This is a genomic window from Actinoplanes sp. NPDC048967, assembly GCF_040649415.1.
Taxonomy (GTDB): domain Bacteria; phylum Actinomycetota; class Actinomycetes; order Mycobacteriales; family Micromonosporaceae; genus Actinoplanes.
This window is the reverse complement of record NZ_JBEZFL010000003.1, coordinates 1,022,261-1,075,965: the sequence shown is the minus strand read 5'-3', so window position 1 is coordinate 1,075,965 and position 53,705 is coordinate 1,022,261. Positions and strand designations below refer to the sequence as shown.

Here is a 53,705-nt window from a genome sequence, read left to right as displayed (position 1 = left end):
AACGCCCGGTCTCATTCCGAACCCGGAAGCTAAGCCCTCCAGCGCCGATGGTACTGCACTCGGGAGGGTGTGGGAGAGTAGGACGCCGCCGGACTTAACGTTAGGGAAGGCCCACACCAGTGATGGTGTGGGCCTTTTCTGTCTGTCATGTGTGTGGAGCTCACCCCCGGTCGGGGTGGGCTCCATTTGCGTTTCCAGGGACCATTACCGCCGGCGGTGGCTCAGGCGCTGCGGCAGTCCGGGGGCCGGGGCCACACTGCGGGCATCGCAGTTCGGCCGGGGTAACACTCTTACGGGCCGGGCCGGGGCGACACCGTGGGCGTTGGTGAGCCCGTGCCGCGGCTATTGCGACCAGCTGCACACGAGCGATTAATCCGAACGGTGCCGCGCCTAGTTGCGGCTTTGGGCGGCGGCTCGGATCTCGCCGAACAGCTTCGCTGAGTCGTCGACCGTGCGGCCCGGGAACATCGCCAGGGCGAGGCTGCCGTGGTCGGCCCAGCCGCATACCGGCATGTCGGCTCCGTCCGCCTTCGTCGTGCCGCACTTCATCGTGCCGCCGAGCGGGCCGGCCGGCACGTCGTGCAGTCCGGTCACCGAACCCTGGTCGTCGGAGACCAGATCGAATGCCGTCACCAGATCATCTTCTGGCGTCCAGAACAGCGTTGTGCCGCCGAAGAAGAGGACATCGTTGGCCGAGCCGTCCGTGTATACCGCTCCCACTGCGCGGTCGAAGGCCACGTCTGCTGACAGGGCCGTCTGCAGGTAGTCCGCTGTGCTGCGGCCCTCGTCACTGCTGTCGACGGTCAGGCCTGCGACCTTTGCCGGGATCGTCAGAGTCGCGTCCTTCTGGGAGGCGATGCGCCAGCCCACGTACCCGAGGACGGATGCACCGGCCAGGCTGACCGCCAGCAGTGAGCTCAGCACGATGGTCTTGGTCCTTGACCTGGACGCCCGCGCTTCCTTGTCCTCACCGGTGGACTCCGTGAGGGGGAACGGGTCAGCGGCGATCTCCACCGGTGTTGCCTCGGGTGGTGGAGCGGAGCCAGGGCGTTCGGACATCGTGCGAGCCTAACAACTCGTCGATCCTGCGCCGGGCGTTGTCCACAGACCCACCCTTGTCCACAGGGAGGCGGTGCGATCGCAGGCTTCCCGGACGGGCTCCGTAGACTTGTCGGGTGAGCGAAGCAACCGACACCCGTACCCCCGACAGCCGGCCCACCGGTGGCCTTTCCGCCCAGTACCAGCCGGGCGAGGTAGAGCAGCGGCGGTACGAGCAGTGGGTATCGGCCGGCTACTTCACGGCGGACCCGGCTAGTGAGAAGCCGCCCTTCTCCATCGTCATCCCGCCGCCCAACGTGACCGGCTCCATGCACGTCGGCCACGCCCTCGAGCACACCATCATGGACACCCTCAGCCGCTTCAAGCGGATGCAGGGTTTCGAGGTGTTGTGGCTGCCCGGCATGGACCACGCCGGCATCGCCACTCAGAACGTCGTCGAGCGGCAGCTCGCCGCCCAGCAGGTCTCCCGCCACGACCTGGGCCGGGAGGCCTTCGTCGAGAAGGTCTGGCAGTGGAAGGCCGAGTCCGGTGGCGCGATCACCGGGCAGATGCGCCGGCTCGGCGACTCCGTGGACTGGAGCCGCGAGCGGTTCACCATGGACGAGGGCCTCTCCAAGGCCGTGCAGACGATCTTCAAGCAGCTGTACGACGACGGTCTCATCTACCGTGCCGAGCGCATCATCAACTGGTGCCCGCGTTGTCTCACCGCGCTCAGTGACATCGAGGTGGAGCACACCGACGACGACGGTGAGCTTGTCTCCATCCGCTACGGCGACGGTGACAACGCGATCGTTGTCGCCACGACACGAGCCGAGACGATGCTCGGTGACACCGCGGTGGCCGTGCACCCCGACGATGAGCGCTACAAGCACCTGATCGGCACCGAGGTCGAGCTTCCGCTCACCGGGCGGCGCATCCCGATCGTGGCCGACGAGCACGTCGACCCGGCTTTCGGTACGGGTGCCGTCAAGGTCACGCCGGCGCACGACCCGAACGACTTCGAGATCGGCCGGCGGCACGACCTGCCGAGCCTGACGATCATGGATGAGCGGGCCGTCGTCACCGTACCGGGGCCGTTTGAGGGGCTTGATCGGTATGAGGCTCGGCCCGCGATCGTTGCTGCCCTGCGTGAGCAGGGTCGCATCGTTGCTGAGAAGCGGCCTTACCAGCACTCGGTCGGGCACTGCTCGCGGTGCAAGACGACCGTGGAGCCGCGGCTGTCGTTGCAGTGGTTCGTCAACACCGGGCCGCTGGCGAAGGCGGCCGGCGACGCCGTCCGGGACGGCCGGGTCACCATCGAGCCGCCGGAGCTGGCGAAGCGGTACTTCGCGTGGGTCGACAACATGCACGACTGGTGCATCTCGCGCCAGCTGTGGTGGGGGCACCGCATCCCGGTCTGGTACGGCCCGGCCGGCGAGGTCGTCTGCGTCGGACCGGACGAGCAGCCGCCGACCGGCGAGGGCTGGCGCCAGGACGAGGACGTGCTCGACACGTGGTTCTCGTCCGGGCTGTGGCCGTTCTCCACGATGGGCTGGCCCGAGCAGACCGAGACGCTGGCGAAGTTCTACCCGACCAGCGTGCTGGTCACCGGCTACGACATCCTGTTCTTCTGGGTCGCCCGGATGATGATGTTCGGCCTGTACGCGATGGACGGCGTGCAGCCGTTCGACGTGGTGGCCCTGCACGGGCTGGTCCGCGACGCGCACGGCAAGAAGATGTCGAAGTCCTTCGGCAACGCCGTCGACCCGCTGGACTGGATCGACCGGTACGGCGCCGACGCCACCCGCTTCACGCTGGCTCGCGGCGCCAACCCCGGCTCCGACGTGCCGATCAGTGAGGAGTGGTGCCAGGGCTCGCGCAACTTCTGCAACAAGCTGTGGAACGCGACGCGCTTCGCGCTGATGAACGGGGCCACTGTCGAGGGGGAGCTGCCGGCTTCGGCGGAGCTGTCGAGCGTTGACAAGTGGATCCTGTCGCGGCTGCAGCACGTCATTGCTGAGGTTGACGAGCAGCTTGCGACGTACGAGTTCGCCAAGGCCTGTGACACGCTCTACCACTTCGCGTGGGACGACGTCTGCGACTGGTACGTGGAGCTCAGCAAGCCCGTGCTGGCCACCGACGGCGTCGAGGCCGCGCGCTCGCGGCGGGTGCTCGGGCACGTTCTCGACCAGCTGTTGCGTCTGTTGCATCCGGTGATTCCGTTTGTCACCGAGGAGCTGTGGACGGTGCTGACCGGTGCCGAGTCCGTTGTCGTCGCCGCTTGGCCGGTTGCCGACCAGGCTCGGGTCGACGATGTGGCCGAGGAGGAGCTGGCCGCATTGCAGAAGGTCGTCACCGAGGTGCGGCGTTTCCGCTCCGACCAGGGCCTGCGCCCGGGTCAGCGGGTCAGCGCCGCGCTCACCGGCCTCGGCAACGTCGGGATCGACGTGCACGAGCCGCTGATCCGCGCGCTTGCCCGGCTCGACGCCCCGACGCCTGAGTTCTCGGCCACGGCGACCCTCGCGGTCACCGGTGGCATCACCGTCGACCTCGACACCCGGGGCACCATCGACGTCGCTGCCGAGCGGGCCCGCCTGGACAAGGACCACGCCGCCGCCGAGAAGGAAGCGGCGCAGTGCCGGGCCAAGCTCGACAACGACGCGTTCGTCGGCAAGGCGCCCGAACAGGTCGTCGCGAAGATCAAGGACCGGCTGGCCACGGCCGAAGCCGACCTCGCGAGAATTGCGGCGGCCCGGAAAGCGTTGCCCTCGTCATGAGCACATACCAAGAGGTGGTTGCCGCGCTCGACGGGCGCGGCTTCACCCGCATGGCCTTCGACATGCAGAAGATCCGTGACCTGATGGACGTGCTCGGCAGTCCGCAGCGGGCGTACCCGTCGATCCATCTGACCGGGACCAACGGCAAGACGTCCACGGCCCGGATGATCGACGGCCTGCTGCGTGCGCACGGGTTGCACACCGGTCGCTACACGAGTCCGCACCTGGAAACGGTCCGGGAGCGGATCAGCCTCGACGGTGAACCGATCTCCGAGGAGCGGCTGGCCGCCGTTTACGACGAGGTGGCTCCGCTCGCCCAGCTGATCGACGAGCGGTCGGCCGAGCCGCTGACCTACTTCGACATGACCACTGCGCTGGCGTACGCGACGTTCGCCGACGCGCCCGTGGACATCGCTGTGGTCGAGGTCGGCCTCGGCGGCGAGGAGGACGCGACCAACGTCCTCGAGGCCGGCGTCTGTGTCATCACGCCGATCGGGCTCGACCACACCGAGTGGCTAGGCGACACGATCGAGGACATCGCCTGGGCCAAGGCGGGCATCATCCACAAGGACGCCACCGTCATCAGCGCGTTGCAGACCGAGGACGCGATGCGGCCGCTGCTGGAACGCTCGGCGCAGGTCGGTGCGACTGTCGCCCGCGAAGGCAGTGAGTTCGGCGTCATCCGGCGGGACCAGGCAGTCGGCGGTCAGGTGCTGACGTTGCAGGGGCTCGGCGGCGTGTACGACGAGATCTTCCTGCCGCTCTTCGGCGCCCACCAGGCGCAGAACGCGGCCCTCGCGCTCGCCGCGGTCGAGGCGTTCCTCGGCGCCGGCGCGGCCAAGCAGCTCGACGTGGACCTGGTCCGGGAAGGCTTCGGCGGGGTCGACTCGCCGGGCCGGCTCGAACGGGTACGCAGCGCGCCCACGATCCTGCTCGACGGTGCGCACAATCCGCACGGCATGGCGGCGACCGTGACCGCGCTCGAGGAAGAGTTCGCGTTCCGTCACCTCGTCGCTGTGGTCGGGGTGCTCGGCGACAAGGACGTGGCCGGCCTGCTCGAGTTGCTGGAGCCGGTCGCGGCCCGGGTCGTCGTGACGCAGAACAGCTCACCCCGGGCGATGCCGGTCGACGAGCTCGCCCAGATCGCGGAACAGATCTTCGGCGAGGACCGGGTGACGATCACGCAGAACATGCCCGACGCCATCGAGGAAGCGGTCGTGCTCGCCGAGTCGGACACCGACGGTGAGCACAGCGGCGTCGCGGTGCTGATCACCGGGTCCATCGTCACCGTTGCCGACGCACGGAAGCTCCTCAAGAAGTGACCACGCCGCCGCCGGAGCCGGCCTCGCCCGTGCCGTCGCCCGAGGAGGCGCCGGCCGAGGTCGAGGGCGACGAGCCGCGGCGGTCCGGGCTGCGCAATCCCGAGGCGGCGGTACGGGGGCTGGGGGCGGGCACGCTCGCTCTGGAGGCGATCGTCCTGCTGCTGGCGATCCAGCCGATCCGGATCATGGGCGGGGATCTCAGCGGCTGGGGCATCGGGGTAGTGGTGGCCCTGGCAGTGGTCGCGGCCCTGGTGGCCGGAAGTATGCGGCGCCGCTGGGCCTGGCATGCGGGTACGGGGCTACAGGTGCTGCTGCTGGCGTCCGGACTGCTGCACTGGTCCCTTGCGGCGCTGGGGTTGATCTTCGGGTTGACCTGGGCCTACGCGACGTCGGTACGGCACAAGATCCTGGGTTGACCAGCGGTCGCGGCCGGGTCGGGGGTCCACCCGCTGCTGTGAACGGGTGGACCGGCGACGGCTTGGTCAGCGGATGGCGCGCCACTGGGTGATGGCGATGTTGTGCTGATCCGGGTCGTGGAAGGAGGCTGCCCAGAGTTCGAGCTTGTCGCCTCGGTTCACCGGGCGGGGGCCGTGGACGAACTTCACGCCCTTGGCCTTCAGCTCCTCGTAGACCGCTTCGACGTCGCCCACCTCCAGGTTGAGGTAGATCAGGCGGCCGGCCACGCCGGACAGGTCGGGGACCGTACGGAGAACCAGCCTCGTGTCGCCGGAGGCGAGCACTGCGCCGCCTGAGCCGCTGTCGATCTCGTAGAAGCCCAGCAGCTGGCGGTAGAACGCCACTGAGCGTTCCAGGTTGGTGACCAGCACCGTGATGCCTACGCCGTGGATGGCGCCGGCCGGGCCCGGGCGGGCGCTCGGGTAGGCGGTGATCAGGTCGTCGGCGCGTTCGTCGGGTTCGAAGCCGCCTTCGAGATCGGCCCAGGGCCTTCCTCGCTTGCCTCCGGCCGGGGCGGGAGTCGCGGGCTTCGGCTGGGCGGCGGGGGGTGCGGGATTCTGCTGGGTGGGTTCGGCTGTGGTTGCCGCGGCGTAGACGGTTCCGGGGCGGATCGGGGTGGGTTCCGGTCGGGGTCTGGTGTCCTCGGGGTTGCCGGTGCCGGAGCCTCCGCCCGGGCCGAAGGCGGTTGGGGATGCGTAGACCTGTCCGGGGGGTCCCGAGGCTGCCGGCCGGGGATGAGTGGCGGAGACGGCTCCGGCCGCGGTCGCCGCTGCGCCCGATGCAGCGCCGAGACCGGCTGCGGTGGCCGGGGAGCCCGGTGCGGCGTCGGGGCCGGCTGCGGCAGGGACCCCCGAGGGAACATCGGGGCCGGTCGCGACCGTGGGACCCGATGCAGCGTCGGAGCCGGCTGCGGTGGCCGCTGGGCCCGATGCAGCGTCGGGACCGGTTGCGGTGGCCGCTGGGCCCGATGCAGCGTCGGGACCGGTTGCGGTGGCCGCTGGACCCGATGCAGCGTCGGGACCGGTTGCGGTGGCCGCTGGACCCGATGCAGCGTCAGGACCGGCTGCGGTGGCCGGGGAGCCCGGTGCGGCGTCGGAGCCGGCTGCGGCAGGGACCCCCGAGGGAACATCGGGGCCGGTCGCGACCGCAGGACCAGATGCAGCGCCGGATTCGGCTTCGGAGCCGGACCGGGACGCGGCGCCGGACCCGGTTGCGGCGCCGGATTCGGCTTCGGAGCCGGACGCGGCTGCGACGCCGGACGGGGAGCCGGACCCGGTCTGGGCGGCGCGGTCAGGGGTCGGGGTGGAACTCGGCGCTGAACGGGTTGCGGAGACTGCGCCAAGGCCGGTGGCTTCTGGGGTGCGGTCACCTGCGGGCGAGCCGGTGGTTCGAGGCGCGGCCGGCGCTTCGGCAGTCGGCTCATCCGCGGACTGGCCGGCGTAGGCGGCGGGACCGGCGCTCGGACCGGGCTCGGCAGCGGACCGTGGAGCATTGACCGGCTCCGCGTCCTGAGCGGACGCGCTGGACGCGGCCGCGCTGGGTGAGGTGGCGCTGGGTGAGGTGGCTGGGCGGGGAGGGGTAGCGGGCTCCGAGCGAGGGCTGAGCGGCCCCGCCGGGTCCGGATCATCCGGCGGCGGCTGGGTGGCCGACACCGAGCCGGTAGCGGCGGCCGGGTCGGCCGGGCTAGGTGGACCCGGACGCCGAGACGCTGGGTGTGGGGCGTCGGGGGTAGGGCGAGCTTCTTCCTGCTTCTTGCTGCGGAACGCATTGCCCAGCGCGGCGAACCCCGCAGCCACCACCGCCCCCGCAGCCGCCGCCAGGCCGGTCGTCTGCGCCGCACTGCGTGGCTCGCCGGCACTGCGTGGCTCGCCGGCACTGCGTGGCTCGCCGGCACTGCGTGGCTCGCCGGCGCTGCGGGGGAGGTCGTCCGCAACTGGTGGCGCGTTGTCTGCCGGGCGTGGCCGGGGCGTCGGGCGGGGTTGCACAGCCGGCGGCGGTTCCTCGGCGACCGGCGGGGGTGCGGTCTCGCTCTGGGATTCCGGCTGCCGGGCACGGACCTCCCACGGCGGTGGTTCCAGATCCCCCAGAAGGTCGTCCTCGGCGTCCAGGACGCGGCCCGCGCGGTCGGTCGCCGGCGGGGCGATGATGTCCTCGTCCACGGCCGTCCGCGCGGCGCGGGTCTGCTGTTCCGGAGGTGGCTCCGGGTCGCCGTCCAGGGGCAGGTCGATCTCCGGGTCGTGCTCCCGGGTCCGCTGGGCGGGCACCGGCTGCGCCGGGTCGTCATCCACCGAAGCCACTGGGCCTGAAGCCACTGAGTCCGAAGCGACTGAGTCTGAAGCCACTGAGTCGGAAGCCACTGAGTCCGAGGGCGGCCGGGAGGATGCCGTGGGGGCTTGGTCCGGTGCTGCTGCTGCCGGCTCTGTGCCCGTACCGTCGTCTTCCGGGTCCATGGTTGCTGTCGCGTGCGGCCTTGGTCTCGGGCGGGGTTTTTCCGCCGGGCGCGGCGGCGCGGCCGTCGCCGTGCGGGCGCGTTGCGGCAGCGGCGTCGTGTAGTCGTAGTCCGGTTCCACCAGCTGGCCCTCGACGATCGGGCCGCCAGGGGAGTCGCGGACGATCACCGGCGGCGGCGGTTCGTCCAGCAGGCCTGCCTGCGGGGGTGGCGGGGGCGGGCCGTCCAGGTCGCCCAGGCGCGGCGACGGCGGCGGCGGGGGCGGCGGCTCGTCCGGGCCGCGGCCCCACTGGCGGTCTCGGGTCGCCCACGGCGGGGGTTCCGGTTCGCCGCCCAGCAGGTCGTCGTCCGGCAGGTCTTCCTCGTAGTACGTCGGGGGGACGTTCTGGGTGCCCAGGTCGTAGGTCTCCGCCTCGTCCCAGTTGATGCGGACGCGGCGCATGTCGTCCACGTCCACCGTCACCGGCAGGGTGTCGCCCACCTGCGGCCATTTGGCCACCGGGACGCGGGGGTCGCGGACCGTCACCTCCGACGTCGGCAGGCCCGGGGCCACGATCACTATCTGCAGCTCCGCGCGGCCGTAGATCGCCGTTGCGGGAGGTTCCGAGATGGCCTTGACCTGCGCTGATCCTGCCACCCAGGCGCGGGCGCCGCGCCGGACCACGTTGACCATGCCCAGGGCGATCGCCAGGATCAGCATCGCCAGGCCCAGCGCGACGATCGCCCAGCTCGACATGCCGAGGCCGAAAAGCATCACGAAGACCGCGATCGTGCCGACGACCGCCGCCACGAGTTTGCGGGCCGGAGCGATCGGCCGGCCGTTCTGGTTCGCCACAGTGGACCTCCCGGGTGTACCCGTCAGGTTACGTAGCCGCGACCGCCCGTGGAAAGTGCGCTACCGGGCGGTTGCCGCTCGCTGCCGATCCGGTACCGATAGGCTGACCTCCCGACCGGCGTGTCGGCTTGCCACGTCCTACCCAGGAGGAACTACCGGTGTCCACTGCCACCGAGCGCACGCTCGTGCTCGTCAAGCCCGATGCGCTGCGGCGCGGCCTGCTCGGGGAGATCCTGAGCCGGTTCGAGCGCAAGGGCCTCACGATCGACGCGCTGGTCGTGCGGACCATGGACGCCGAGCTGGCCGACCAGCACTACGCCGAGCACGTGGACAAGGGCTTCTACCCGCCGCTCAAGGAGTTCATGACCAGCGGGCCGCTCGCCGCGCTGGTGCTCTCCGGCGACGAGGTCATCGCGGTGGTCCGGACCCTGGTCGGCGCCACCGACGGGCGCAAGGCCGCCGCGGGCACGATCCGCGGCGACCTGTCGCTGTCCAACCGGGAGAACCTGGTCCACGCCTCCGATTCCCCCGACAGTGCGAAGCGTGAGCTCGCCCTGTGGTTCCCGGAGCTCTGAGCAGCCTCAGACCTCCAGCGGCGGTTCCTTCTGCACCGCGATCGACAGCCGGTTCCACACGTTGATCGTGGCGATGGCCATCAGCAGATCGGCCAGCTCCTGCTCGGTGAACTCCTTGGCGGCCGGCGCCCAGACCTCGTCCGGGACGCCGTGCTCGCCGAGGCGGGTCACCGCGTCGGTCAGGGCCAGCGCGGCCCGCTCCCGCTCGCTGAAGAACGGGGCGTCGTGCCAGGCCGCGACGGCGAACAGGCGCCGGCTCGACTCGCCCGCGGCCAGCGCGTCGCGGCTGTGCATGTCGGTGCAGAACGAGCAGCCGTTCACCATCGAGGCGCGCAGCTTGACCAGCTCGTACAGGGTGGGGTCGACGCGGTCGCGGCAGTACTGCTCCATGCCGTAGACGGCCCGGTAAGCGGCCGGTGAGACCTTGTCGAGCGCCAAGCGGGACATGAATCCTCCTGTGGTCGTGGTGTACACCGTCAGGACGAGACAGCGACGAAGGACGTGACAGGGGCGCAGCCGGTCGTCTGATCTTCGGCCGCCGTCCACCTCGGTCCCGCCCGGGCTTCACCTGGCCCCGAGAGCCTGCCGGTATGACCTCCATCGATCGACGTAGCCTGCTGCGGGCCGGGGTGGCCGGCGGCGTACTCGGTGTCCTGCCCGCCGGGCCGGTCCTCGCCGGCTGGTCGGCGCAGCGTCCGGTGCTCACCCACGGGGTGCAGACCGGCGACGCCACCGCCGACACCGCGGTCGTCTGGGCCCGGGCCGACCGGCCCAGCCGGATGTGGGTCGAGGTCAGCCGGCGGCCGGACCTGCGGGGAGCGCGCCGCGTGCGCGGCCCGGTGCTCACCCCGGAAACCGATTTCACCGGCAAGGTGCATTTGCGCGGCCTGCCGGCGGGGGAGAAGCTGCACTACCGGGTACGGGCGGAGAGCCTCGACCGCGCCGGCCTGCTCAGTGAACCCCTCGACGGCTCGTTCAGCACCGCGCCGGTACGCCGGCAGGACATCTCGTTCGTCTGGACCGGTGACGTCGTCGGGCAGGGCTGGGGCATCGACCCCGCGTACGGCGGCCTGGCCCTGTTCGAGTCGATGCGCCGCCGCCGGCCCGACTTCCTGCTGCACAGCGGCGACACGGTCTACGCCGACGGTCCGCTCGTGCCGGCCGTGCCGCTGCCGGACGGCCGGATCTGGCGCAACCTGGTCACGCCGGAGAAGTCCAAGGTCGCCGAGACCCTGGGCGAGTACCGCGGGCAGTACGCGTACAACCTGCTGGACGACGCGTACAAGGCCTTCGCCGCGGAGGTTCCGCAGGTGAACCAGTGGGACGACCATGAGGTGGTCAACAACTGGTATCCGGGGGAGATCCTCGACGACGCCCGGTACACCGAGAAGCGGGTCGACGTGCTCGCGGCGCGGGCGCACCGGGCGTACCACGAGTGGGTGCCCACCCCGCAGCGCTCCGGGCCGGTTCACCGCAAGATCTCGTACGGGCCGCTGCTGGATGTGTTCGTGCTGGACATGCGCACGTTCAAGGACAGCAACGACGGCAACACGTACGCGGATCCGTACCGTGGCCTGCTCGGGGCCGAGCAGCGTGAGTGGCTGATCCGCGGCCTGCGCACGTCCCGGGCCACCTGGAAGGTGATCGCCAACGACCTGCCGCTGGGCGTGGTCGTGCCGGACGGCCCGGCCGCCCAGGAGGGGGTGGCCCAGGGTGACCCGGGCGCGCCGCTGGGCCGGGAGCTGGAGTTCGCCCGGGTGCTGCGGGCGGCGCACCGGGCCGGGGTGACCGGGATCGTGCTGCTCACCGCGGATGTGCACTACACCGCGGCCCACCACTACGACCCGGCCCGGGCCGCGGTGCAGGACTTCACGCCGTTCTGGGAGTTCGTCTCCGGCCCGGCCCACGCGGGCGCGTTCGGGCCCAACGCGCTGGACGGCACCTTCGGTCCCGAGGCGGTCTTCGTGAACGCCCCGCCGGTCGCCAACACGTCCCCGGCCGACGGTTTCCAGCACTTCGGCGAGGTACGGATCGACGGCCGGACGGGCGCGCTGCGAGTCGACCTGCGGGACCGGGACGGTGTGTCGCTGTGGTCGACCACCCTGCCGAAGCCGCGGAACAATTGACGGCCGGTATCGTTGTGTAGTCAGGCGTTGATCCGGCCATCACCGGGGAGCCTCCGGAAGAACAGACCTCACGGTCCCAGTAGAACCGGGCGGCACCGGCCCGCACCCCAGCCGGCGAACGAGCGGGCGACCCCATGGGCCGTCAAGCGAGGTGGTACCGCGGGCTCCGGCTCGTCCTCGCAGTCCACGCAAGTGCACTGCGCGAGGAGTGACCACCGATGGCTTATCCCAAGCACACCGACGCCGCCGGCGTACCGGCGAGCCCCGACCTGCCCGCGGTCGAGCGGGCCGTGCTGGAGCACTGGGCCGCCGACAAGACCTTCGAGGCCAGCGTCGACGCGCGCCCGGCCGGGGAGAACGGCAGCAACGAGTACGTCTTCTACGACGGCCCGCCGTTCGCCAACGGGCTGCCGCACTACGGCCACCTGTTCACCGGCTACGTCAAGGACCTGGTCCCGCGCTACCAGACCATGCGCGGCAAGCACGTCGAGCGCCGCTTCGGCTGGGACACCCACGGGCTGCCGGCCGAGGTCGAGGCCGAGAAGCAGCTCGGCATCACCACCAAGGCGCAGATCCTCGAGCTGGGCGTCGACAAGTTCAACGACGCCTGCCGGACCTCCGTGCTGGCCTACACCAAGGACTGGGAGCGGTACGTCACGCGCCAGGCCCGCTGGGTGGACTTCGGCAACGACTACAAGACCCTCGACCCCAGCTACATGGAGTCGGTCATGTGGGCCTTCAAGACCCTCCACGAGAAGGGCCTGATCTATGAGGGCTTCCGGGTGCTGGCGTACTGCTTCCGGTGCGAGACGCCGCTGTCGAACACCGAGACCCGGATGGACGACGTCTACCGGGACCGGACCGACCCGGCGCTGACCGTCACCTTCCAGCTCGAGACCGGCGAGCGGATCGCGGTCTGGACCACCACGCCCTGGACCCTGCCGTCGAACCTGGCGCTGGCCGTCGGCCCGGACATCGAGTACGCGGTCCTGGAGAAGGACGGTCAGCGGCTCATCCTGGGCGCCGGGCGCGTCGGCGCCTACGCCAAGGAGCTGGACGGGTACGAGCAGGTCGGCACGGTGCTGGGCCGGGAGCTGGCCGGGCGCCGCTACACCCCGATGTTCGACTTCCTGGTCGAGCGGGCCGGCCCGAACGCGTACCAGGTGCTGGCGGCCGACTACGTCAGTGACGAGGACGGCACCGGCGTCGTGCACCAGGCCCCCGCCTTCGGTGAGGACGACCAGAACGTCTGCAACGCCGCCGGCATCCCGACCATCGTGACCGTCGACGACCACACCCGGTTCACCGCGCTCGTGCCCGACTACCAGGGCGTGCAGGTCTTCGAGGCGAACAAGCCGATCGTCGCTCTCCTGAAACAAAAAGGCACCGTGCTGCGGCACGAGGGGTACACGCACTCGTACCCGCACTGCTGGCGCTGTGACACCCCACTGGTCTACAAGGCCGTGTCGTCGTGGTTCGTGGCCGTGACCAAGTTCCGGGACCGGATGGTCGAGCTCAACCAGGAGATCACCTGGACGCCGGCGCACATCAAGGACGGCTCGTTCGGCAAGTGGCTGGCCAACGCCCGGGACTGGTCGATCAGCCGGAACCGGTTCTGGGGCTCGCCCATCCCGGTGTGGAAGTCCGACGACCCGACCTACCCGCGGGTCGACGTCTACGGCTCGCTGGAGCAGCTCAGCGCGGACTTCGGCGTCGAGGTCACCGACCTGCACCGGCCGTACGTGGACGAGCTGACCCGGCCCAACCCGGACGACCCGACCGGGCAGTCCACCATGCGCCGGGTGCCCGAGGTGCTGGACTGCTGGTTCGAGTCCGGCTCGATGCCGTTCGCGCAGGTGCACTACCCGTTCGAGAACAAGGACTGGTTCGAGCACCACTACCCGGGCGACTTCATCGTCGAGTACATCGGCCAGACCCGCGGCTGGTTCTACACCATGCACGTGCTGGCCACGGCCCTGTTCGACCGGCCGGCGTTCCGCAACTGCCTGAGCCACGGCATCCTGCAGGGCGCCGACGGCCGCAAGATGTCCAAGAGCCTGCGCAACTACCCGGACGTCTACGAGGTGTTCGACTCGTACGGCTCGGACGCGATGCGCTGGATGCTCATGTCGTCGCCGGTGCTGCGCGGCGGTGACATGCCGGTGACCGAGACCGCGATCCGGGACTCGGTGCGCCAGGTGCTGCTGCCGGCCTGGAACGTCTGGTACTTCTTCAGCCTGTACGCCAACGCCGCCGGTCACGAGGCCCGGTTCCGCACCGACTCGACGCACCTGCTGGACCGCTACATCCTGGCCAAGACCAGCGAGCTCGTCACGGACACCACCCGCCAGCTCGACGAGTACGACATCTCGGGCGCGGCCGCGTCGGTGCGGTCGTACCTGGACGCGCTGACCAACTGGTACGTGCGCCGCTCCCGGGACCGCTTCTGGGCCGGTGACGCCGACGCGTTCGACACCCTGGCCACCGTGCTGGAGACCCTGTGCCGGGTGGTGGCGCCGCTCGCACCGCTGACCGCCGAGGAGATCTGGCGCGGCCTGACCGGCGAGCGCTCGGTGCACCTGACCGACTGGCCGACGGTCGAGGCGTTCCCCGCCGACCCCGAGCTGGTGGCCTCCATGGACGCGATCCGGGAGGCCGCCTCGGCGGCGTTGTCACTGCGCAAGGCCAAGGCGCTGCGGGTCCGGCTGCCGCTGGCCAAGCTCACCGTGGCCAGCCCGGACGCCGACGCGCTGCGGCCGTTCGCGGACCTGCTCGCCGACGAGGTCAACGTCAAGGAGGTGCAGCTCAGTGCCGATCTGGCCGCGTACTCCCAGCAGGTGCTGACCGTGGTCCCGCGGGCCCTGGGCCCGCGCCTGGGCAAGCAGGTCCAGGTCGTCATCAAGGCCGTCAAGGCCGGTGACTGGGAGCTCGTCGACGGCGCGCCCGTCGCCGCCGGCGTCACCCTGCAGGAGGGCGAGTACGAGCTGAAGCTCATCGCCGCCGACGCGGAGAACTCGGCGCCGCTGCCGGCCGGCCGGGGCGTGGTGCTGCTCGACACCGAGGTCACGCCCGAGCTGGCCGCCGAGGGACTGGCCCGCGACCTGATCCGGGTCGTGCAGCAGGCCCGCCGCGACGCCGACCTCGACGTGTCCGACCGGATCGCCCTGGTGATCGCGGCGCCGCCCGTGGTCGCCGCGGCCGTCGACGTCCACCGGGACTTCGTCGCCGCCGAGACGCTGGCCACCGCGCTGACCCTCGACGAGGCCGCGACCGGCTTCAGCGGTGAGGTCGGCGACGGCGAAACGGTAACGGTGTCGGTCACCCGCACGGTGTGAGTCCTGCCTCCTGGCTCGGCATTTGCCGCATTGCGCGGTAAATGCCGAGCCGGGAAGCGGCCGCTCGACGGGAGTTTTCCGGGCTGTTTCCGTTAACCTCACATCGCCCCCGCATCTCCCGCAGTCCCCGCCCGGAGGAACACGTTGCCGCTGCTCTACTCGATCGGCAAAGTCACTGTCGGTCACGCGATGACGCTCGGCTGGCGGCCGCACGTCGAAGGTCTCGAGAACATCCCCCGGACCGGCGGCGCGATCTTCGCCGGTAACCACCTGTCCGTCGCCGACGAGCTGTTCCTCGGCGCCGTCGTACCCCGCCACATCGCGTTCTGGGCCAAGGCCGAGTACTTCCGCGGCGGCGGCATCGGCGGCAACATCACCAAGTTCGTGATGCACGGCCTCGGCGCGATCAAGGTCGAGCGGGGCGGTGGCCGGGCCGCGCTGACCGCCTTCGACGGTGCGATCCCGGTGCTCAAGGCCGGGGACATGGTCGCGGTCTACCCCGAGGGCACCCGCTCCCCGGACGGCCGGCTCTACCGCGGGCGTACGGGCGTGGCCCGGCTCGCCGTCGCGGCGGGCGTGCCGATCATCCCGGTCGGCATGCTCGGCACGGACAAGGTGCAGCCGATCGGGCAGCGCTTCCCCCGCCCCGGCAAGGGCCAGGTCACGATCAAGTTCGGCACGCCGATCCCCACGGTCGGCCGCAGCGACGACCGCACCGCGCTGCGCGCGCTGACCGACGAGGTCATGGCCGAGATCCAGAAGCTCACCGGCCAGGAGTACGTGCCCAGGTACGCACCTCCGCGCCAGTCTTCCTAAGGGGCCCGGGAGCCACGGGCCTGCTCCTGCTCGACCAGTGCCTCCAGGTCGGTCAGCCGGTGCAGGCCCTGCATCGGCCGGCGCATCCGGTGGTTGTTCGCCAGCTGCTCCTCGTGGCGGTCCAGGAAAGCCCAATAGCCCGCCGTGTACGGGCACGCGTCGTCACCCACCCGCACCTTCGGGTCGTACCGGCAGCCGCCGCAGTAGTCGCTCATCCGGTTGATGTACGCCCCGCCGGCCGCGTACGGCTTGGTGCTCATCCGGCCGGCGTCGGCGTACTGGCTCATGCCGACCACGTTGGCGGTCATCACCCACTCGTAGCCGTCGACGAACGCCCGGTGGAACCAGTCCGCCATCGCCCCCGGCCGCCAGCCGCGCTGCATCGCGTAGTTGCCGAGCACCATCAGCCGGGGGATGTGGTGCACCCAGCCGCGGTCACGGACCCCGGCCAGCACGTCCGACAGGCACCGGGCCTCCACCGCGTCGGCGTCCAGCTCGGCGAACCAGCGCGGCACCGGCTTGCTCGCCTTGAGCTCGTTGGCGCGCCGGTAACCGGGCTCGAAGTACCAGTACAGGTGCCAGACGAAGTCGCGCCAGCCGATCAGCTGCCGGACGAAGCCCTCCACGCTGGCCAGCCCGGCCCGGCCCGCGCGGTACGCGGCCTCGGCCTGCTCGACGGCCTCCAGCGGGTCCAGCAGGCCCAGGTTGAACGCGGCGCTGAGCCGGCTGTGGGCCAGGAACGGGTCCCCGGCCAGCATCGCGTCCTCGTGCGGCCCGAACGCCGGCAGCCGGTGCCCGACGAAGTGCCGCAGCCGCTCGACCGCCTCGGCGCGGGTCGCCGGGAACAGCCGCGGACCGTCCCGGCCGATGAAAGTGATGCCGTCGTCGCGCTCCCAGCGGTCCAGGTCCTCCCGGACAGCCGCGTCGATGTCGTCCTCGCGGATCTCCGGCGGCTCCTCGACGGCGAGCCGGGTGACGCCGCGCGGCGGTGGCTCCCGGTTCTCCGCGTCCAGGTTCCACGTGCCGCCGGCCGGCTCGGAGCCGTCCATGAGGATGCCCAGGCGGCGCCGGGCGTCCCGGTAGAAGTCCTCCATCCGCAGGCCGCGCCGGCCGTTGGCCCAGGCCACGAACTCCGGCGGGGCGGTCACGAAGCCGCGCGGCGGAAGCAGCTCGGCGCCGAGCCGCTGGACCAGACCGCGGGCGGCGCGGGAGGTCGGGTGGCAGACGCTCAGTGGTTCGCCGAGGTCGCGTACCGCCTCGGCGTAGGTCTCGGCCCGTACGAAGACGGCCTGCTCACCGAGCTCGGCCGCCCGGTGCCGCAGCGCGGACAGCACCAGGTGGGCCTTCTGCCGGTGGAACGCCCGGCGCCGGAACACCGCCTTGGACTCCACCAGCAGCACCGGCTGGGCGGGGTCGTCGAGGAAGTGCGGGCCGAGCTGGTCCGCGAACAGCCAGCGGCGGGTCATGCCGCATTCTTACCCGCGGGTGAGCACCGCATTCCGCAGGACACCCGTGAGATCCGCGCTCTCGTCCACGGAGCGCCTGGTCAGCAGCACGGTGGCGAGGCTGCCGTGGTCGGCCCAGGCGCACACGACGACAGCTTTGCCACCGGAGCGGCCGACGCCGCAGCGCTCGTGCACGCCGGTCTCGCCGAGGTCGTAGGACTGGATGTCCTTGATCGCGTACTCGCTGCTCAGGTGGGCGATCTCGGCCTCGACGTCGGACTCGGGGGTGAGCCGCAGCCCGGTCGTGCCGAACATGGTCACCCGCTTGCCGTTGCCGTCGGCGTAGACACCGGCGAAGACGTCGCCCTGGACCAGGTTGGTGCCGTTGAGCTGCTCGGAGAGCTTCTCGACGGCCCGCCGGCTGGCGCCGTCGTCGCGCAGAGCCAGGTCGGCCACCGACTGGGGCAGGGCCGCCGAGACCGGATACTGCTGGGCGGCGGGCCAGGCGAGATAGGCCGGTACGCCGCAGCAGCAGATGGCGCTGATCAGCGTGAACATGGCCAGTCTCCGCGGCCAGCGGCGTTTGCGCCGGGGCGGGGGTGGCGGGCGCTTACCGGCCGGACCAGCCTGTCCCGGCCAGCCGGGCGCCGGGCGCTGCTGGATCGGGCGCTGCTGGGTGGCCCGCGGCGGGACCGGCCGCTGCTGGACCGGCGCCGCGGGGGCCGGTGGAACCCAGGGGGCGGGGGCCGGGGGCCGGGGCTGGACGGGGAGGCGGTTGGCCGGGGGCTCGGGTGACTGCTTCGCACTGTTCTTGCGTCCCCAGCGGCGGCGTCGCGGTGGATCTCCGGCCGTGGGGGTTGCTCCGGCCGCTGAGGGCGGCGCGGCCGGGTTGCTCGCCGCCGGGCTTCCGGGCTGCGGCTGCACCCGCGTGGGCGGCGGCGCTTCGGACTGGGCCGGCGGCAGCGGCGCTTCTGAGCGGGTGGGCGGAAGCGGCGGCTCCGAGCGGGTCGGCGGCAGTGGTGCCTGCATCCGGGTCGGCGGCAGCGGGCTGTCGATCCGGGTCGGCGGCATCGCCTCCGGGAACGGGATCTCCGCCTGCCACGGCGTGTCCTGGTCGGCCCAGGGATCGACCGCGGGTGTGGTGGACCAGTCCTCGCTGTCCGCCCACGGGTCGGCCGGGGGCGGCGGCTCGTCGGCCGCGGCCGACGAGCGGCGGCGCGACCACCACGCCTGCTTGGGCACCGGCGGCGGCACGGCCGCCGAGCCGCGCGCTCTGGTCTCCGCCGCTGCGCCGGGTGCTGTGGTGCCCCCGGCGGCGCCGGACACTCTGGTTTCCTCGGCCGTGCGCGGCGCTGTGGTTTCCCCGGCCGTGCGGGGCGCTTCCTCGATGCGGGTGGGGTCGGGGGTGGTGTTCGGCGGGGTCCCGGCGGCCGGATTCTCCGGCTGCTGCTCGGCCATCCGTCGATCTCCTTCCGCTGCTCGCCCCGAACCCGGGTGCCGGGCGTCTTCCGCCAGGTTAGAGACGGGCCGCCACCCATCGGCGCAGATCGAGGCCGCGGATCGACGGTCGTGGCGGCTCGCCGGCACTGCGGACCAAACGCGAGAACGGACACCCGGGGCGATGTGCCGGACGGTGCGGAGTCGTATGGTGACCCGGTGGTGAGTGCGAAGAAGGCGACTGAGCGGAACGCGGTGACCGTGACCGGCCGGGCCCACGCCCAGCCGATGATGTTCGCGCACGGGTACGGCTGCGACCAGAACATGTGGCGCTCCGTGGCACCCGCGTTCCTGGACACCCACCGGGTGGTGCTCTTCGACCACGTCGGTGCCGGCCGTTCCGACCTGAGCGCGTACGACGACCAGCGGTACTCGACCCTGGACGGCTATGCCGAGGACATCCTCGAGATCATCCACGAGCTGGACCTGCGGGACGTCATCTTCGTCGGCCACTCGGTCAGCGCGATGATCGGCGTGCTCGCGGCCAATCGTGAGCCCGGCCGGTTCGCCAAGCTGGTCCTGGTCGGCCCGTCCCCGCGTTACATCAACGACGGCGACTACCAGGGCGGTTTCGACCACAGCGACATCGAGGCCATGCTGGAGTCGCTCGACAGCAACTATCTGGGCTGGTCGAGCGCCATGGCCCCGGTCATCATGGGCAATCCCGACCGGCCCGAGCTGGGCCAGGAGCTGACCAACAGCTTCTGCGCCACCGACCCCGAGATCGCCCGCAAGTTCGCGCACGTGACGTTCATGTCCGACAACCGCAAGGATCTCGGCCAGGTCCGGATCCCCACCCTGATCCTGCAGTGCGCCGACGACGTCATCGCGCCGGCCGTGGTCGGTGATTACGTGCACAGCCACATCCCCGGGAGCACACTGGTGGCCATGAACGCGACCGGGCACTGCCCCAACCTCAGCGCTCCCGCCGAGACCATCGCCGGGATCAGGACCTTTCTGTAGAGCGATGACGGAGAACGGTGGCGGTGGGCCCGACGTGACGCAGGATCTACGGGTCCCCTGGGAAGAGGATCCCGGGGACCTGTACGAGCACGCGCCCTGCGGCTATCTGACGACGCTGCCCGACGGCACGATCGTCAAGGTCAACGAGACGTTCCTGGCCTGGACCGGTTACGTCCGCACCGAGCTGATCGGGCAGCGCCGGTTCCGGGATCTGCTCAGCGCAGGCGACAAGATCTATTACGAGACGCACTACGCGCCCCTGCTGAGCATGCAGAACGACGTCCACGAGGTGGCCTTCGACCTGATGCGCGCCGACGGTGAGCGGCTGCCGATCCTGGTCAACTCCAGCCTCGGCCGGGACCCGAACGGGATGCCGCGGGTCATCCGGACCACCATCTTCAACGCCAGCGAGCGGCGCGGCTACGAGAAGGAGCTGCTGGCCGCCCGGCGGGCGGCCGAGGCCTCCGAGCGGCGGGTCCGCGCGCTGCAGCAGATAGTGGCCGATCTCGCCGCCGCGCCGACCGCGGCGGAGGTGGCCGACGCCGTCGTCCGCGCGCCCGGGCCGGCCTTCGGCGCCGCGTCGGCGACGGTCTGGCTGGCCGACCCGGACCGGGACCGGCTCACGGCGGTGGCCGGCACCGAGTCGGCCACTCTGACCGGTGACGACATCCCCCGCGGGTCGTCGCGGGTGATCGCCGAGGTGGCCCGGCGCGGCGACCTGCACGTGGTCGGCTCGCTCGACGAGGCGCAGGAGCACTTCCCGGAGCTCGCCGTCACCATGCGCCGCACCGAGCGGGCCATGGTGGTGCTGCTGCCGCTGACCGCGGCGCCCACCGCCGACCCCGCCGCCGTCGAGGTGCTGGGCGTGCTCGGGTTCGACTTCACCGAGCCGCGCGAGCTCACCGACAGTGAGCTGCGGGTGGTCCGGCTGCTCGGTCACCAGGCCGGTCAGGCTCTGGACCGGGCCCGGCTGTACGACGACGCCCGCCGGCGCGAGGCGCTGGCGGTCTTCCTGGCCGCGACGACCCGGGCGCTGGAGGTCGAGTCCCGGCTCATGCCGCGGGCCCGCCTGCTGGTCGAACGCACGGTCCCCGAGATCGCCGAGTGGGCAGCGGTGCGGCTCCAGGTCGGCCCGGCCGGTCTGGTCGCCGAGGCCGGTGGGCCCGCCCCCGACCCGCAGCGGCTGGCCGAGCGGGTCGCCCAGGTGCTGCTCGACGGCGAGGCGCAGCTCAGCGACGACAAGGAGTTCGACGCCGGGTGCGCGGTGCTGCCGCTGGTCGCGAACGGCCGGGTGCTCGGCACGCTCGCGCTGCGGATGGCCCCGGAACGGCGTACGGCCGCGGCCGAGGCGGTCTTCCTGCGGGACCTGGCCGACCGGGCCGGGCTGGCCCTGGAGAACGCCCGCCTCTACGAGCAGGAACGGGCCATCGCCCGGACCCTGCAGCGCAGCCTGCTCGCCGGTGACCTGCCCTCGGACCCCCGGTTCGCGGTCGAGACGCACTACCAGGCCGCCGCGCACGACCTCGAGGTCGGCGGCGACTGGTTCGACGCCTTCCTGATCACGCCGGACAAGCTGGCCGTGGTCGTCGGTGACGTGGTCGGCCGCGGCATCGACGCGGCCACCACCATGGGCCAGCTGCGCAGCGCCATCCGCGCGCTGGCCTCGGCCGAGGCGGGCCCGGCCCGGCTGCTGGAACGCCTGGACCGCTTCGTCGAACGGGTCGAGTCGGCCCGGATGGCCACGGTCGCGTACGCCGAGGTCGATCTGTCGGCCAACGAGATGGTCTACGCCTGCGCCGGCCACCTGCCGCCGCTGCTCACCCAGCCCGGCGAGCCACCGCGCTACCTGCTCGACGCCCGTTCCGGGGCGCTGGGCTCGCGCGCCGCCCGCCAGGCGCGTATCGAGCACCGGACGCAGCTGGCGCCGGGCAGCAGGCTGCTGCTCTACACCGACGGCCTCATCGAGCGCCGCACCCGCCGCATCGACGCCGGCTTCGAGCTGCTGGCCCGCACGTACGCCGGCAAGCGGGACTCGCCGCTGCCCGGGCTGACCGCGTCCATCGCCGACATGCTCGTCGGCCAGGAGCACGCCGACGACGTCTGCCTGCTGTGCCTGGCGCTCGGCACCGAGCAGCGGCTGGAACGCACCATCGGCGCGGACCCGGTGCAGATCGCCCTGCTGCGCAAGGACCTGCGCGGCTGGCTCGTCGCGCACGCCGTCGACGACGAGAGTGCCCAGGCCGTGCTGCTGGCCTGCTCGGAAGCAGTGGCGAACGCCATAGAGCACGGCTACCGCGACAACCCGCTGGGCCTGGTGGAGGTCGTCGCCACGGTGTCACCGGACACGGTCGACGTCCGGATCGCCGACCGGGGCGGGTGGGCCGATCCCGAGCCGGGCGGCGCGCGGGGCCGTGGCCTGCAGCTCATCCGCCAGGTGATGGACACCGTCGCGTTCGACCACGCCGACGGGACCACGGTGACCATGCGGCGGATCCGCCGGGGAGCGCGACGATGACCGAGCAGTGGGTGACCTTCGCCAAACTGGGTGAGGCCGACCTGGTCCGGCTGGCGGGCGAGATCGATCTGGCCAACGCCCCGGAGATCGGCCGCGAGATCGTCCGCCAGACCGGCCGGGCCGACGCCGTGGTGATCGACCTCACGGCGGTGTCGTTCCTGGACAGCGCCGGTGTGCGGCTGCTCGACGCGCTCGTCGGCGACCTCGATCTGCAGGGCACCCCGATCCGGCTCGTGGTCGGTGCGACCGGCCCCGCGCGGATGACCCTGCAGCTGTGCGCGTTCCGGGATGATCTCCTGGCCACCGATCTGGACCGGGCCGCGGACGAATTGGGGCGCTGACCCGCGTACCCTGGTGCCCCATGAGCGTAAGTTCCGTCTTCCCGCAGCTCGAGCAGCTGCTGCCCCGGGTCAGCAAGCCGATCCAGTACGTGGGCGGCGAGCTCGGCGCCGTCGTCAAGGACTGGGACGCCACCACGGTCCGGTGGGCGCTGATGTATCCCGACGCGTACGAGGTGGGCCTGCCCAACCAGGGCGTGCAGATCCTCTACGAGGTGCTCAACGAGCAGCCCGACGTGCTGGCCGAGCGCACGTACGCGGTCTGGCCGGACCTCGAGGCGCTGATGAAGGAGGCCGGCGTCCCGCAGTTCACGGTCGACGCCCACCGCCCGGTGCACGCCTTCGACGTGCTCGGCCTCTCGTTCGCCACCGAGCTCGGCTACACCAACATGCTCTCGGCCCTCGACCTGGCGGGCATCCCGCTGGAGAGCAAGGACCGCACCGTCGACCACCCCATCGTGCTCGCCGGCGGCCACGCCAGCTTCAACCCGGAGCCGATCGCCGACTTCATCGACGCCGCCGTGCTCGGTGACGGCGAGGAGGCGGTCCTCGAGATCACCGGCATCATCCGGGAGTGGAAGGCCGAGGGCTGCCCCGGCGGCCGCGACGAGCTGCTGCTGCGCCTGGCCCGCACCGAGAGCATCTACGTCCCGCGCTTCTACGACGTCGACTACCTGCCGGACGGCCGGATCCAGCGGGTCGTGCCGAACCGCCCGGACGTGCCGTTCCGGGTGCACAAGCGCACGACCATGGACCTCGACGCCTGGCCGTACCCGAAGAAGCCGCTGGTCCCGCTGGCCGAGACCGTGCACGAGCGGTATGCCGTGGAGATCTTCCGCGGCTGCACCCGGGGCTGCCGGTTCTGCCAGGCCGGCATGATCACCCGGCCGGTGCGCGAGCGCTCGATCACCACGGTCGGCCAGATGGTCAAGGAGGGCCTGGAGTTCTCCGGCTTCTCCGAGGTCGGCCTGCTGTCGCTGAGCAGCGCTGACCACTCCGAGATCGGCGACATGTGCTCCGGCCTGGCCGAGCAGTACGCGGACACCAACGTCTCGCTGTCGCTGCCCTCGACCCGGGTGGACGCCTTCAACATCGACCTGGCCCAGGAGCTGTCCCGCAACGGGCGGCGCACCGGGCTCACCTTCGCCCCCGAGGGCGGCTCGGAGCGCATCCGCAAGGTCATCAACAAGATGGTGACCGAGGAGGACCTGATCCGTACGGTCGTCACGGCGTACTCCAACGGCTGGCGCAGCGTGAAGCTCTACTTCATGTGCGGCCTGCCCACCGAGACCGACGACGACGTGCTGCAGATCGGCCGGATGGCGCACGAGGTGATCCGGGCCGGCCGGATCGCGACCGGCACCAAGGACATCAAGTGCACGGTCTCCATCGGCGCTTTCGTGCCCAAGCCGCACACCCCGTTCCAGTGGGCGGCCATGGAGCGGCCCGAGGTCATCGACAACCGGCTGCGGATGCTCAAGCAGGAGATCAACAGTGACCGGTCGCTGGGCCGGGCCATCGGCTACCGCTACCACGACGGCGAGCCGTCGCTGATCGAGGGACTGCTCTCGCGCGGCGACCGCCGGGTCGGTGCGGTGATCCGGCGAGCCTGGGACAAGGGCCAGCGTTTCGACGGCTGGAGCGAGCACTTCTCGTACGCCCGCTGGGTCGAGGCGGCCGCGGAGACGCTGCCGGCCTTCGGCGTGGACCTGGACTGGTTCACCACCCGCGAGCGCGAGCAGCTCGAGGTGCTGCCCTGGGACCACCTGGACTCCGGGCTGGACAAGGACTGGCTCTGGCAGGACTGGCAGGACTCCAAGACCGAGTTCGAGCAGGACGACTGCCGCTGGACCCCGTGCTTCGACTGTGGCGTCTGCCCGTCCATGGACACCGAGATCCAGATCGGCCCGACCGGCAAGAAGCTGCTCCCGCTCACCCCGACGAACGGGCTGCGCTCGCCCGCGCATACGCACTGACCAGGAGAAATACCATCGCCAAGAACCAGCCGGTGGGCGGCCAGGCCCCGGTCGTGCAGCGGATCCGCCTTCGTTACGCCAAGCGCGGACCGCTGCGCTTCACCTCGCACCGGGACTTCGCCCGGGCCTTCGAGCGCGCGCTGCGCCGGGCCGCCGTCCCGATCGCCTACTCCCAGGGCTTCACCCCGCACCCCAAGATCTCGTACGCGAGCGCGGCGCCCACCGGAGTGGGCAGCGAGGCGGAGTATCTGGAGATCGGTCTGCAGGCCGAGGTCGACCCGGCCGAGCTGCGCGCCGCCCTCGACGCCGCGCTCTCGCCCGGGCTGGACATCCTCGACGCGGTGGTGGCCCGGGAAGGCAGCCTGGCCGACCAGATCAACGCCTCGCGCTGGCTGCTGGAGCTGCCCGGGGTCGAGCCGCAGGTCGCCGCCGACGCCGTCGCGGCCTTCCTGGCGGCCGAGGAAGTGCTGGTCGAACGCATGACCAAGCAGGGCCGGCGGTCGTTCGACGCCCGGTCCGCAGTGACCTTCTTCGCTGTGACCAAGCAGTCTGGTGCACCTTCCGGGGCCGCGGTCGCACCGTGTGCGATAATCGACCTTGTCGTGCGGCAGGTCACTCCGGCCGTCCGACCCGATGACGTCCTTTCCGGCCTGCGTGTGGTGGCTGGCCTGGAGCCGCCGGTGCCCGCACGGGTTACCCGGCTGGCGCAGGGCACTCTCACGCCGCAGGGGGAGATCGTCGATCCGTTGGAAGCGGATCGCGAGGGCGCCACCATCGGAGGGCTCTGACCGATTCGGTCGGCGTCCACGTTGGCAGACTTCGGCAGCCCGTCCGACCTGGTCGGGGCCGAAAAACTTGCGGCGACCCTGCGTGGCAGCGCTCACCCGCGCCCGGGGCCGCCAGAACTGGAGAGCGCCCCATGCTCGAAAACGAGCGTAATGAGGGCGGTGAACGGGACGGAGCCACAACTCCTCCCGTCGATGCCGCCGAGAGCACCACTCCCGCGCGCCGTACGCGTGCCCCGAGGCGGAAGGCGGCACCCGCGGCCGCGCCGGCTGCGGACGCGCCCGGCGCCGAGCCCGGTGCCGCCGACGAGGCCGCCGGTGCCGTCGACGCGGCGGTGGAGCAGGCGCCCGCGGCTCCGGCCCGCCGTCGTCGCAAGGCGGCGGCGCCCGCTGCCGCTCCCGCGGCCGAGCCGATAGCCTCCGATCCCGCCGCGGTGGCCGAGAGCCTGCTCAGTGACGCTGAGCCGGTCGCGCCGGTGAAGGCCGTGCGCAGCCGCCGCAAGAAGGCCGTGCCCCCTGCCACCCCGGTCGAGCCGGCCGTGGAGGAGCCCACCGCGGAGGAGGAGCCGGTCGTCGAGGCCGCCCCCGTCGCACCGCCGGTCGTGGAGCCCGCCGCGCCGGTCATCGGTGTGCTGCCGCTCGACGACGACCTGGTCGAGGAGGCGCCCGCGCCCCGCACCCGGAGTCGCAAGGCTGCCCTGCCGCCGGCCGTGCTGTTCATGCCGCCGGAGCCCGAGACCGAGCCGGCGCCGACCCGGCGCACCCGCCGGGGCGCCGCGGCGGCTCCTGTCGCCGCCCCGGTGGCCGACGAGCCGGTCGCTGACGAGCCGGTCGCTGAGGAGACCGTCGAGCAGGAGCCCGCCGAGGCGCCGCGCCGGGCCACCCGCAGCCGTCGCCGCCGTGGTGCCGCCGCCGAGGAGCCGGTCGAGGTCGCCGACGTCGTCGAGCAGCCCGTGCTGGAAGAGATCGACGAGACCGCCGACGACATCGAGGACGGCGCCGACGACGAGCTCGACGAGGACGGCAACAGCCGCCGCCGCCGGCGCCGGGGCCGTCGTGGCCGCGGCCGGGGCAAGGGCCCGTCCGACGAGGGCGACGACATCGACGCCGAGGCTGAGGCCGGGGCCGAGGGTGGCGCGGAGGGTTCCGCGGACGCCGAGGCCGAGGACGAGGAGGACGCCGAGGACGGCGACGGGGTCACCCGCCGCCGGCGCCGCCGGCGCCGCAAGGGCTCGGGGGACAACGACACCGGTGGCGTCGAGGACGGCGTGCACACCGTCGTCCGGGTCCGGGAGCCGCGCACCCGCGAACGCTCGGACGAGGTGCAGGGCGTGTCCGGCTCGACCCGGCTGGAGGCCAAGCGCCAGCGCCGGCGCGACGGCCGTGAGCAGCGCCGCACCCGGCCGCCGATCCTGAGCGAGTCCGAGTTCCTGGCCCGCCGCGAGGCGGTGGACCGGGTCATGGTCGTGCGGCAGAAGCCCGACCGGACCCAGATCGCGGTGCTCGAGGACGGCGTGCTGGTCGAGCACTACGTCTCGCGCACCACGTCCGGCACCATGGTCGGCAACGTCTACCTCGGCAAGGTGCAGAACGTGCTGCCGAGCATGGAGGCGGCGTTCGTCGACGTCGGCCGGGGCCGCAACGCCGTGCTCTACGCCGGCGAGGTCAACTGGGACGCCACCGGGCTGGAGGGCCGGGCCCGCTCGATCGAGCAGGCGCTGCGCTCCGGCGACTCGGTGCTGGTCCAGGTCACCAAGGACCCGATCGGGCACAAGGGCGCCCGGCTGAGCAGCCACATCGCGCTCTCCGGCCGGCACCTGGTCTACGTGCCGAACGGCAACGCCTCCGGGATCAGCCGCAAGCTGCCCGACAACGAGCGCAAGCGCCTGCGGGACGTGCTGAAGAAGCTGGTGCCGGACGGCGCCGGGGTCATCGTGCGCACCGCCGCCGAGGGCGCCAGCGAGGACGAGCTGGCCCGCGATGTCAAGCGGCTGCAGGCGCAGTGGGACGACATCCAGGCCAAGGCGGCCGAGGGGCACGCGCCGGCGGCGCTCTCCGAGGAGCCCGACCTGGTCATCCGGGTGGTCCGGGACCTGTTCAACGAGGACTTCCGCGAGGTGGTCATCCAGGGCGAGCAGGCGTACGGCGAGGTGGAGAGCTACCTCGAGTCGGTCTCCCCGGAGCTGCTGGACCGGCTGCACCGCTACACCGGCACCGCCGACATCTTCGCCGACAAGCGCATCGACGAGCAGATCCTCAAGGGGCTGGACCGCAAGGTCTTCCTGCCCTCGGGTGGGCACCTGGTCATCGACCGCACCGAGGCCATGACGGTGGTCGACGTCAACACCGGTAAGTACACCGGTGCCGGCGGCAACCTCGAGGAGACGGTCACCCGTAACAACCTCGAGGCGGCCGAGGAGATCGTGCGTCAGCTGCGGCTGCGCGACATCGGCGGCATCGTGGTGATCGACTTCATCGACATGGTGCTGGAGAGCAACCGCGAGCTGGTGCTGCGCCGGCTGACCGAGTGCCTGGGCCGGGACCGGACCAAGCACCAGGTCACCGAGATCACCTCGCTGGGCCTGGTCCAGATGACCCGCAAGCGGATCGGTGCGGGCCTGCTCGAGGCGTTCACCGAGACCTGCGACCACTGCAAGGGCCGGGGCCTGATCATCCACACCGAGCCGGTGCCGGAGAAGCGTGTCCCGGGCGCGGCGACCCAGGTGAAGGCGGTCGCCGCGGCGGCCCGCACCGAGGCGCCGGCGCAGCAGCCGAGCACCAAGTCGCGGCGCCGGCGGGGCGGCGGCAACGAGCCCGCCCCGGCCGAGACCGAGCAGGTCACGACCGAGACGGCGGCCGACGCCCCGGCGGCTCCGGCGGAGCCGCCGGCGGCCGGGCCCGCCCCCAGCACCCAGGACCGGACGACCCAGGACCGGACGACCGAGGACCCGGCGGCGGAGACGGCGGGCCTGCCGGCCGGCCAGTCCACCGGTACGGCCGCGGCCGGCTCCGGGATCGTGGCGCGCACCGCTCCGGCGGCCACCACGGCCTCCGACGACGACTACGACATCAGTGGTTACGACCTCTCCCGGTACGACACGGGCACCAACGGCGCGGCCCCTCCGGCCGAGCCGCTCCAGCTGACCGGGTCGGACGACCCGGACGCGGCGGAGGACGAGGACGAGGACGGCGACGACGACGAGCCCGTGGGCGCGGGAGCGGGCGGCCGGCGTCGTTCGCGGCGCGGCGGCACCCGGCGGCGGACCCGCCCGTAAGCGTGGGGCCGGGCGGCCTCGGCGGGGTTCTTCCCGCCGGGCCGCCCGGCGCAGCCACACTGATCTATCTCGGTTACCCTCGTGATCCCCCCAAGCCCCACCTGCGAGGAGTACCGATCCCCGATGCGACGCCTGCTGTGCGCGACCGCTGTGAGCGGCGCTTTTCTTCTGTCCGGCGCCGGTTGTTCGGCCGACGACCCGGCCGCCACCACGGCCGCACCCGCGCCGGCCACCTCGGGGGCTGCCGCACCGGCGGCCAGCGGCGGCACCACCGGCTCCGCCGCACCCTCCGCCTCGCCGCAGTCCGGTGACGCGGCGCTGTCGGGCAACAGCTCGGCGATCTGCCAGCAGGCCGCCAAGACCGGCGGCGACGCCGCCAAGAACTTCGCGCAGGACCTGAAGCTGCTCATCGACGCCCAGTCGGCGCAGGACGCCGACCAGGTGGCCAAGGCCAAGGCCAAGACCACCCGGGACGTCGAGAACTACTCGTACGCGCTGACGGACATGTCGAAGCTGGCCTCGGAGCCGGCCCTCAAGGCGGCTCTGGCGGACATGGGCAAGCAGGTCACGGCGCTCAAGGGTGACGTCACGAAGATCGATGCCGCCCAGCTCACGAAGCTGCAGGAGACCCTCGACAAGGCCTGCGGTTCGAGCTGAGCGGTCCCCGGTTTGGGTCAGGGGCGTTCGATGAAGTAGTCTTTCTGACGGCGCATTTTCGTGCGCCTGTTCCGTGCGCGCCCTGGTCCATCCCCCTCGGGAAGCCCGGGCGCATGCCGGATCCAGTTTCATCCGCCAGCAGCTTTTTCGCTGCGTAAGTCTCAGGGAGTCCGCGTCGATGTACGCGATCGTCAAGACCGGCGGCAAGCAGTACAAGGTTGCCGAGGGCGACGTGATCGAGGTCGAGAAGCTCGCGGGTGTGCCCGGCGACGCCCTGACCCTCGCCGCGGTGCTCCTCGTCGACGGTGACAACCTGGTGACCGATGCGGCCAAGCTTGCCAGCGTGACGGTGTCCGGCGAGATCGCCGAGCACACCAAGGGTCCGAAGATCCGGATCCACAAGTTCAAGAACAAGACCGGTTACCACAAGCGCCAGGGGCACCGTCAGCCGCTGACCCGCGTCAAGGTGACCGGCATCAAGAGCGGGAAGTAGGGGCAGCCATGGCTCACAAAAAGGGTGCGTCCAGCTCCCGCAACGGCCGCGACTCCGCCGCCCAGCGGCTGGGCGTCAAGCGGTTCGGCGGCCAGCTGGTCAACGCCGGCGAGATCATCCTCCGCCAGCGGGGCACGAAGTTCCACCCGGGAGAGCTCGTCGGCCGCGGTGGCGACGACACGCTGTTCGCGCTGGCCAAGGGCAACGTGCTCTTCGGTCACACGCGGGGTCGCAAGACCATCAGCATCGTGCCGGTGGCTGAGTAAGCATCACGTCACAGCGGGCCGCGGACCTCACGGGGTCCGTGGCCCGCTGTTTGCTTTTTCTGGTTCAGGTAGGAGAACACAGTGGCTACGTTCGTCGACCGAGTTGTGCTGCACCTGCAGGCAGGTGACGGCGGGCACGGCTGTGTCTCCGTCCGCAGAGAGAAGTTCAAGCCGCTCGGGGGACCCGACGGTGGCGACGGCGGCCACGGCGGCGGCATCACGCTCGTCGTGGATCCGCAGCAGCACACCCTGCTGGACTTCCACTTCCACCCGCACGTCAAGGCGCCCAGCGGCACCGGCGGCATGGGGGCCAACCGCGACGGCGCCAAGGGCCGGGACCTGGTCCTGCAGGTGCCCGACGGCACAGTCGTGCAGACCCTCGACGGTGAGGTGATCGCCGACATGGTCGGCGAGGGCACGACCTTCGAGGTGGCCCGCGGCGGTCGCGGCGGCCGGGGCAACGCCTCACTGGCCAACGCTCGCCGCAAGGTCCCCGGCTTCGCCGAGCTGGGCGAGCCCGGTGATCAGCTCGACGTCGTGCTGGAGCTCAAGAGCGTCGCTGACGTCGGCCTGGTCGGCTTCCCGTCGGCCGGCAAGTCGTCGCTGATCTCGGTGATGTCGGCGGCCAAGCCGAAGATCGCCGACTACCCGTTCACCACGCTGGTGCCCAACCTGGGTGTCGTGCAGGCCGGCGACCAGACCTTCACCGTCGCCGACGTCCCGGGCCTGATCCCCGGCGCGGCCACCGGCAAGGGGCTGGGCCTGGAGTTCCTGCGGCACATCGAGCGCACCTCGGTGCTGGTGCACGTGCTGGACGCCGCCGCGCCCGAGATCGAGCGGGACCCGCTGGCCGACCTGGACGCCATCGAGGCGGAGCTGGCGGCGTACGGGGGGCTTGAGAAGCGGCCCCGGCTGGTCGTGCTCAACAAGATCGACATCCCGGACGGCCGCGACCTGGCCGAGATGGTGCGCCCCGAGCTCGAGGCCCGCGGCATGCCGGTCTACGAGGTCAGCGCGGTGACCCGCGAGGGCCTCAAGGAGCTGATCTTCGCGCTCGCCCAGACCGTCGCGGCGCACCGGCTGGCCAAGCCGGCCCCCGAGGCGACCCGCGCCGTGGTGCGGCCCCGTGCGGTCGACGAGAAGGGCTTCACCATCGCGGTCGACAGCGACGGCGTCTACGTCGTCCGCGGCCCCCAGGTCGAGCGCTGGGTCCGGCAGACCAACTTCGAGAACGACGAGGCGATCGGCTACCTCGGCGACCGGCTCGACCGTCTCGGCGTCGAGGCCGCCCTGGCCAAACAGGGCGCCAAGGCCGGGGATCCGGTCCGGATCGGCGACCGCGAGTTCGACTGGCAGCCGAACACGGGCGAGTACATCTCCGGCCCGCGGGGCACCGACATCCGCCTCGAGGAGACCAACACCCGGGCCAGCGCGGCCGCCCGGCTGGCGGCCCGCAAGGCCCGCCGGGTCCGCGGCGACGACGAGCTGCTGCACATGTCCGAGGACGGCACGGTGTCGACGGTCTCGATGGCGTCGAAGCCGGTGCTGGTCGAGGACGATGAGTTCGGCGACGACGACGAGTAGGTCTTTCCGCCGGGTCCCGGCCAGATCCTCGCAACCCGGCGGAAACGGACCCGTTCTAAGGTGTCCAGCGTGCTGATCGAATCGCGTGCCTCGTCCGACGCCGAACTGGCCGCCCTGGTGATCGCGCAGCAGAAGGAGCTGAGCGAGGCCGACGGCGGTGTCGACGGCGTGGTCTACATGCCGCACGACAACGCGGCGTACCTGGTTGTCGTGCTGCACGGGCGCGCGGTGGCGTGCGGTGCGTGGCAGCCGCTGGAGCCCGGCGTGGCCGAGCTGAAGCGGATGTACGTGCGACCGGCGTTCCGCGGCCGGGGCATCGCCCGCCAGCTCATCGTGGCGCTGGAGGAGGAGGCGCTGGCCGACGGCCGGCCGGTGCTGCGCCTGGAGACCGGCACCTACCTGCCGGCGGCGATCAGCCTGTACCGCTCGGCGGGTTACGTGCCGATCCCGGTCTTCGGCGAGTACGTCGGCAACCCGTACAGCGTGTGTTTCGAGAAGTCGCCGGCGGCGGTCACTTCCCGGTGATGTCCGCAGTGACGAGTTTCTCGCCCCGCCGGGCGGAGAACTGCGTCGTCATCACCGGACCGGCATGATGGGCGGATGCCGAGCCTGACCCGCGCCGAGGCCACCGCCCGGGCCGCCACCCTCACCGTCACCGGGTACGACATCGACCTCGACCTGACCGCCGAGGGTGACACCTTCCGGTCCCGGACGGTGGTGCGCTTCACCGCCGAGCCGGGCACCACGACGTTCGCCGAGCTGGAGCCGGCCGAGCTGGTGTCGGCCACGCTCAACGGCATGCCGGTGGACCGGGCCGCGCTCGCCGAGGAGCGGCTCACGCTGACCGGCCTGGCCCGGGAGAACGAGCTGGTCGTCGAAGCCCTGATGGCGTACTCGAACACGGGGGAGGGGCTGCACCGCTTCACCGACCCCGCCGACGACCGCGTCTACCTGTACGCCCACATGTTCCTGGACGGCGCCCGGCGGATCTTCCCGTGCTTCGACCAGCCCGACCTCAAGGCGCCCTTCACGCTGGCCGTGACCGCCCCCCATGGCTGGATCGTCGCCGCCAACGGGGAGCCGGCCGGTGCGGCCGACGGTGGGCGGTTCCGCTTCGCCGCCACCAAGCCGCTGTCGACGTACTTCGTGTCGCTGATCGCCGGGCCGTACCACTGCCGTACCGATTCCCACGACGGCATCCCGCTGGCCCTCTACTGCCGTCGGGCGCTCGCCGAGCACCTCGACGAGCAGGCCGTGGAGATCTTCACCGTCACGAAGCAGTGCCTGGACCGCTATCACCAGATCTTCGAGGTGCGCTACCCGTTCGGCCACTACCAGCAGGCCTTCGTCCCCGAGTTCAATTTCGGCGCGATGGAGAACCCCGGGCTGGTGGTGTTCCGCGACGAGTTCATCTACCGGTCGGCGGTGACCGACAGCGAGCGCGAGAACCGTGCCATGGTCATCGCCCACGAGATGGCCCACCAGTGGTTCGGCGACCTGGTCACCATGGCCTGGTGGGACGACCTGTGGCTGAACGAGTCGTTCGCCGAGTACCTGGGCACCCGGATCACCGCCGAGGCGACCGCGTTCACCGGCACCTGGACCACGTTCGCGATGCAGCGCAAGGCCTGGGGCATGCGCGCCGACCAACGGCCGTCCACCCACCCGGTCGCCCCCAGCGACGTGACCGACACCGCGCTGGCCTTGCTCAACTTCGACGGCATCTCGTACGCCAAGGGCGCGGCGGTGCTGCGCCAGCTCGTCGCCTGGGTCGGTGACGAGGCGTTCCTGGCCGGGCTCAACGAGCACTTCGCCGCGCACGCGTACGGCAACGCGACCCTGGCCGACCTGCTCGCCGCCGTCTCGAAGGCCTCCGGCCGGGACCTGACCGCCTGGGCCGACGTCTGGCTGCGGCGCGCCCAGGTCAACACGCTGCGCGCCGAGGTCGAGCAGGACGACAGCGGCCACTACACGGCCGTCAGCCTCGTGCAGACCGCGCCGGCGGACTATCCGACCCTGCGGCCGCACCGGATCGGCGTCGGGCTCTACGACCGCGGGCCGGACGGCACCGTGGTCCGGCGCCGGCTGCTGGAGGTGGACCTCGATCCGGCGGTGGACGGCGGCCGGACCCCGCTGCCCGAGCTGACCGGAGAACCCGTCGCCGAGCTGCTGCTGGTCAACGACGGCGACCTCGGGTACGCCAAGATCCGGCTGGACGAGAGGTCGGCTGGCGCCGTACCGCTGATGTTGCCCCTGCTGGACGACTCGCTGGCCCGGGCGCTGCTCTGGGGAGCGACGCTCGACGCCGTCGTCGACGGCGAGCGGCCGGTCGCCGAGCTGGTCACGCTGGTCCTGGCCGCCCTGCCGGTCGAGCGCGAGGTGGCGCTGGTCGAGGACGTGCTGCGGATGACCCGCACGCTGGTGGACCGCTATCCGACCCCGGAGACCCGGCCCGCCGCCCTGGAGATGCTGGCCCAGGCCAGCGACCGGCTGCTGGCGGCCGCCGAGCCGGGCAGCTCGCGTCAGCTCGCCGCGGTGCGCGGCCTGATCGGCGCGAGCGCCGACGTGCCGCGGCTGCGCGGCTGGCTCGCCGGCGAGGGCGTGCCGGCCGGCGTGACTGTCGACGACGACCTGCGCTGGCTCATCCTGTACCGGCTGGTCGTGCTGGGGGAGGCCGGGCCGGAGGAGATCGAGGCGGCGCTGGCGGCGGATCTGAGCGCCACCGGTGAGCAGCAGGCGGCGCGCTGCCGGGCCGCCCGGCCGGACGCCGAGGCCAAGGCCAGGGCGTGGGATCTGATCGTCAACGACATGTCGGCCTCGAACCGGATCCTGGAGGCCACCGCGCACGGTTTCTGGCAGCCGGAGCAGCTCGACCTGACCGCCGACTATGTCGCCCGTTACTTCGCCGACATGCCGGGCATGCTGCGCCGGCGGACCGGGATGAGCGGGGAGAGGGTGGCCGTCGCGGCGTACCCGTCGGTGGTCGTCAGCCCGCGGACCAGGGAGCTGGCCGCGGAGCTGCTGGCGACGCCGGACCTCTCGGCGATCCTGCGGCGGGTCGTCACGGACGGCGACGACGATGTCCGGCGTGCCCTGGTTGCCCGGGGATAGCGGATTCCGCCCGTTGTCCCCCGTTCGAGCCGTAGCCTCGGCTTTACGGGGGTGGGGGCTGGTGGAGTGGTCCGAGGAGCTGTCCAGTGGTCTGCTGCAGGCCGCACCGGACGCGATCCTGGTGATGGACGAGGGGCGCATCGTCCTGGTCAACGACCGGGCCGAGGATGTCTTCGGCTGGCCCCGCGGCGAGATGGTGGGTCTGCGCGCCGACACGCTGCTGCCCGACGCCGAGCGGGTGCCGGAGCTGGCCGGGCTGCGCCGCGAGGCCGACGACCGTGGCCCCGGCACCAGCCTGATGGGCACGCTGGCCCTCAAGGTGCGCCGGCGCAACGGCACGATCTTCCCCGCCGAGGCGTCGCTGTCGCGCGTGCAGACGCCGCAGGGCCGCCTCACGGTCGCGGTGATCCGGGACATGACCGAGCGCCAGCGGTTGCAGGCCGAGGCCGAACGCCAGCGCACCGAGGTGCAGGAACACCGCAACCAGCGGCTCGAGGCACTGGGGCAGCTGGCCGGCGGCATCGCCCACGACTTCAACAACATGCTCGGCGTGATCGTGAACTACGCCAACTTCGTGATCGAGGAGGCCGAGGCGCCGGCCCCCGACCTGAAGGCGATCGCCGACGACGCCCGGCAGGTCATCCGGGCCGGTCAGCGCGGCACGGACCTGACCCACCAGCTGCTCAAGTTCGCCCGCCGCGAGGTCGTACGCCCGCGGGTGCTCGATCTCAACGCGGTCATCGCGGACACCGAGGACATGTTGCGCACCTCGATCGGCGAGCACATCACCCTGAGCACCCGGCCGGCCCCGGGACTGCCCTCGGTCACCTGCGACCCCGGCCAGATCGAGCAGCTCCTGGTCAACCTGGCGGTGAACGCCCGCGACGCGATGCCGGCCGGCGGCAACCTGGTGATCGACACCGCCTCCTCACGCCTGGGGGTGGGCGACCATCCCGACCTCGCGCCCGGTGACTACGTCCGCCTGCGGATCTCCGACTCCGGCCAGGGCATGGCCCCCGAGGTCGTCGAGCGGGCCTTCGAGCCGTTCTTCACCACCAAGGCCAGCGGCGAGGGCACCGGGCTGGGCCTGGCGACCGTCTACGGCATCGTCACCCAGGCGGGCGGCAGCGTCAGCCTGACCTCCGAGCCCGGCCTCGGGACGACGGTGACCATCCTGCTGCCGGCCGGCGCGTCGGAGGAGGAATCGGTGGCGCCCGCGTCCGAACCCGTCGGCACCGCCGGGCACGGCGAGACGCTGCTCGTGGTCGAGGACGAGGACGCCCTGCGCGACGTGGCGGGCCGGATCCTGTCGGGAGCGGGCTACCACGTGCTGACCGCTGACGGCGGGGCGCAGGCCCTGGAGCTCGCCGCCGTGCACGAGGGCGCCATCGACCTGCTGGTCAGCGACGTGGTGATGCCCGGCATGCTGGGCAAGGAGCTGGCCGAGCGGCTGGTCTGCGTGCGGCCCGACACCCGGGTGCTCTACATGTCCGGCTACGCCCAGCCGGTGCTGGCCTCGCAGGGCACGCTGGAGCCGGGGGTGGCGCTGCTGGAGAAGCCGTTCACCGCCGCCGCGCTGCTCACCGCCGTTCGGCGGCGCCTCGACGGCTGATCTAGGATTCGCCGGATGCGGGAGCGGCGACGAATCGGGATCATGGGCGGCACGTTCGACCCGATCCACCACGGTCACCTGGTGGCGGCGAGCGAGGTGCAGAGCCGCTTCGACCTCGACGAGGTGGTGTTCGTCCCGACCGGGCAGCCCTGGCAGAAGGGCACGGTGAGCCCCGCCGAGGACCGGTACCTGATGACGGTCATCGCCACCGCCTCCAACCCGCGCTTCCAGGTCAGCCGGGCCGACGTGGACCGCGACGGGCCGACGTACACCGTCGACACCCTGCGCGACCTGAACGCGGTCTTCGGCGCCACGGCGGACCTGTTCTTCATCACCGGCGCGGACGCGCTCGCCAAGATCCTCTCCTGGAAGGACGCCCTCGAGATGCTCTCGCTGGCGCACTTCATCGGGGTCACCCGGCCGGGCTTCGAGCTCTCCGACGCCCACCTGCCGGCCGACACGGTGACGCTCGTCGAGGTGCCGGCGATGGCCATCTCGTCCAGCGCCTGCCGTCAGCGCGTGGCCGACGGGGAGCCGGTCTGGTATCTGGTACCCGATGGTGTGGTGCAGTACATCGCAAAGCGTGGACTTTATCGGGCCGAAGGTCCGGTTTAGGGCCATTCATCCGGGTAGAGATGTCATACCGGTATGAGAGGCTGGTAACTCTGAAACCGAACGAGGGGAGACCGGTGCCCGTCACCGAACGCGCCCGCGAGCTCGCGCTGACCGCCGCGCAGGCCGCGGCCGACAAGAAGGCCCAGGACATCGTCCTGATCGACGTCGCCGACCAGCTCTACATCACCGACGCGTTCGTCATCGCCTCGGCGGCCAACGAGCGCCAGGTCGGCTCGATCGTCGACGCCATCGAGGAAGCCCTGCTCAATCTGCCCGAGAAGGCCAAGCCCGTCCGTCGCGAGGGTGAGCGACAGGGCCGCTGGGTGCTGCTCGACTACATCGATGTCGTGATCCACATCCAGCACGCCGAGGAGCGGGAGTTCTACGCCCTCGACAAGCTGTGGAAGGACTGCCCGACCATCGAGTTCGTGGATCGTGACCTCGCCGAGGCGGACGCCTCCACCGGCGCGGCATGACCACTCGGCTCATCGTCTGGCGGCACGGCAACACGGACTGGAACGCGGGCGGCCGAGTCCAGGGCCAGACCGACGTGCCGCTCAACGAGCTGGGCCGGCAACAGGCCGTCGACGCTGCCGAGCTGCTGGCCCGGCTGCGTCCCACGGCACTGGTCGCCAGCGACCTGAGTCGGGCCGCGGACACCGCGGCGGCGCTGGCCGCCCTGACCGGCCTCTCGGTGAGTTACGACGAGCGGCTGCGTGAGCGCTCGTTCGGCCAGTGGCAAGGCCTCACCATGACCGAGGTCGCCTCGACCCGCCCGGAGGAGCACGCCCGCTGGCGGGCCGGCGCCGACGTCATCGGCGGCGACGTGGAGACCCTGGACGACCTCGGCAAGCGCGTCGCCGACGCGCTGCAGGCCGCGGCCGACCGGGTGCCGCCGGACAGCACGATCGTCGTCGCCACCCACGGCGCGGCCGCGCGCTCGGGCATCGGGCAGCTCCTCGGCTGGCCCCGCGAGCAGCTGCGCACCCTGCGGGCCCTGCAGAATTGCCACTGGGCGGAGCTCACCCACGACGAGGAACGCGGCTGGCAGCTGGGCAGCTACAACGTCGGCCCGTTCGGCGACCGACCCGTCCCGCCGCCGGTTTGATCTCCGGTGCCGGGAACGGGCGGGGCAGCGGGTAGCGTCCAAGCACCATGATTATCCGACGCATCAGTCTGCCTCTGCTCGTCGCCCTGGCCCTCGCGGGCTGCGCCAACGGCGACTCCGCCGGTGCGCCGGCCCCGGCACCCTCCGCGCCGCCGGCCTCGTCCGCGCCGCCCGCCCCGACCGAGGAGTCAGCACCCGTGAAGCCCTCGGCCGGCGGCACCACCACGCTCACCGGCACGATCGCGGCCGGGGTCGAGCCGAACTGCCTGCTCCTCGACGAGCACCTGCTGATCATCAACGATCCCGCGCAGCGCGCCGCCGCCAAGCCCGGCGCCTCGGTCACCGTCACCGGCCGCGTCGAGCAGGGCATGATGACCACCTGCCAGCAGGGCACGCCGTTCATCGTCACCACCCTGCGCGCGAACTAGGCCACCATCGGCTACGGTGCCCGCATGCCCGTCGCGGTCGTCACCGACTCCACCGCGTACCTGCCGTCCGAGCTGAGCGGGACGTACGACCTCACCGTCGTCCCGCTCACCGTCGTGATCAACGGCGAGGAGGGCCTGGAGGGCTCCGAGATCTCCCCGGCCGACGTGGCCCATGCACTGGGCCAGCGGCGGGTCACGGTGAGCACCTCACGGCCGGCGCCGGAGCAGTTCGTGGCCGCGTACCGCCGGCTGCTCGACGCCGGCGCGGACGGGATCGTCTCCGTGCACTTGTCGTCGCAGCTCTCCGGCACGTACGACGCGGCCGTGCTCGCGGCCGGAGAGGTCGGACCGCTGGTCCAGGTGGTGGACAGCGGCACCACGGCGATGGGCCTGGGCTTCGCGGCCCTCGGCGCCAGCACGGTGGCCGGCACCGGCGCGACCCTGGAAGCGGTACGCCAGGCCGCGGTCGACCACTCCGCCCAGGTCAGCACGCTGTTCTACGTGGACACCCTGGAATTCCTGCGCCGTGGCGGCCGGATCGGCGCGGCGTCGGCATTGCTGGGGACGGCGCTGGCCGTCAAGCCGATCCTGCACGTGGTCGACGGGTCGATCGTGGTGCGCGACAAGGTGCGTACCGCCGGTCGGGCGCTGGCGCGGCTGGTGGATCTGACGGTGGAGGCCTCCGGTGCGGGGGAGGTGGACATCGCGGTGCACCACCTGGGGGCGGCGGACCGGGCGGCGGCGTTGGCTGACGCGGTGACCATGCGGTTGGGTGACCGGCTCCGGGACTGCTACATCACGGAGATCGGGGCGGTGGTCGCAGCCCACGTGGGGCCGGGGGTCGCCGGGGTCGTCGTGCACCGGCGCGGCTGAAGCGGCCGGGGCCGCGCCGGCGACCTGGGTCCGCCTGTCCGGCCGGGGCCGCGCCGGCCACCTGGGTCCGCCTGTCCGGCCGGGGCCGCGCCGGCCACCTGGGTCCGCCTGGCCGGCCGGGGCCGCGCCGGCCACCTGGGTCCGCCTGCGCGGCTGGCTTTGCCGGGCGACGGCTGTCTTCGCCGGGTCAGTAATCGCCCGTGTCCTTGGGCCAGCTCTCGCCGCGCCAGCGTGGGGGTGTGAGCTGCTCCTCGGTCAGGTGCGGCACGACCTGTCGCCACGGCCGGATGGTTTCGCCGACCTGCACCTCGTCGGCCACCGGCAGCAGCGCCGGCCCGTCCTGCGGCCACAACGCCCGGGTGCGCCCGTCGTCCGCGATCAGCAGCTCCGCCGCCAGCGGCAACTGCTCGGCCTGGCGGGCGTACTCCCGTGCGGCGAGCACTCCCTGCGCCCGCCGCACACAGATCTCGTACGGTGAGCCCGGCGCCGCCCGGTAAGGCACCGTGCGCCCGTCGGCGTCACTCACGTACGCCATCGGGGTGATCGCCCGCGGCGATGCCAGATAGATCGCCTCCGCCTGCGCGAACAACCCCGGCAGATGATCGCTGTGGTCGGCTGTGACCAGCAGCGTGCCCCGATCGGGCGCGAAGGCGACCGGCTCCCCGCCGACCTGCCCCGCGAGCCCGGCCAGCCACCCGTCCAGCAGCAGATGCGAGGTCCAGTAGGAGTCCCCGTCGTCGATGAACTGCACGACGACCGGCTCGGTGGCCTTGCCCAGCAGCTTCGCCGCGGTCAGATTGGCCCGGGCGGCCGCGAACACCTCGTCGGCGTCGACATCCCAGCCGTTGTCGACGGACACGTACGTCATCGTCTCGGGGTGGTCCACCACGACGAACTCGGCCAGGAACGGCAGCGCGGGCCGCCTCAGCGGCGCGCTGACGTCCGACGGCGTGGTCACGCCCCGCAGCACCGGCCGCAGCAGCGGACGGGCCGCATGCCAGTCCACGGGGAGGCCGGGATTGCGCAGGAACCCGGCGACGAACCGGTCGACCCGGCGCCGGCGCCCCCGCGACCGTTGCGCCAGCAGGCCGTCGAGCTGAAGCACACTCGGAACGTCGTCACCGTCCGGAGTGAAACTGACCGAAAAGGTCGCCGAGTGGTATCGGGCGTCGGCGAACCCGGCGCGGCGCAGCCTTCTGATGACCTGGCTGGCCAGCCGAGCCCGGGCGACCCTGCGGAAAAACCCCACGCGCAGTGCCTCCTTGCTCTGCCCCCCGGCATCGGCCGCTGACCTTATCGCAGGCCTGTTACCGCTGGAAGTTCCGACCACCGACCGGTGACAGCCCGCGCCTCCAGGTCCTCGTCGTCGACGACGCCCGGGCTCAGCCCGGCGGCCCGCACAGCGGCCACGGCAGCCTCGGTCTGCGCCTCGGTGACCTCGGACAGCAGCAGCCCACCGGGGGCGAGCCAGCCGGCGGCACCGGCGACGACAGCGCGGAAGACATCGAGCCCGTCGGCGCCGCCGTCGAGGGCTGTGCGGGGCTCGTGCAGGCGAGCCTCGGCGGGAAGCAGGGCGAGGTGCTCGGTGGCGACGTAGGGGACGTTGGCGAGCAGGACGTCCACGTGACCGCGCAGCTCCTCGGGCAGGGCCGCGTAGAGGTCACCCTGGAAGACGTCCCCGCCCAGGTTGTCCAGGGCGCAGGCCACGGCGACGGGGTCGCTGTCGGCGGCGACCAGGCGGACGGCCGGTGCCCTTTCGCGTACGGCGAGACCGAGCGCACCGGAACCACAGCAGAGGTCGACCACGGTCTTGCCGGGCGTTGTGAGCTCGGCCACGGCGGTGTGCACAAGCAGCTCGCTGCGGACGCGGGGCACGAAGACGCCGGGGCGTAGCCGGACCCGGACGCCGCAGAAGTCGGCGAAACCGACGACCTGCTCCAAGGGCTCGCCCAGCGCCCGGCGATCGACGAGCTCGCTGAGATGCGCGGGATCGGTGGCGGCACTGCCGAGCACGGCGGCCTCATCCTCGGCGAAGACGCAGCCGGCGGCCCGTAGCCGGACGGTGGCCTCGGTCAGGTCGGTAACTGTCACAGCGCCATGTCTAGCAAAGCGGGGGAGGGCGCCGGAGGTTGTCCACAGTCCGTTTTCATCCACAGGGGCCGGGGCGGCGGAGGGCCGCTGCGGCCTAATTTCGGCCGGTGCGTGAGGCGAGGAATCTCGAGGAAGTCAGTGCCAGGCTGCGGACGGTCCTGGCGCCGGTGCGCAGCCGGCCCGCGTCACGGTCTGTGGACTCTTCGCGGCCTTCCGGGTCGCCGTGGGCCACGCCGCCGAGGCGGTTGTCCGGCGAGCTTCCTGGTTCGGGGGTGCCCGCCGTCGCCGGGGATTCGTCCGAGCCCGTCGCGTCGGACCAACCGCTTCATCGCGCTGCCCCTGTCCCTGACGAGCCCTCACCGCCCTCACCGGCTCCACCGCCCTCAGCGCCCGATCCGGTGCAGGGCTCGGTGCACGAGGCCGCTTCATCGTCGCTTCCCCGGAGAGGCGGGTTGGCGAAAGGCGATGATGCTTGGCCGGTGCCCGGTGGGCCACCGCTCACCTGGAACGATCTGTTGCCGGGCTGGCCGGATGACGTGACGCTGCAGCCTCGTGACGAGCCGCGCCCTGCTGTCGCAGCCGCCGACCCGCCTGCGCCGCCGCCCGTCCCCGCCCCCGAGGATCTGGCCACTCGTCCGCCGTGGGCTCCGGCCGAAGCACTGCGGCCGCCTGCCCTGTTCGGGCCCGACGCCGACGACGAATACCCCGAGGACGAGCCCCTGACCGGCGCCGGCGCGTTCGACAGCGCTCCGCGTTCGCGTCTCGGCGCCTTCGATCCCGGCCGTCGCGGGGTGAAGGCGCTGGCCGCGGTGGCGGTCCTCGTGGTCGTGATCGCGGCCCTGCTGGCGTGGCGGGCCCGTCCGCGGGTTGATCCGGTCGCTCCACCCGGCATCGACCCAGCCGCCGCGGATGCCACTCTCGCGGACGACTTGGATACTGCCGCCCCAGCGATCAGCGCTCCGGCCGGACCAGGCGCCAAGCCGTCCTCGCCGGCCGCGGTGGTCGTGGCGGTCGGCGGCAAGGTCCGCAAACCCGGACTGGTCGAACTGCCGCCGGGTGCGCGCGTGGCGGACGCTCTGCAAGCGGCCGGCGGCGCGAGCCCGGGCGTCGATGTGGCCCCGCTCAACCTGGCCCGCAAGGTCGCCGACGGTGAGCTCATCATGGTCGGCGTCACGCCCCCGCCGGGCGCTGCGCCGACGGGCGCTGCCGGTCCCGCGGCACCCGGGCACCCCGGTGCCGGGCCGATCAACCTCAACACCGCCACCCTCGCCGACCTCGACACACTCCCAGGCGTAGGACCGGTCCTGGCCCAGCGCATCTTGGCAGCCCGCGACGCCCAGAGCGGCTTCAAGGCGGTCAGTGACCTCCGCCAGGTGAGTGGCATCGGTGCGGCCCGCTACGAACAACTCAAAGATCTGGTGACCGTGTGAGCCGCGAGGCCGGCGCCACATCCGGCAACCACCCGGCAGAGGATCGCGCACCGGATCTCCGGCTGGCGAGCTTCGCGGTCGCCCTGTGGCTCGCTGCGCTGGCTTCGCTCTATCTGTCCGCGCGTTGGGGTCTCGTCCTCGGGAGTGCGACGCTGGCGACGGCCGCGGGCACAGCCCTGATCCACCGCATACCGCGTGCCTTCGACGACTCACGACGAGAAGCGGTGCGTTGGCTGGTTGCAGCTGCCTTGCTCGGCGCTGGCTGCGGGGCCGTGGCCACCGCCGCGCGGGTCAGTGTCCGGGATGCCGGGCCGATCGCTGCGCTTGTTGATGCCGGCGCCACCGTACGGGTGGATCTTGTGGTGCGGGATGATCCGCGGGCGTTGCGGGGGTCGCCCGGGTTGCCGGCCACCTACCTGGTCGCGGTCGAGCTGACCTCGGTGTTTCCCGAGGACGGGTCGCGGCTGCGGCTTTCGGTGCGGGCGCTCGTGCTGGGCTCCGACCCGGCCTGGAAACCGTTGCTGCCCGGCCAGCACGCGTCGGTCAGGGGCCGCCTGATGGCCCCTCGTGGTGGCGACCTGCGGGCTGCCGTCCTGTCGGTCAAAGACCCGCCCGTGCTGCACGGGCGTTCGTCGTGGACTCAGCGCGCCGCGGGCACCCTGCGTGCCGGTCTGCAACGTGCCTGCGCGCCGCTGCCGGACGACGTCGGAGGTCTGCTGCCCGGTCTGGTCGTCGGCGATACGAGCCGGCTCGACGACGCGCTGGAGGAGGACTTCCGCACGACCGGCATGACGCATCTGAACGCCGTGAGCGGCGCCAACGTGGCGATCATCCTGGGGGTGGTGCTGTTCGCGGTGCGGTGGACCCGGGCCGGGCCGCTGCTCACCGCTTCCATCTGTGCCGTCGCGCTGGTCGGTTTCGTGATTCTCGCGCGGCCGTCACCCAGCGTGGTGCGGGCCGCCGCGATGGGAGCGATCGGACTGATCGGGCTGGCTGCCGGGCGTCCGCGCGCCGCCCTGCCCGCCCTGGCCGCCGGGGTGGCAGTGCTGATCGTCGTCGACCCGGAGCTTGCGGGCGACATCGGTTTCGCGCTGTCCGTGCTGGCGACCAGCGGCCTGTTGCTGCTCGCGCCGAAGTGGCGGGACGCCCTCCGGCGCCGGGGATGGCCGCTGTTGGCCGCTGACGCGCTGGCTGTGCCCGCCGCCGCCCAAGTGGCGTGTGGCCCGGTCGTTGCCGGGATCTCGAGCTCCGTGAGCCTGGTCGCCGTACCCGCCAACTTGCTTGTTGTGCCCGCGATCGCGCCCGCCACTCTGTTCGGGGTCTCCGCCGCTGTGCTGTCGCCTGTCTGGCCGGCCGGTGCCGAGTTCGCCGCCTGGCTGGGGCAGTGGCCTGCTCGGTGGCTGGTGCTGGTGGCGACGTACGGCGCCCGGGTGCCCGCGGGTGCGCTGCCGTGGCCCGGTGGCGTGCTGGGCGCTCTGCTGCTGGCTTTGGTCACGGTCGCGCTGCTCATCGCCGTACGGCGGCCACTGGTCCGGCGGGTGGTGGCGGTTGTCTCGCTCGGGGCGATGCTCGGTGCCCTGCCCGTACGGCTGATCGCGTCGGGGTGGCCGCCGCCACGCTGGCTGATCGTCACCTGCGCAGTCGGCCAGGGCGATGCGATCGTGCTGCCGGCCGGCGTGGGGCGGGCGGTCGTGGTGGACGCCGGGCCGGAGCCGACCTCCGTCGATCATTGCCTGCGGCGGCTCGGTGTACGGCAGGTCGTGCTCTTCGTCGTCAGTCACTTCCACGTCGATCACATCGGCGGGATCGCCGGCGTCTTCCGCAACCGTTCCGTCCTGGGCGTGATCACGCCGGACTGGCCGGAGCCACCGGGCGGCCGTTCCCTCGTCGCCGCGCAGGCTGCCGGTGCCCGTGTGCCGATGCTCGCGGTGGGGCCGGGCTGGTCGTACACGGTGGGTGGGCTGGCGCTGACTGTGCTGGGGCCGTACGAGCCGTTGCACGGCACCAACTCGGATCCGAACAACAACTCGCTGGTGCTGCGGGGCCGGCTCGACGGCCGCACGGTGCTGCTGCCCGGGGACGCCGAGACCGAGGAGCAGCAGGCTCTGCTCAACCACCTCGGACCCGCGGCGGTACGCGCCGACGTGCTCAAAGTGGCGCACCACGGGTCGGCGTACCAGTTGCCGGAGTTCCTCGACGCTGTCGATCCCGCCGTGGGGCTCGTGTCGGTCGGGGCCGGCAATGTCTACGGGCACCCGAACACCTCCCTGCTCGCGCGGCTGAGCCGGGGCGGGACGCGGATCCTGCGTACCGATCGGGGTGGTGACCTCGCCGCTGTCAACACCGGCTCGGGTCTCGCGGTCGTGGCTCGCGGCGACCCGCCGCGATGACCTGTCACGTCCGGTGGCGCGCCCTCGTCCTGATGGCAACGACGAACGTAGGGAGTACGAGCATGAAGGTCGCAGTGGCCGGCGGCACGGGTCTGACCGGCCGCCACGTCGTCCAGGCGCTCAAGGATGCGGGTCACGAGCCGGTGGTGCTGGCCCGGTCGACCGGCGTTGATCTCGTGACCGGCGCCGGGCTGGACGCGGCGCTCGCCGGGATCGACGCCACCATCGACGTGAGCAACGTGACGACGCTGAAGCGCGCCGAGGCGGTCGGCTTCTTCGAGCGGGCCGGGCGTCACCTGCTCGACGCCGCCGCGCGGGCCGGGGTGCGGCATCACGTCGCGTTGTCCATCGTCGGCATCGACCGGGTGCACACGGGCTACTACCAGGGCAAAGTACGCCAGGAGGAGGTCATCCGGGCTGGGTCGGTGCCGTGGACCGTGCTGCGGGCGACCCAGTTCCACGAGTTCGCCGAGCAGATCCTCGAGCGCGTGCCCGGACCCGTCGCCCTGGTGCCCCGCCTGACCGTGCAGCCTGTCGCCGTACGGGAGGTGGCCGAGGCCCTTGTCGAGCTGGTCGGCGGCGAACCGCAGAAGGCCGCGCCCGAGCTGGCCGGGCCGCGGGTGGAGTCGCTGTCCGACATGGCCCGGCGGCTGGTCCGGTCGGGCGTCGTCCGCCGGCGAGCCGTGGTGCCGCTGTGGCTGCCCGGGCCCATGGCGCACGGCGGGCTGCTGCCCACCGGTCCCGGCCCGCGGGGCACGCAGCCCTTCGAGCAATGGCTGGCCGGGCGGCGTGGGTGACGGTTCGCGCAGCGTTCACCCGGCGGCCGGGCCGGGAACATCGGTGATCATCAACTTCGTCGTAGGGTCCACGTATGTCGACGTCTCGTGTTCGTGCAGCGCTCGCCGGGGTCGTGGGAGCGGTCCTGGTCGTGACGCTGACGCCGGTCGTGGCGGCCGCCGCACCCGCTGTGGTGCCGCTGGTCGACGATCCGGCGGGCTATGTGGATCCGTTCATCGGGACCACCCGCGGCGGCAACACCTGGCCCGGCGCGACCCGGCCGTTCGGCATGATCGCCTGGAGCCCGACCAGCACCAACGGCGACCAGACCAACACCGGCGCGGCCAACGGCTACGAGTACAACGTCACGAAGGTGCGTGGCTTCAGCCTGACCCACGTCAACGGCGCGGGCTGCAGCCCGGGGGCCGCCGGGGACGTGCCGATCATGCCGTACGTGGGGGACGTCACCACCTCACCCACCGCGGACACCCGTGACCAGCAGTACGTCTCGACGTTCGCGCACGCCAACGAGTCCGCCGCCCCCGGCCGGTACACCGTCGGACTCGACAACGGCGTACGGACCGACCTCGCCGTCAGCACCCGGGCCGGCGTCGGCGACTTCACCTTCCCCACCGGCTCGGCCGCCAACCTGCTGTTCCGCACCTCCAACTCGCTCAACGGCAGCGAGGACGCCGAGATCACCATCGACGCCGGCAGCCGTACCGTCACCGGGTCGGTGCTCACCGGCGGCTTCTGCGGGCGCCGGGGCAACGGCGGCGGGGCGACCAACACGAACCGCCGCTCGTACTACCGGCTCTACTTCAGCGCGGTCTTCGACCGTGCCTTCGCCCGGACCGGCACCTGGCAGAACGCGACCGTCACCCCGGGCGGCACCACGGCCACCGGGGGAGAGGGCTACCTCACCGGCGCGGACCGGGCCGGCAAGGGCTCCGGCGGCTGGGTGGGCTTCGACACGGCCGCCGGCGGGGCGGTGCGCATGCGGGTCGGCATCTCGTACGTGAGCCTGGCCGGTGCCGCCGCCAACCGGGACGCCGAGGTCCCCGCCACCGCCACCGTCGACTCCGTCGCCGCGGCCACCCGCGACGCCTGGAACACCGAGCTCAAGCGCATCCGGGTCGGCGGCGGCACCGAGGCACGGACGAAAGCCCTCTACACCGCGGTCTACCACTCGCTGATGCAACCGCAGACGATGAACGACCTGGACGGCCGCTACCTCGGCGCCGACCGGCAGATCCACAGCATCCGGGCCGGCCAGCGGGCGGCGTACGGCACGTTCTCCGGCTGGGACCAGTACCGGGCGCAGATCCAGTTCCTCGCCCTGCTGCGCCCCGACGTGGCCGGCGACATGGCCCAGTCGATGCTGGACTTCGCCGCCCAGAACAACGGCATCTGGGACCGCTGGCTGCACCTCGGCGCTGCGACCCACGTCATGACCGGTGACCCGGCCGCCCCGACGCTGGCCACGTACTACGCCATGGGCGCTCGCAACTTCGATGCCCGGGCGGCGCTCGACTCGCTCGTCCGGCAGGCGACGGTGCAGAATCCGGACGCCCTCTCCGACGCCGGTTGCCCCGGTCAGTGCCTCGGGCAGCGGCCGACGCTCAACACGTACCTGGCGTTGAAGTACGCGGCGAACGACATCTGCCACTGCTGGGGCGGTGCCGCGGAGACCTTGGAGAACTCGCTGGCCGACTTCTCCCTGGCGATGTGGGCGCGGCGGGCCGGACGCAACGACCTGTACCGGCAGCTGCTGCCGCGTGGCGACTACTGGAAGAACACGTACAACCCGGCGGTCGGATACCAGGCGGCTCGGCGGGCGGACGGCAGCTGGCAGAGCGGCTTCACGCCGTCGACGGATGTGGGCTTCGCGCAGGGGTCCAGTGCCACGTACACGTGGATGGTGCCGCAGGACGTGTCCGGGCTGGCGGCGCTGATGGGTGGGCGTACGGCGGCGGCGACCCGGCTGGACGGGCTGTTCCACGACGAGAACGGCAACTGGGCGGTGCTCGGGGGCAACCCGCTGCGCTACGACCCGACCAACGAGCCGGGCATCCATGTGCCGTGGATGTACAACGGGCTCGGCCAGCCGTGGAAGACCCAGGAGACTGTGCGGCAGATCGTCGACACCGCGTACGGGACCGGTCCGGCGGGTCTGCCCGGCAACGACGACCTGGGCACGATGAGTGCCTGGTACGCGTTCGCGGCGATCGGCATGTTCCCGCAGGTTCCTGGCCGGGCGGAGATGCTCCTGGGCAGCCCGGTGTTCACCCGCGTGGTGATCGACCGCGGCAACGGGGTCCGCCTCACGGTGAACGCGAACTCGGCGGAGCCGTACGTCCACGGGCTCAAGCTGAACGGCTCGACGCTGCGCCGCTCCTGGCTCCCGGAGTCGTTCGTGCAGACCGGCGGCACGGTCACCTTCACGCTGGCGGCCGGTCCGGACAAGACCTGGGCCACCGCGTCCGCCGACCTCCCGAAGGACCACTGACGACCGGCCCGGCTGTCGATCGTCACAACGACACGCCCGGATTAGGCCGAGCGTTCCCTTCGACCCCGGGCGATCGGTTCGGATGTGGGTGGGATCACCTTCGTCCGGCGAGCCAGACATTCAGCCTGATCGAGAACCATTACGGCGGCGACCGCATGGCGGATCACCGATATGTCGGGTTTCGCATTCCTCGGTCAGCGGGCTGCGCGCAGGAGTGAGTCGTGCGGAAGCGTCAGACCTTCGTGCGAAGATTTCCGACGTGAACACCGCGTCCCCGGCACCGTTGCTGCTCGTCCAAGGCGACGAGGAGCTGCTCGCCGCCCGGGCGATCGCCGCCGCGGTCGCCGCCGCACGGGCCGATGAGCCCGGCGCGGACGTCCGCGAATACGAGGCCGGTGCGCTCAGCGCCGGTGAGGTCGCCGAGATGCTCAGCCCGTCGCTGTTCGGCGGGCGCCGGGTCCTGGTCATCCGCAGCGGCCAGGACGCGCGCAAGGACCTCGTCACCGCGCTGCTGGCCTACGCCAAGAATCCGGACCCCGACGTCTCGCTGATCGTCTCCCACGTGGGTGGCGCCAAGGGCAAGGCCTTCGCCGACGGTCTGCGGACCGCCGGCGCGACCGTCGTCCCCGTCGCCAAGCTCAAGGGGGAGCGCGAGCGGATCGCGTTCGTGCGTGACGAGTTCCGGCGCAACGGTGGCCGGTGCGACGAGGCCGCCGCGTCCGCGCTGCTGGCGGCGGTCGGCACCGACCTGCGGGAGATCGCCGCCGCCTGTTCGCAACTGCTGGCCGACACCGACGGCAAGATCAGCGCGGCCGTCGTCTCCCGCTACTACAAGGGCCGCGCCGAGGTCAGCGGCTTCGCGGTCGCCGACGCAGCCATGGTCGGTGACGTCCCGGGTGCGCTCGAGGCGCTGCGCTGGGCCCTGCACGTGGGTGTCGACCCGGTGCCGATCGCCGACGCGATCGCCGACGGTGTGCGCACGGTCGCCCGGGTCGCTTCGGCCGGCCGCGGCAACCCGTACCAGATGGCCAGCTCGCTCGGCATGCCCGCGTGGAAGATCCAGAAGGCCCAGGAGCGCAGCCGCGGCTGGACGCCGGAGGGCCTGGTCGACGCGATGCGCGCGGCGGCCGATTGCAACGCGGCGGTCAAAGGCGGTGCCGAGGACCGGGGGTACGCACTGGAGCGCGCCGTCTTCGCCGTCGCCGCCGCCCGCAACTCCGGCGGCTCCCGATGACCCGGTCACGCCGGGCCGGGCTGTCCCGTGACGAAGCCCGTCAGCAGCCGCTCTACGCCCGCATGCTCGGCCTGCAGTATCTCGCGCCCGGTGGCTTCCTCTGCTTCGTGTTCCTGGAGGGTGCCGTCGCGTTGGGCATCCTGTTGGCGCTCGCTGAGCTGGTCAGCTGGTGGGGCGTGCTGGCGCTGCCGCTGACCGTCGCGGCCATGGTCAAGCTCAACGACGTGGTTGCCGGCGCCCTGATCCGTCCCGCGACCACCCGCCCGCCGGTTGCCGGGGTCCGCGCTTCCGCGGCCTCACCGGGAGCGGTGACGGTTCGTCTGTCGCCCGCCGTGATCGCGCAGGTCAGCGCGGCGGGGCCGGAGAGCGGGTCACCCGCACTGCGGCCGGCCGTCGTCCGGCGAAGCACCACAGACCTGGCTTCCGGGCCGCCCGACGAGGATCGCTGGACCCCGGCCGCCATGGACGCGAGCGCGCTGAACGGTCCGCCGGTGACCCGGCAGTGGACCGAGGACCTCGACGACAGCCAGCAGCGCGCACGACAGTCGGCAGCCCGCCGCTACGAGTAGGCGGGCGTGCTACTCCCACTGCCCAACCAACTGTGTGCACCTGGCTGCGGAAACAACTCAGGCACCGCTGAACCCGGAGGTTCGGCGGTGCCCAGAGGTGTGTGACGCTGGAACCAGCCTGCGGTCAGGCAGACAGCGAGGCGATCCGCTTGGCGATGGCCGACTTGCGGTTCGCCGCCTGGTTCTTGTGAATGACGCCCTTGCTCGCAGCCTTGTCGAGCTGACGCGAGGCGTCACGCAGCAGCGCGGTAGCCGTCTCGGTGTTGCCGGACGCGCTCGCCTCGTTCAGCTTGCGGATCACGGTCTTCAGCGACGACTTGACCGACTTGTTGCGCAGCCTGGCCTTCTCGTTCTGCCGGTTGCGCTTGATCTGGGACTTGATGTTCGCCACGCGACAGCCTTGTCCTGACTAGTTCGGATGATGTACTCGGACGGTGGCGACGCAGCAAACAGCAACGTCACCACACGCGACGAACTAATGTATCAGGCCCGCTTCGCGCCGCCCAAATCGCTCGGCTGCCCGGCGGGCGCACGGCTCACTTCGGCGGCACCCAGCCGCGGCGCTCGGCCAGCCAGGCGAGGGCTTGTCCGCCACTGAACCGTTGATGCTGCCGGCTGTGCGGCGAGGCGCTGCTGGGACCGCGGGCCGCGCTGGTCAGCCAGTATCCGCTGAGCGCGGCCAGGGCGCCGTCGACACCGTCCGCCGGCGGCTGCCACGGCTCCAGGGCGGCATCCACGTCGAGGGCGCTCGCGTACGCCGTGACCAGCAACGTCACCGAGTCGAACCACGGGGCGCCGAGGCAGGGCCAGGTCCAGTCGCAGAGCCACGCTGCGCCGTACGCGTCCAGCAGAACGTTGTCCACCCGCAGGTCGCCGTGCAGCATGCCGGACCCCGCGACCAGCTCCGGGAGCCCACGCTCCAGCGCGGCCAGTTCGCCCAGCCGGCCCGGCACCCAGTCCGGCGCGGGCGGCAGCGGCGCCCGCCCCGCCGCGACCTCGGACCACCACGACAGCTCATCACGCACGATGTCGCCGAGCCGCGGCAGGCCCAGGGCGAGCAGCTCAGGGCCGGGTCGGCTCAACGCCACCGCTGACGCCCGCCAGGCCGCCAGCGCCGCGCTCAGGTCACCCGGCGCCCACGGCAGCTTCGGCACGTGCCCCTCGATCGCCTCCAGACACAGCACGAAGTGCCCCTCAGCCACGAGCGTCCACCGCGGGCGTGCGGCCGGCACCTCCGTCGGTAGCGCGGCTGTGACGGCCGCCTCACGGGCGTACCAGTCGGCGATCGGCTCCGTCACCGGCGCGGCCTTGACGAAGACCCGATCCCCGGTCGCCGTCGTCAGCACGGCCGCGAAAGCCCTGGTGAAACCCCCGCCCGCGGCGGCCGCGGCCACGACCGGCGAGCCGAGCCGCAAGCTGATCGCTTCCCGCAAGGCCGCCGGCAGATCCCCCCAATCCGGACGTACGGCGGTAGCGCCGTAAGCGACCTCGGGCAATGTGACGGCGCGCATGCCCCCATCCTGCCTCCCCGTTTTTGTCGTACCCGGCTGGCAGGCTGTGCCCATGAGAACGGACGACTTCTGGGCGGTCATCGACCGGGCTACCGCCGACCGGCCGGGCTCGCCCGACGAGGTGGCCAAGCGGGCCACCGCCGAGCTGGTGGGGCGCGACCCCGACGAGATCGTGGCGTGGGGCCGCCACCTCGACAAGGTGATGAACGCCTCGGGCAAGGAAGACCTCTGGGCGGCGGCCTACCTGATCAACGGTGGGTGCTCCGAGGACGGCTTCGACAACTTCCGCGGCTGGCTGATCGCGAACGGGCGGGATGTCGTCGCCCGGGCGGTGCGGGAGCCGGATTCGCTGGCCGATCTGCCGGCGGTGCGAGCGGCGGCCGCGACGGGCGCGGTGTTCGAGGCCGAGGAGGTGTTGGGCATCGCCGAGGCGGCCCATCGGGAGGCCACCGGCGGCGACCTGCCGCCGAGCGAGACGCCCAGGACGCGCCCGGATCCCGCGATGCTGTGGGACTTCGACAACGAGGAAGAGATGCAGAAGCGGCTGCCCCGGCTGTCCGCCCTGTTCCTCGAGCCGCCGGACTGATCCGCCCGCTGCCCAGGGGGCGGGAAACGACGTCGAACGGGGTGGTCGGGTTTGGGCAGAATCGGGCGCATGGACGTTCATCAGCAGGAGACGGCCCCGGTGGGGGAGCAACGGTCGATGCGCGGCACGGTCGCGTCGGTGAGCTGTAACGACGTTTACTCGTTCAGCAAGCCGGTCCGCGACGAGATCGTGCTGATCGCGGGGCTGGGCGTGGCGGGTGATGTGCACGCCGGGCTGACGGTCCGGCACCGCAGCCGGGTGGCCGTGGACCCGGACCAGCCGAACCTTCGCCAGGTGCATCTCATCCGCGCCGAGCTGCACGACGAGGTGAATGAGGCGGGCTACGACGTCCCGGCCGGTGGCCTGGGGGAGAACGTCACCACGACCGGCATCGACCTGCTCGCGCTCCCGGTGGGCACTGTGCTGCGCTTCGGTCCGGCCCCCGCGCCGGGCGCGGAACTCTCACTGGTCGCCGACGCTGCTCTCGCACCGGATTCCGGAGCGGAGGGCTCGCCTGCCGGCGCCGCTCTCGCGCCTGCTGTCGGCGCGGAACGCTCGCCGGCCGATGCTGCTCTCGCGCCTGCTGTCGGCGCGGAACGCTCGCCGGCCGATGCTGCTCTCGCGCCTGCTGTCGGAGCGGAACGCTCGCCGGCCGATGCTGCTCTCGCGCCTGCTGTCGGAGCGGAACGCTCGTCGGCCGCGGAGACCGGGGTCGCCGGTCCGCCGGACGGTGCCGCCGCCGTTGTTGCTGTCGCGGCGCGCGCCACCCTCGACGCCCCCACCGCCGAGGCTGTAGCCGCCCTCGCCGCCCGCATCCAGGCCGAGCAGACCGCCGACCAGACCGCCGGGCAACCCGCCAGCCCGCTCACCGTGCCCGATCCCGCCGACCAGGACAACACGCCCACCGCAGCCGAGGGCACCACCGACCCCCGTCCGGCCATCGTCATCACCGGACTGCGCAATCCTTGCCAGCAGATCAACAACTACCGTCCCGGCCTGCTCAAACGCGTACTCGGGCGGGAGCCCGACGGCACGCTCAGCCGGCGGGCGGGCGTCATGGCCGTGGTCCTGCGGGGCGGCCCGGTCCGGCCCGGCGCCGAGATCCACGTCGAGCTTCCGCCGGGGCCGCACCGGCCGCTGGACCGGGTGTGATCGGGGCTTCCCGCGCGGCGTGGGACGATAGACGTTGCCGGTGCGTTCATCGGCAGCCAGCCCGCTTGAAGAGAACGGACGATCGTGCCTGGACCGCTCGACCCCGGCGTGAACATCATCGGAGCGACCGATCCCGGTCGGATCCGCAACTTCTGCATCATCGCGCACATCGACCACGGGAAGTCG

At 72.0% G+C, this 53,705-nt stretch carries 42 protein-coding genes, 1 rRNA gene and 1 pseudogene (1 of these 44 cut by a window edge); 35 read left to right on the top strand and 9 right to left on the bottom strand.

Going from position 1 to position 53,705, the window contains the following annotated elements:
• A 5S ribosomal RNA gene (rrf, locus tag AB0C12_RS17570) occupies positions 1 to 94 on the top strand; the annotation flags it as partial.
• 296 nt (positions 95 to 390) lie between these two features.
• Here rrf and AB0C12_RS17565 read toward each other — a convergent pair.
• Positions 391 to 1,059 (bottom strand): hypothetical protein, encoded by a 669-nt coding sequence (locus tag AB0C12_RS17565; RefSeq protein ID WP_360548966.1) that lies wholly within the window; start codon positions 1,057 to 1,059, stop codon positions 391 to 393.
• A gap of 116 nt (positions 1,060 to 1,175) precedes the next feature.
• Between AB0C12_RS17565 and AB0C12_RS17560 the strand changes: the two genes are divergently transcribed.
• Genes AB0C12_RS17560 through AB0C12_RS17550 form a run of 3 tightly spaced genes read left to right on the top strand, consistent with a single transcriptional unit; the run spans position 1,176 to position 5,553 of the window.
• On the top strand, positions 1,176 to 3,815 hold the full coding sequence (locus AB0C12_RS17560) for a valine--tRNA ligase (RefSeq protein WP_360548964.1): 2,640 nt from the start codon (positions 1,176 to 1,178) through the stop codon (positions 3,813 to 3,815).
• Positions 3,812 to 5,137 (top strand): folylpolyglutamate synthase/dihydrofolate synthase family protein, encoded by a 1,326-nt coding sequence (locus AB0C12_RS17555; RefSeq protein ID WP_360548962.1) that lies wholly within the window; start codon positions 3,812 to 3,814, stop codon positions 5,135 to 5,137. Before AB0C12_RS17560 ends, AB0C12_RS17555 begins: the two co-directional genes overlap by 4 nt.
• A gap of 29 nt (positions 5,138 to 5,166) precedes the next feature.
• Positions 5,167 to 5,553, top strand: coding sequence for a DUF4233 domain-containing protein (locus tag AB0C12_RS17550; protein ID WP_360549064.1), 387 nt, complete (start codon positions 5,167 to 5,169; stop codon positions 5,551 to 5,553).
• Positions 5,554 to 5,619: 66 nt separating this feature from the next.
• On the opposite strand, the gene AB0C12_RS17545 is transcribed toward AB0C12_RS17550, so the two are convergent.
• Positions 5,620 to 8,877, bottom strand: a complete 3,258-nt coding sequence (locus AB0C12_RS17545) for a VOC family protein (protein ID WP_360548960.1) — start codon at positions 8,875 to 8,877, stop codon at positions 5,620 to 5,622.
• A gap of 158 nt (positions 8,878 to 9,035) precedes the next feature.
• Between AB0C12_RS17545 and ndk the strand changes: the two genes are divergently transcribed.
• Positions 9,036 to 9,452, top strand: coding sequence for a nucleoside-diphosphate kinase (gene ndk / locus AB0C12_RS17540; RefSeq protein WP_360548958.1), 417 nt, complete (start codon positions 9,036 to 9,038; stop codon positions 9,450 to 9,452).
• Positions 9,453 to 9,458: 6 nt separating this feature from the next.
• Here the strand turns inward: ndk and AB0C12_RS17535 are convergent, their stop codons facing one another.
• On the bottom strand, positions 9,459 to 9,899 hold the full coding sequence (locus AB0C12_RS17535) for a carboxymuconolactone decarboxylase family protein (protein ID WP_360548956.1): 441 nt from the start codon (positions 9,897 to 9,899) through the stop codon (positions 9,459 to 9,461).
• A 143-nt stretch (positions 9,900 to 10,042) separates the two neighbouring features.
• Here AB0C12_RS17535 and AB0C12_RS17530 point away from each other — a divergent pair, with 143 nt between their 5' ends.
• The 3 genes from AB0C12_RS17530 (at position 10,043) to AB0C12_RS17520 (ending at position 15,729) form a co-directional block, all read left to right on the top strand.
• Positions 10,043 to 11,578, top strand: a complete 1,536-nt coding sequence (locus tag AB0C12_RS17530) for an alkaline phosphatase D family protein (RefSeq protein ID WP_360548954.1) — start codon at positions 10,043 to 10,045, stop codon at positions 11,576 to 11,578.
• 218 nt (positions 11,579 to 11,796) lie between these two features.
• Complete coding sequence (gene ileS, locus AB0C12_RS17525; RefSeq protein WP_360548952.1) at positions 11,797 to 14,913, top strand: isoleucine--tRNA ligase; 3,117 nt, start codon at positions 11,797 to 11,799, stop codon at positions 14,911 to 14,913.
• A gap of 144 nt (positions 14,914 to 15,057) precedes the next feature.
• Positions 15,058 to 15,729 carry a lysophospholipid acyltransferase family protein gene (locus AB0C12_RS17520; RefSeq protein WP_360548950.1) on the top strand — a complete coding sequence of 224 codons (672 nt, stop codon included), beginning with the start codon at positions 15,058 to 15,060 and terminating at the stop codon, positions 15,727 to 15,729.
• Here the strand turns inward: AB0C12_RS17520 and AB0C12_RS17515 are convergent.
• Both AB0C12_RS17515 and AB0C12_RS17510 read right to left on the bottom strand, forming a co-directional pair.
• A complete protein-coding gene (locus AB0C12_RS17515) occupies positions 15,726 to 17,195 on the bottom strand; it encodes a cryptochrome/photolyase family protein (RefSeq protein WP_360548948.1) in 1,470 nt (489 codons plus the stop codon). The two genes, AB0C12_RS17520 and AB0C12_RS17515, sit on opposite strands and share 4 nt — an antisense overlap.
• 9 nt (positions 17,196 to 17,204) lie before the next feature.
• A complete protein-coding gene (locus AB0C12_RS17510) occupies positions 17,205 to 18,632 on the bottom strand; it encodes a hypothetical protein (protein WP_360548946.1) in 1,428 nt (475 codons plus the stop codon).
• Between the two features lie 267 nt (positions 18,633 to 18,899).
• Between AB0C12_RS17510 and AB0C12_RS17505 the strand changes: the two genes are divergently transcribed.
• The 18 genes from AB0C12_RS17505 to AB0C12_RS17420 all read left to right on the top strand — a co-directional run bounded on the left by AB0C12_RS17505 (position 18,900) and on the right by AB0C12_RS17420 (position 39,270).
• On the top strand, positions 18,900 to 19,634 hold the full coding sequence (locus AB0C12_RS17505) for an alpha/beta hydrolase (protein WP_360549062.1): 735 nt from the start codon (positions 18,900 to 18,902) through the stop codon (positions 19,632 to 19,634).
• A 4-nt stretch (positions 19,635 to 19,638) separates the two neighbouring features.
• Positions 19,639 to 22,149, top strand: coding sequence for a SpoIIE family protein phosphatase (locus tag AB0C12_RS17500; RefSeq protein ID WP_360548944.1), 2,511 nt, complete (start codon positions 19,639 to 19,641; stop codon positions 22,147 to 22,149).
• Complete coding sequence (locus tag AB0C12_RS17495) at positions 22,146 to 22,490, top strand: STAS domain-containing protein (protein WP_360548942.1); 345 nt, start codon at positions 22,146 to 22,148, stop codon at positions 22,488 to 22,490. The genes AB0C12_RS17500 and AB0C12_RS17495 overlap by 4 nt, the downstream gene beginning before the upstream one ends.
• Before the next feature lie 20 nt (positions 22,491 to 22,510).
• Positions 22,511 to 24,463 carry a TIGR03960 family B12-binding radical SAM protein gene (locus AB0C12_RS17490; RefSeq protein ID WP_360548940.1) on the top strand — a complete coding sequence of 651 codons (1,953 nt, stop codon included), beginning with the start codon at positions 22,511 to 22,513 and terminating at the stop codon, positions 24,461 to 24,463.
• A 53-nt stretch (positions 24,464 to 24,516) separates the two neighbouring features.
• On the top strand, positions 24,517 to 25,251 hold the full coding sequence (locus AB0C12_RS17485; RefSeq protein WP_360549060.1) for a TIGR03936 family radical SAM-associated protein: 735 nt from the start codon (positions 24,517 to 24,519) through the stop codon (positions 25,249 to 25,251).
• Between the two features lie 131 nt (positions 25,252 to 25,382).
• Entirely contained in the window at positions 25,383 to 28,523 is a 3,141-nt protein-coding gene (locus AB0C12_RS17480) for an Rne/Rng family ribonuclease (protein ID WP_360548938.1), read from the top strand.
• 123 nt (positions 28,524 to 28,646) lie between these two features.
• Positions 28,647 to 29,180, top strand: coding sequence for a hypothetical protein (locus AB0C12_RS17475; protein WP_360548936.1), 534 nt, complete (start codon positions 28,647 to 28,649; stop codon positions 29,178 to 29,180).
• 178 nt (positions 29,181 to 29,358) lie between these two features.
• The gene (gene rplU / locus AB0C12_RS17470) at positions 29,359 to 29,673 is read left to right on the top strand and encodes a 50S ribosomal protein L21 (protein WP_203770857.1); all 315 of its coding nucleotides are present in this window, start codon (positions 29,359 to 29,361) and stop codon (positions 29,671 to 29,673) included.
• 8 nt (positions 29,674 to 29,681) lie between these two features.
• Positions 29,682 to 29,939: a 50S ribosomal protein L27 gene (gene rpmA / locus AB0C12_RS17465; protein ID WP_360548934.1), complete on the top strand. Its 258-nt coding sequence runs from the start codon at positions 29,682 to 29,684 to the stop codon at positions 29,937 to 29,939.
• An 81-nt stretch (positions 29,940 to 30,020) separates the two neighbouring features.
• Positions 30,021 to 31,523, top strand: coding sequence for a GTPase ObgE (gene obgE, locus AB0C12_RS17460; RefSeq protein ID WP_360548932.1), 1,503 nt, complete (start codon positions 30,021 to 30,023; stop codon positions 31,521 to 31,523).
• A gap of 69 nt (positions 31,524 to 31,592) precedes the next feature.
• The gene (locus AB0C12_RS17455; RefSeq protein ID WP_360548930.1) at positions 31,593 to 32,048 is read left to right on the top strand and encodes a GNAT family N-acetyltransferase; all 456 of its coding nucleotides are present in this window, start codon (positions 31,593 to 31,595) and stop codon (positions 32,046 to 32,048) included.
• A 75-nt stretch (positions 32,049 to 32,123) separates the two neighbouring features.
• The gene (gene pepN / locus AB0C12_RS17450; RefSeq protein ID WP_360548928.1) at positions 32,124 to 34,634 is read left to right on the top strand and encodes an aminopeptidase N; all 2,511 of its coding nucleotides are present in this window, start codon (positions 32,124 to 32,126) and stop codon (positions 34,632 to 34,634) included.
• A gap of 61 nt (positions 34,635 to 34,695) precedes the next feature.
• Positions 34,696 to 36,246 carry an ATP-binding protein gene (locus AB0C12_RS17445; protein WP_360548926.1) on the top strand — a complete coding sequence of 517 codons (1,551 nt, stop codon included), beginning with the start codon at positions 34,696 to 34,698 and terminating at the stop codon, positions 36,244 to 36,246.
• 15 nt (positions 36,247 to 36,261) lie between these two features.
• Positions 36,262 to 36,861: a nicotinate-nucleotide adenylyltransferase gene (gene nadD, locus AB0C12_RS17440; protein WP_360548924.1), complete on the top strand. Its 600-nt coding sequence runs from the start codon at positions 36,262 to 36,264 to the stop codon at positions 36,859 to 36,861.
• A gap of 74 nt (positions 36,862 to 36,935) precedes the next feature.
• Positions 36,936 to 37,337 (top strand): ribosome silencing factor, encoded by a 402-nt coding sequence (rsfS, locus tag AB0C12_RS17435; protein ID WP_360548922.1) that lies wholly within the window; start codon positions 36,936 to 36,938, stop codon positions 37,335 to 37,337.
• The gene (locus AB0C12_RS17430) at positions 37,334 to 37,969 is read left to right on the top strand and encodes a histidine phosphatase family protein (RefSeq protein ID WP_360548920.1); all 636 of its coding nucleotides are present in this window, start codon (positions 37,334 to 37,336) and stop codon (positions 37,967 to 37,969) included. Before rsfS ends, AB0C12_RS17430 begins: the two co-directional genes overlap by 4 nt.
• Before the next feature lie 47 nt (positions 37,970 to 38,016).
• Entirely contained in the window at positions 38,017 to 38,397 is a 381-nt protein-coding gene (locus tag AB0C12_RS17425) for a hypothetical protein (protein ID WP_360548918.1), read from the top strand.
• Positions 38,398 to 38,421: 24 nt separating this feature from the next.
• The gene (locus AB0C12_RS17420; protein WP_360548916.1) at positions 38,422 to 39,270 is read left to right on the top strand and encodes a DegV family protein; all 849 of its coding nucleotides are present in this window, start codon (positions 38,422 to 38,424) and stop codon (positions 39,268 to 39,270) included.
• Between the two features lie 187 nt (positions 39,271 to 39,457).
• On the opposite strand, the gene AB0C12_RS17415 is transcribed toward AB0C12_RS17420, so the two are convergent.
• Positions 39,458 to 40,375 (bottom strand): hypothetical protein, encoded by a 918-nt coding sequence (locus AB0C12_RS17415; protein WP_360548914.1) that lies wholly within the window; start codon positions 40,373 to 40,375, stop codon positions 39,458 to 39,460.
• A 188-nt stretch (positions 40,376 to 40,563) separates the two neighbouring features.
• The gene (locus AB0C12_RS17410) at positions 40,564 to 41,361 is read right to left on the bottom strand and encodes a putative protein N(5)-glutamine methyltransferase (protein ID WP_360548912.1); all 798 of its coding nucleotides are present in this window, start codon (positions 41,359 to 41,361) and stop codon (positions 40,564 to 40,566) included.
• 659 nt (positions 41,362 to 42,020) lie between these two features.
• Between AB0C12_RS17410 and AB0C12_RS17405 the strand changes: the two genes are divergently transcribed.
• From AB0C12_RS17405 to AB0C12_RS17380, 6 genes and pseudogenes are all read left to right on the top strand, one after another.
• Positions 42,021 to 42,791 carry a ComEA family DNA-binding protein gene (locus AB0C12_RS17405; RefSeq protein ID WP_360549058.1) on the top strand — a complete coding sequence of 257 codons (771 nt, stop codon included), beginning with the start codon at positions 42,021 to 42,023 and terminating at the stop codon, positions 42,789 to 42,791.
• The gene (locus AB0C12_RS17400) at positions 42,788 to 45,181 is read left to right on the top strand and encodes a ComEC/Rec2 family competence protein (RefSeq protein ID WP_360548910.1); all 2,394 of its coding nucleotides are present in this window, start codon (positions 42,788 to 42,790) and stop codon (positions 45,179 to 45,181) included. Before AB0C12_RS17405 ends, AB0C12_RS17400 begins: the two co-directional genes overlap by 4 nt.
• A gap of 62 nt (positions 45,182 to 45,243) precedes the next feature.
• On the top strand, positions 45,244 to 45,978 hold the full coding sequence (locus AB0C12_RS17395; protein ID WP_360548908.1) for an NAD(P)H-binding protein: 735 nt from the start codon (positions 45,244 to 45,246) through the stop codon (positions 45,976 to 45,978).
• A gap of 74 nt (positions 45,979 to 46,052) precedes the next feature.
• Complete coding sequence (locus tag AB0C12_RS17390; protein ID WP_360548906.1) at positions 46,053 to 48,467, top strand: GH92 family glycosyl hydrolase; 2,415 nt, start codon at positions 46,053 to 46,055, stop codon at positions 48,465 to 48,467.
• 250 nt (positions 48,468 to 48,717) lie between these two features.
• Positions 48,718 to 49,701 carry a DNA polymerase III subunit delta gene (holA, locus tag AB0C12_RS17385; protein ID WP_360549056.1) on the top strand — a complete coding sequence of 328 codons (984 nt, stop codon included), beginning with the start codon at positions 48,718 to 48,720 and terminating at the stop codon, positions 49,699 to 49,701.
• Positions 49,698 to 49,955 (top strand): annotated as a pseudogene (locus AB0C12_RS17380) (hypothetical protein); the annotation flags it as partial. The gene holA and the pseudogene AB0C12_RS17380, both read left to right, overlap by 4 nt.
• Positions 49,956 to 50,394: 439 nt before the next feature.
• On the opposite strand, the gene rpsT reads toward AB0C12_RS17380, so the two are convergent.
• Together rpsT and AB0C12_RS17370 are read right to left on the bottom strand one after the other, a co-directional pair.
• Entirely contained in the window at positions 50,395 to 50,661 is a 267-nt protein-coding gene (gene rpsT / locus AB0C12_RS17375; protein ID WP_212992737.1) for a 30S ribosomal protein S20, read from the bottom strand.
• 145 nt (positions 50,662 to 50,806) lie between these two features.
• A complete protein-coding gene (locus tag AB0C12_RS17370) occupies positions 50,807 to 51,781 on the bottom strand; it encodes a phosphotransferase (RefSeq protein ID WP_360548904.1) in 975 nt (324 codons plus the stop codon).
• 52 nt (positions 51,782 to 51,833) lie between these two features.
• On the opposite strand from AB0C12_RS17370, the gene AB0C12_RS17365 reads away from it, so the two are divergent.
• The 3 genes from AB0C12_RS17365 to lepA all read left to right on the top strand — a co-directional run.
• A complete protein-coding gene (locus AB0C12_RS17365; RefSeq protein ID WP_360548902.1) occupies positions 51,834 to 52,367 on the top strand; it encodes a DUF4240 domain-containing protein in 534 nt (177 codons plus the stop codon).
• Between the two features lie 69 nt (positions 52,368 to 52,436).
• Complete coding sequence (locus AB0C12_RS17360; protein ID WP_360548900.1) at positions 52,437 to 53,519, top strand: transcription elongation factor; 1,083 nt, start codon at positions 52,437 to 52,439, stop codon at positions 53,517 to 53,519.
• An 84-nt stretch (positions 53,520 to 53,603) separates the two neighbouring features.
• Positions 53,604 to 53,705, top strand: the 5' end (the start) of a protein-coding gene (gene lepA / locus AB0C12_RS17355) for a translation elongation factor 4 (RefSeq protein ID WP_360548898.1). It continues 1,776 nt past the right edge of the window; the window shows 102 of its 1,878 coding nt (coding positions 1-102); the start codon lies at positions 53,604 to 53,606; its stop codon lies off the right edge, out of view.

What these genes read in the sequence shown, in the direction of transcription:
- AB0C12_RS17565 (WP_360548966.1), bottom strand. Translation starts at nt 1,059, where the DNA reads ATGTCCGAACGCCCTGGCTCCGCTCCACCACCCGAGGCAACACCGGTG.
- AB0C12_RS17555 (WP_360548962.1), top strand. Translation starts at nt 3,812, where the DNA reads ATGAGCACATACCAAGAGGTGGTTGCCGCGCTCGACGGGCGCGGCTTC.
- AB0C12_RS17535 (WP_360548956.1), bottom strand. Translation starts at nt 9,899, where the DNA reads ATGTCCCGCTTGGCGCTCGACAAGGTCTCACCGGCCGCTTACCGGGCC.
- AB0C12_RS17530 (WP_360548954.1), top strand. Translation starts at nt 10,043, where the DNA reads ATGACCTCCATCGATCGACGTAGCCTGCTGCGGGCCGGGGTGGCCGGC.
- ileS (WP_360548952.1), top strand. Translation starts at nt 11,797, where the DNA reads ATGGCTTATCCCAAGCACACCGACGCCGCCGGCGTACCGGCGAGCCCC.
- AB0C12_RS17515 (WP_360548948.1), bottom strand. Translation starts at nt 17,195, where the DNA reads ATGACCCGCCGCTGGCTGTTCGCGGACCAGCTCGGCCCGCACTTCCTC.
- AB0C12_RS17510 (WP_360548946.1), bottom strand. Translation starts at nt 18,632, where the DNA reads ATGGCCGAGCAGCAGCCGGAGAATCCGGCCGCCGGGACCCCGCCGAAC.
- AB0C12_RS17505 (WP_360549062.1), top strand. Translation starts at nt 18,900, where the DNA reads ATGATGTTCGCGCACGGGTACGGCTGCGACCAGAACATGTGGCGCTCC.
- AB0C12_RS17500 (WP_360548944.1), top strand. Translation starts at nt 19,639, where the DNA reads ATGACGGAGAACGGTGGCGGTGGGCCCGACGTGACGCAGGATCTACGG.
- AB0C12_RS17495 (WP_360548942.1), top strand. Translation starts at nt 22,146, where the DNA reads ATGACCGAGCAGTGGGTGACCTTCGCCAAACTGGGTGAGGCCGACCTG.
- AB0C12_RS17490 (WP_360548940.1), top strand. Translation starts at nt 22,511, where the DNA reads ATGAGCGTAAGTTCCGTCTTCCCGCAGCTCGAGCAGCTGCTGCCCCGG.
- AB0C12_RS17480 (WP_360548938.1), top strand. Translation starts at nt 25,383, where the DNA reads ATGCTCGAAAACGAGCGTAATGAGGGCGGTGAACGGGACGGAGCCACA.
- AB0C12_RS17475 (WP_360548936.1), top strand. Translation starts at nt 28,647, where the DNA reads ATGCGACGCCTGCTGTGCGCGACCGCTGTGAGCGGCGCTTTTCTTCTG.
- rplU (WP_203770857.1), top strand. Translation starts at nt 29,359, where the DNA reads ATGTACGCGATCGTCAAGACCGGCGGCAAGCAGTACAAGGTTGCCGAG.
- rpmA (WP_360548934.1), top strand. Translation starts at nt 29,682, where the DNA reads ATGGCTCACAAAAAGGGTGCGTCCAGCTCCCGCAACGGCCGCGACTCC.
- pepN (WP_360548928.1), top strand. Translation starts at nt 32,124, where the DNA reads ATGCCGAGCCTGACCCGCGCCGAGGCCACCGCCCGGGCCGCCACCCTC.
- nadD (WP_360548924.1), top strand. Translation starts at nt 36,262, where the DNA reads ATGCGGGAGCGGCGACGAATCGGGATCATGGGCGGCACGTTCGACCCG.
- AB0C12_RS17430 (WP_360548920.1), top strand. Translation starts at nt 37,334, where the DNA reads ATGACCACTCGGCTCATCGTCTGGCGGCACGGCAACACGGACTGGAAC.
- AB0C12_RS17425 (WP_360548918.1), top strand. Translation starts at nt 38,017, where the DNA reads ATGATTATCCGACGCATCAGTCTGCCTCTGCTCGTCGCCCTGGCCCTC.
- AB0C12_RS17420 (WP_360548916.1), top strand. Translation starts at nt 38,422, where the DNA reads ATGCCCGTCGCGGTCGTCACCGACTCCACCGCGTACCTGCCGTCCGAG.
- AB0C12_RS17395 (WP_360548908.1), top strand. Translation starts at nt 45,244, where the DNA reads ATGAAGGTCGCAGTGGCCGGCGGCACGGGTCTGACCGGCCGCCACGTC.
- AB0C12_RS17390 (WP_360548906.1), top strand. Translation starts at nt 46,053, where the DNA reads ATGTCGACGTCTCGTGTTCGTGCAGCGCTCGCCGGGGTCGTGGGAGCG.
- AB0C12_RS17370 (WP_360548904.1), bottom strand. Translation starts at nt 51,781, where the DNA reads ATGCGCGCCGTCACATTGCCCGAGGTCGCTTACGGCGCTACCGCCGTA.
- AB0C12_RS17365 (WP_360548902.1), top strand. Translation starts at nt 51,834, where the DNA reads ATGAGAACGGACGACTTCTGGGCGGTCATCGACCGGGCTACCGCCGAC.
- AB0C12_RS17360 (WP_360548900.1), top strand. Translation starts at nt 52,437, where the DNA reads ATGGACGTTCATCAGCAGGAGACGGCCCCGGTGGGGGAGCAACGGTCG.